The sequence below is a fragment of the Pseudomonas sp. ITEM 17296 genome, assembly GCF_028895205.1.
GTDB lineage: Bacteria > Pseudomonadota > Gammaproteobacteria > Pseudomonadales > Pseudomonadaceae > Aquipseudomonas > Aquipseudomonas kermanshahensis.
Window position 1 is genome coordinate 55,505 of sequence record NZ_WJRS01000015.1, and the last position, 57,671, is coordinate 113,175.

The 57,671-nt window shown below is 63.6% G+C and carries 41 protein-coding genes (1 of these 41 cut by a window edge); 19 read left to right on the plus strand and 22 right to left on the minus strand.

Features of this window, described 5'->3' with window-relative positions:
- Positions 1-175, minus strand: partial view of a glutathione S-transferase family protein gene (locus GIB19_RS17405; RefSeq protein ID WP_274887323.1) — the beginning only. 449 nt of this gene lie to the left of the window's left edge; only the first 175 of its 624 coding nucleotides appear in the window; its start codon is at positions 173-175; its stop codon lies off the left edge, out of view.
- 177 nt (positions 176-352) lie between these two features.
- On the opposite strand from GIB19_RS17405, the gene GIB19_RS17410 reads away from it, so the two are divergent.
- The 3 genes from GIB19_RS17410 to GIB19_RS17420 all read left to right on the plus strand — a co-directional run bounded on the left by GIB19_RS17410 (position 353) and on the right by GIB19_RS17420 (position 4,395).
- Positions 353-2,779, plus strand: coding sequence for a TonB-dependent receptor (locus GIB19_RS17410; RefSeq protein WP_274887324.1), 2,427 nt, complete (start codon positions 353-355; stop codon positions 2,777-2,779).
- Between the two features lie 172 nt (positions 2,780-2,951).
- Complete coding sequence (locus GIB19_RS17415) at positions 2,952-3,686, plus strand: hypothetical protein (RefSeq protein WP_099429841.1); 735 nt, start codon at positions 2,952-2,954, stop codon at positions 3,684-3,686.
- A 220-nt stretch (positions 3,687-3,906) separates the two neighbouring features.
- A complete protein-coding gene (locus GIB19_RS17420) occupies positions 3,907-4,395 on the plus strand; it encodes an REP-associated tyrosine transposase (protein WP_238211978.1) in 489 nt (162 codons plus the stop codon).
- Between the two features lie 100 nt (positions 4,396-4,495).
- On the opposite strand, the gene GIB19_RS17425 is transcribed toward GIB19_RS17420, so the two are convergent.
- Positions 4,496-5,038: a WYL domain-containing protein gene (locus GIB19_RS17425; protein ID WP_085273290.1), complete on the minus strand. Its 543-nt coding sequence runs from the start codon at positions 5,036-5,038 to the stop codon at positions 4,496-4,498.
- A gap of 168 nt (positions 5,039-5,206) precedes the next feature.
- Between GIB19_RS17425 and GIB19_RS17430 the strand changes: the two genes are divergently transcribed.
- Positions 5,207-5,452, plus strand: a complete 246-nt coding sequence (locus tag GIB19_RS17430; RefSeq protein ID WP_027593796.1) for a type II toxin-antitoxin system Phd/YefM family antitoxin — start codon at positions 5,207-5,209, stop codon at positions 5,450-5,452.
- On the plus strand, positions 5,442-5,723 hold the full coding sequence (locus GIB19_RS17435) for a type II toxin-antitoxin system RelE family toxin (RefSeq protein ID WP_274887325.1): 282 nt from the start codon (positions 5,442-5,444) through the stop codon (positions 5,721-5,723). Before GIB19_RS17430 ends, GIB19_RS17435 begins: the two co-directional genes overlap by 11 nt.
- Positions 5,724-5,781: 58 nt before the next feature.
- Here the strand turns inward: GIB19_RS17435 and GIB19_RS17440 are convergent, their stop codons facing one another.
- Positions 5,782-6,702: a LysR family transcriptional regulator gene (locus GIB19_RS17440; protein WP_274887326.1), complete on the minus strand. Its 921-nt coding sequence runs from the start codon at positions 6,700-6,702 to the stop codon at positions 5,782-5,784.
- Positions 6,703-7,085: 383 nt separating this feature from the next.
- Positions 7,086-8,510 (minus strand): aminotransferase-like domain-containing protein, encoded by a 1,425-nt coding sequence (locus GIB19_RS17445; protein WP_027593793.1) that lies wholly within the window; start codon positions 8,508-8,510, stop codon positions 7,086-7,088.
- Between the two features lie 327 nt (positions 8,511-8,837).
- Between GIB19_RS17445 and GIB19_RS17450 the strand changes: the two genes are divergently transcribed.
- Complete coding sequence (locus GIB19_RS17450) at positions 8,838-10,247, plus strand: amino acid permease (protein WP_027593792.1); 1,410 nt, start codon at positions 8,838-8,840, stop codon at positions 10,245-10,247.
- A gap of 3 nt (positions 10,248-10,250) precedes the next feature.
- On the opposite strand, the gene GIB19_RS17455 is transcribed toward GIB19_RS17450, so the two are convergent.
- Positions 10,251-10,430: a hypothetical protein gene (locus tag GIB19_RS17455; RefSeq protein ID WP_099429838.1), complete on the minus strand. Its 180-nt coding sequence runs from the start codon at positions 10,428-10,430 to the stop codon at positions 10,251-10,253.
- 107 nt (positions 10,431-10,537) lie between these two features.
- On the opposite strand from GIB19_RS17455, the gene tam reads away from it, so the two are divergent.
- Positions 10,538-11,314 (plus strand): trans-aconitate 2-methyltransferase, encoded by a 777-nt coding sequence (gene tam / locus GIB19_RS17460; protein WP_274887327.1) that lies wholly within the window; start codon positions 10,538-10,540, stop codon positions 11,312-11,314.
- On the opposite strand, the gene GIB19_RS17465 is transcribed toward tam, so the two are convergent.
- Entirely contained in the window at positions 11,304-11,675 is a 372-nt protein-coding gene (locus GIB19_RS17465) for a DUF2784 domain-containing protein (protein ID WP_274887328.1), read from the minus strand. The genes tam and GIB19_RS17465 overlap by 11 nt on opposite strands.
- Before the next feature lie 159 nt (positions 11,676-11,834).
- Positions 11,835-12,704, minus strand: coding sequence for a LysR substrate-binding domain-containing protein (locus GIB19_RS17470; protein WP_274887329.1), 870 nt, complete (start codon positions 12,702-12,704; stop codon positions 11,835-11,837).
- 244 nt (positions 12,705-12,948) lie between these two features.
- On the opposite strand from GIB19_RS17470, the gene GIB19_RS17475 reads away from it, so the two are divergent.
- From GIB19_RS17475 to GIB19_RS17495, 5 genes are all read left to right on the plus strand, one after another.
- Positions 12,949-14,265, plus strand: coding sequence for an MFS transporter (locus GIB19_RS17475; protein ID WP_099453580.1), 1,317 nt, complete (start codon positions 12,949-12,951; stop codon positions 14,263-14,265).
- A gap of 14 nt (positions 14,266-14,279) precedes the next feature.
- Positions 14,280-15,671, plus strand: coding sequence for an FAD-dependent oxidoreductase (locus tag GIB19_RS17480; RefSeq protein ID WP_099429835.1), 1,392 nt, complete (start codon positions 14,280-14,282; stop codon positions 15,669-15,671).
- A gap of 94 nt (positions 15,672-15,765) precedes the next feature.
- Complete coding sequence (locus GIB19_RS17485) at positions 15,766-16,476, plus strand: YebC/PmpR family DNA-binding transcriptional regulator (RefSeq protein WP_085273298.1); 711 nt, start codon at positions 15,766-15,768, stop codon at positions 16,474-16,476.
- A gap of 138 nt (positions 16,477-16,614) precedes the next feature.
- Positions 16,615-17,559, plus strand: a complete 945-nt coding sequence (locus GIB19_RS17490) for a LysR family transcriptional regulator (RefSeq protein ID WP_099429834.1) — start codon at positions 16,615-16,617, stop codon at positions 17,557-17,559.
- A gap of 199 nt (positions 17,560-17,758) precedes the next feature.
- Positions 17,759-19,171 carry a DOPA decarboxylase gene (locus GIB19_RS17495; RefSeq protein ID WP_274887332.1) on the plus strand — a complete coding sequence of 471 codons (1,413 nt, stop codon included), beginning with the start codon at positions 17,759-17,761 and terminating at the stop codon, positions 19,169-19,171.
- Positions 19,172-19,290: 119 nt separating this feature from the next.
- Here the strand turns inward: GIB19_RS17495 and GIB19_RS17500 are convergent, their stop codons facing one another.
- The gene (locus GIB19_RS17500) at positions 19,291-20,664 is read right to left on the minus strand and encodes an MFS transporter (protein ID WP_274887333.1); all 1,374 of its coding nucleotides are present in this window, start codon (positions 20,662-20,664) and stop codon (positions 19,291-19,293) included.
- Positions 20,665-21,130: 466 nt separating this feature from the next.
- On the opposite strand from GIB19_RS17500, the gene quiC reads away from it, so the two are divergent.
- Positions 21,131-23,038: a 3-dehydroshikimate dehydratase QuiC gene (gene quiC / locus GIB19_RS17505; protein ID WP_027593781.1), complete on the plus strand. Its 1,908-nt coding sequence runs from the start codon at positions 21,131-21,133 to the stop codon at positions 23,036-23,038.
- Positions 23,039-23,200: 162 nt separating this feature from the next.
- On the opposite strand, the gene GIB19_RS17510 is transcribed toward quiC, so the two are convergent.
- A complete protein-coding gene (locus GIB19_RS17510) occupies positions 23,201-23,869 on the minus strand; it encodes a class I SAM-dependent methyltransferase (protein ID WP_274887334.1) in 669 nt (222 codons plus the stop codon).
- Positions 23,870-24,018: 149 nt separating this feature from the next.
- Between GIB19_RS17510 and GIB19_RS17515 the strand changes: the two genes are divergently transcribed.
- The 3 genes from GIB19_RS17515 (at position 24,019) to GIB19_RS17525 (ending at position 28,027) form a co-directional block, all read left to right on the plus strand.
- Positions 24,019-24,531 carry a sigma-70 family RNA polymerase sigma factor gene (locus GIB19_RS17515; protein ID WP_274887335.1) on the plus strand — a complete coding sequence of 171 codons (513 nt, stop codon included), beginning with the start codon at positions 24,019-24,021 and terminating at the stop codon, positions 24,529-24,531.
- Complete coding sequence (locus tag GIB19_RS17520) at positions 24,532-25,509, plus strand: FecR domain-containing protein (protein ID WP_274887336.1); 978 nt, start codon at positions 24,532-24,534, stop codon at positions 25,507-25,509.
- Positions 25,510-25,609: 100 nt separating this feature from the next.
- Positions 25,610-28,027, plus strand: coding sequence for a TonB-dependent receptor (locus tag GIB19_RS17525; protein WP_274887337.1), 2,418 nt, complete (start codon positions 25,610-25,612; stop codon positions 28,025-28,027).
- A 22-nt stretch (positions 28,028-28,049) separates the two neighbouring features.
- On the opposite strand, the gene GIB19_RS17530 is transcribed toward GIB19_RS17525, so the two are convergent.
- Positions 28,050-28,862 carry a helix-turn-helix domain-containing protein gene (locus tag GIB19_RS17530; protein WP_274887338.1) on the minus strand — a complete coding sequence of 271 codons (813 nt, stop codon included), beginning with the start codon at positions 28,860-28,862 and terminating at the stop codon, positions 28,050-28,052.
- 110 nt (positions 28,863-28,972) lie between these two features.
- Between GIB19_RS17530 and GIB19_RS17535 the strand changes: the two genes are divergently transcribed.
- Positions 28,973-29,305, plus strand: coding sequence for a DUF2834 domain-containing protein (locus GIB19_RS17535; RefSeq protein WP_274887340.1), 333 nt, complete (start codon positions 28,973-28,975; stop codon positions 29,303-29,305).
- A complete protein-coding gene (locus GIB19_RS17540) occupies positions 29,305-29,730 on the plus strand; it encodes an MAPEG family protein (RefSeq protein WP_274887341.1) in 426 nt (141 codons plus the stop codon). The genes GIB19_RS17535 and GIB19_RS17540 overlap by 1 nt, the downstream gene beginning before the upstream one ends.
- Positions 29,731-29,797: 67 nt before the next feature.
- Here GIB19_RS17540 and GIB19_RS17545 read toward each other — a convergent pair whose 3' ends face one another.
- Genes GIB19_RS17545 through GIB19_RS17555 form a run of 3 tightly spaced genes read right to left on the minus strand, consistent with a single transcriptional unit; the run spans position 29,798 to position 34,211 of the window.
- Positions 29,798-31,126, minus strand: a complete 1,329-nt coding sequence (locus GIB19_RS17545) for a TolC family outer membrane protein (RefSeq protein ID WP_274887342.1) — start codon at positions 31,124-31,126, stop codon at positions 29,798-29,800.
- A gap of 1 nt (position 31,127) precedes the next feature.
- The gene (locus tag GIB19_RS17550) at positions 31,128-32,468 is read right to left on the minus strand and encodes an HlyD family type I secretion periplasmic adaptor subunit (RefSeq protein WP_274887343.1); all 1,341 of its coding nucleotides are present in this window, start codon (positions 32,466-32,468) and stop codon (positions 31,128-31,130) included.
- A 6-nt stretch (positions 32,469-32,474) separates the two neighbouring features.
- Complete coding sequence (locus GIB19_RS17555; protein WP_085273306.1) at positions 32,475-34,211, minus strand: type I secretion system permease/ATPase; 1,737 nt, start codon at positions 34,209-34,211, stop codon at positions 32,475-32,477.
- Positions 34,212-34,666: 455 nt separating this feature from the next.
- On the opposite strand from GIB19_RS17555, the gene GIB19_RS17560 reads away from it, so the two are divergent.
- Positions 34,667-45,493, plus strand: coding sequence for a peroxidase family protein (locus tag GIB19_RS17560; RefSeq protein ID WP_274887345.1), 10,827 nt, complete (start codon positions 34,667-34,669; stop codon positions 45,491-45,493).
- Between the two features lie 171 nt (positions 45,494-45,664).
- On the opposite strand, the gene GIB19_RS17565 is transcribed toward GIB19_RS17560, so the two are convergent.
- From GIB19_RS17565 to GIB19_RS17605, 9 genes are all read right to left on the minus strand, one after another.
- Complete coding sequence (locus tag GIB19_RS17565; protein WP_274887348.1) at positions 45,665-45,961, minus strand: chorismate mutase; 297 nt, start codon at positions 45,959-45,961, stop codon at positions 45,665-45,667.
- Between the two features lie 65 nt (positions 45,962-46,026).
- The gene (locus GIB19_RS17570) at positions 46,027-48,453 is read right to left on the minus strand and encodes a TonB-dependent siderophore receptor (RefSeq protein WP_274887349.1); all 2,427 of its coding nucleotides are present in this window, start codon (positions 48,451-48,453) and stop codon (positions 46,027-46,029) included.
- A gap of 93 nt (positions 48,454-48,546) precedes the next feature.
- Positions 48,547-49,515 carry a FecR domain-containing protein gene (locus tag GIB19_RS17575; RefSeq protein WP_099429821.1) on the minus strand — a complete coding sequence of 323 codons (969 nt, stop codon included), beginning with the start codon at positions 49,513-49,515 and terminating at the stop codon, positions 48,547-48,549.
- Positions 49,512-50,045, minus strand: a complete 534-nt coding sequence (locus GIB19_RS17580; protein WP_099429820.1) for a sigma-70 family RNA polymerase sigma factor — start codon at positions 50,043-50,045, stop codon at positions 49,512-49,514. Before GIB19_RS17580 ends, GIB19_RS17575 begins: the two co-directional genes overlap by 4 nt.
- Positions 50,046-50,196: 151 nt before the next feature.
- Positions 50,197-50,982, minus strand: a complete 786-nt coding sequence (locus GIB19_RS17585) for an ABC transporter ATP-binding protein (protein WP_274887352.1) — start codon at positions 50,980-50,982, stop codon at positions 50,197-50,199.
- A gap of 11 nt (positions 50,983-50,993) precedes the next feature.
- Complete coding sequence (locus GIB19_RS17590) at positions 50,994-51,749, minus strand: ABC transporter permease (protein WP_274887354.1); 756 nt, start codon at positions 51,747-51,749, stop codon at positions 50,994-50,996.
- A gap of 10 nt (positions 51,750-51,759) precedes the next feature.
- Positions 51,760-52,512 carry an ABC transporter permease gene (locus GIB19_RS17595; RefSeq protein WP_099429817.1) on the minus strand — a complete coding sequence of 251 codons (753 nt, stop codon included), beginning with the start codon at positions 52,510-52,512 and terminating at the stop codon, positions 51,760-51,762.
- A gap of 257 nt (positions 52,513-52,769) precedes the next feature.
- Complete coding sequence (locus tag GIB19_RS17600) at positions 52,770-55,217, minus strand: TonB-dependent receptor plug domain-containing protein (protein ID WP_274887356.1); 2,448 nt, start codon at positions 55,215-55,217, stop codon at positions 52,770-52,772.
- A 152-nt stretch (positions 55,218-55,369) separates the two neighbouring features.
- Positions 55,370-57,613: a TonB-dependent receptor gene (locus GIB19_RS17605; RefSeq protein ID WP_274887357.1), complete on the minus strand. Its 2,244-nt coding sequence runs from the start codon at positions 57,611-57,613 to the stop codon at positions 55,370-55,372.
- Positions 57,614-57,671: the final 58 nt, after the last annotated feature.

The following is a 57,671-nucleotide window of genomic DNA, read 5'->3' on the forward strand; positions in this document are numbered from 1 at the left end:
CATCCTGGATGACCGGGATCATGGCGTTGGGGTTAAGTGCCAAGAATTCGGGGGTGTCGGTGGCGGTGAAGCCTGCGCCCCAGTCCTCCCGTTCGAAGGGGATATCAAACTCGGCACAGGCCCAGAGGACTTTACGCACGTTGATCGAAGACGCTCTGCCCAATATCCGTAACATGGTATTCGTCCTTGCTTGTGGAAGGCTGATCGTCCGTCACGGCATGACCTCGGTCAAGGATTAACCGTGGGCGGTGGGCAGGGTTTTTCGTTCGTTAAAAATAATGCTGCAAGGCTGTCCCTTTTTTTCAGGCCGCCTGTCATTAGCGGTAGTAGAGAATAAAGGGAGCCTGTTTCAATGCCTGTCGTATTGCCTTGCCGCCCGCGTGCGGCGTCACTTCGTTCGCGTCCGTTGATGTACCTGGGTTTTGCCATCAGCCTGAGTGCCAACCTGTTGTCTTCGTCAGCCTGGGCCGACGACCTCGCGCGGCGTACCTACACCGTGCCCGCCGGCACCCTGGGCGCCGCGCTGACCCGTTTCGCCCACCTCGCCGGGGTCAGCCTTTCACTCGACCCGGCGCTGGTCACTGGCCGGCAAAGCAGGGGGTTGTCAGGCAGTTACAGCGTTGACGAGGGCTTCATGCAGCTGCTTCAAGGCAGCGGCCTGCAGCTGCAACCAGTGGGTAACGGGGCGTTTACCCTGGTGCCTGTGGCGCAAGCGTCGGATGCGCTGGAGATCGCCCCGACCAGCATTGTCGGTGGCCATGTGGGTGCCAGCGACGCGCCACCTTATGCCGGTGGCCAGGTCGCCCGCCAAGGGTCGCAAGGCCTGCTTGGCTCGCGCGACTTCATGGACACCCCGTTCAGCATGACCACCTACACCAGCGACCTGGTGAAGAACCAGCAGGCACGTACCCTGGGTGACCTGATTGCCAGCGACCCCTCGGTGCGTGCGACCAACCCGGCAGGTGGGCGCTTCGAGCAGTTCACCATCCGCGGGTTCAGCTTGTTCAACAGCGATGTTTCCTACAATGGCCTGTTCGGCATCTTGCCGACCTACTCGATCGACATGGAGATGGCCGACCGGGTCGACATCATCAAGGGGCCGAGCCAGTTGCTCAATGGCATTTCGCCGCGCGGCAGCGTGGGCGGCGGTATCAATGTGGTGCCAAAGCGGGCAGGCGATACGCCCATTACTGAGTTCACCGGCAGTTATGCCTCGGGCAGCCAGGCCGGTGGCGCGGTGGATGTCGGTCGCCGTTTTGGCGAGGGCGGGCAGTTTGGTATCCGCTTCAACGGCGTCAAGCAGGCCGGCGACACCGAGTGGGAACACCAGCGTGTCGAGCGGGACATGGCGGTGCTGGGCCTGGACTTTCGCGGCGAGCGGCTGCGCCTATCGACCGACATCGGCCACACCGAACGTGATACCGATGCCCCCCAGGAGCGTGTGCTGATTGGTGCCAACGCCAAGGTGCCGAGCGCCAATGATGTACACCACAACTACGCACAGGCCTGGAGCAAGGCGCGCACTAATGACACCTTCGGTGCCGTCAATGCCGAGTACGATATCAGCGACTCGCTGATGGCTTATGGCGCAGTCGGTGCGCGCAAGAGCAACCATGACTTCTTGCGCCACAACGTTTCGATCATCAACGATGCCGGGGACTTTACTGTTCAGCCGCGCGATTTCACCCGCGATGAAAGCGTGCGTACCGCCACGGCCGGTGTGCGCAACTGGTTCCATACCGGGCCGGTCAGCCATGAAGTGAACCTGGCCGCCACGTACTTTTACATGGACTTCACCAACGGCGGCGCGCGCTACGCCTCCGCGCCCAGCAACCTCTACAACCCGGTGGCCACGCCGACACCCGGCACCCCGACCCGGCTCGACCCCAAGGTTTACACCGAGAACCGGTTCAGCGGCGTCGCCCTGGCCGATACCCTTGGCTTTTTCGATGACCGCCTGCTGCTGACCTTGGGCGCCCGCTGGCAGCGGGTGCAGGTTGATGACTGGAGCGACGGCGTCAAAGGTGACACGGCCTACGACGAAGAAAAGGTGTCGCCATCGGCGGGCGTTCTGCTGAAGGTCAGCGAGCAGCTGTCGCTGTACGCCAACTACATGGAAGGCTTGAGCCAAGGCAAGATCGCGCCGTCGACGTCGGTCAACGAAGACCAGATCTTCCCGCCCTTCACCAGCCGGCAGGTGGAAGTCGGGGCGAAGTATGACCTGGGTAAGGTCGGCTTCACCGCCAGCGTGTTTCGCATACGCCAGCCCGCCTACGAAACCAATGCCACTACGCGAGTGTTCGGGCCCAATGGCAAGCGCGACAACCGAGGTGTGGAACTCAGTGTGTTTGGCGAGCCGCTGGAGGGCGTCCGCCTGCTGGGCGGGGTGATGTACATCGACAGCGAACTGACCGATACCGTCGGCGGCGCCTTCGACGGCAACCGCGCACCGGCAACGCCCGAGTACAACGTCAATGTGGGGGCCGAATGGGATGTACCGAGGGTAAACGGGCTGACCTTGACCGCACGGGGCATTCACTCGAGTTCGCAGTACCTGGACCAGAACAACAGCAAGCAGATCGACGACTGGGAGCGTTTCGACCTGGGCGCCCGCTATGCCTTCAAGGTAGACGAGACCCAGGTCACGCTGCGTGCCAGTGTCGAGAACGTGCTGGACGACCGCTACTGGGCGTCGGCAGGGGCTTCGGACGACAGTGAGCCAGGGCTGACGCTGTCTACCCCAAGGACCTACCTGCTGTCGGCGACGCTGGGCTTCTGAGCCCAGGGTCAGAACTTCAACCTGTCGATGCTGAGGGTGGCTATGCTCTGCTATCAGGGTACCGGTGTGGTCGCTTTCGGCTCCCAGGGCGTTGAATGCTTGCCTGGGCGCCACGAAATTGGCACCCTTGGGCGCCTTGAACCGTCAGTATCACGACAGAAGGAAGTTTGCGTTGAGCTGGGACAAAGTCGGCAAAGTCCTCGTAGCCCTGCTGATTGGCCTGATGGTCATGGTAGTGGCCTATGTGGTGATCAAAGGCAGCCCTCGCCTGGAGGCCTCCCTGACCTACGCCTACCTCACTTACCCGAGCCAATTCAGCGAACGCATCACCAAGGCCAGCGAGCAACTTAAGTACGAGCAATTGCAGGGCCGTATCAACACCATCAGCGAAGGGCAGTTGCACCAGGATCAGGTCGACAGGTTGATCGAACTGGCCCAGGCGCCTTACGCCCAGTTGTTCGCCAAACCGTTCGAGGCGGGGCTGGTCGACCACCGCACCGGTCTGCTCATCGACCTGCGCAACACCGGTAATGCGCCGGTTCGCCTGGTGAAGATTCGCCTGCCGGCCAAGGGCCTGGTGCAAGTGCGCGATGCGGCTGGCAACGACACCATTATTGAAGCCGCCACGCCCCTGGTCGAGATACCCTCCATCGAACCGGGTGGGGCGTGCAAGGTGTGGGTGTACTTCGATGCCGACTACTCGCAGATCCGCCAGGGCGGCGTCAGCATCCGTCATGCCGACGGCGTGGCCGATGTGCAGGTGTACCGAGAGTTCACCGGCTTCCCCGCGCAAGTGGCGCGCTACAGCCGCGAATTGATGGTGCTGCTGGTGGTGTTAGGGTTCAGCGTGCTGGGGTTGGCGTACGCCTGCCTGTCACGCCGACGCGTGCCGGTGTTGCCGTCCTGAACCTATCGATGGGTCACTGTGAGCAGCCTTGCGCTGCGGAGGCCCGTAGCACCAGCGAAGATTCACGGTGTTGTCGCGGGCCTCTTCGCAGCACAAGGCTGCTCCTACACAACCGCTATTCGGTATTTGGTTGTGATATTCAGTAACGATCTACCGAGTGCTGAATTGCTGTGTCTCCTATTGTTCGTAACGACAAGGATCGTTAAACGAGGGGCACACCATGGATTGGGCCAAAGCAAAACTCTTACGGCGGGGACGGTTTTCGGAGCCCGGCAGGCTATACCTGCTCACCACTGTCACTCACCAGCGCAGGCCGCTGTTTGCAAACCTGCGTGCTGCGCGCCTGGTCATCGGGCAAATGCGCCATTCGGAACGAGAAGATGCCTGCCATTCACTTGCCTGGGTGGTGATGCCTGACCACTTACATTGGCTGATTGAGCTTCACACCGACACACTGTGCAGCCTGATGCGGCAGTTCAAGTCGCGTTCTGGCACTGCACTATGCAAAGCAGGGGTAAGTCGTGGCCAAGTCTGGCAACGTGGTTATCAAGACCGTGCCGTACGCAAGGACGATGACGTGCGCAAGATAGCCAGGTACATCGTTGCAAACCCATTGCGTGCGGGTTTGGTTGAACACATAGGTGACTATCCCCATTGGGACGCAGTGTGGCTCACTGCGGACGTGACCAACCCACTTAACTCACTGTAGGAGCAGCCTTGTGCTGCGAAGAGGCCCGTAGCACCAGCGAAGATTCGCGGTGTTGTCGCGGGCCTCTTCGCAGCGCAAGGCTGCTCCTACACGCTCGTGCTTAGCTGCATTCTTCGTGCAGCGCCAGGCTCTGGCGCTGCTGCTCCAGCAGGGCGGTGCGCAGTGATGCGGGGGCTAGGACACGTATCGAACCTGCCTGGGACAGTAACCAGCCCATCAGTGCACGGCTGTCGTCGACGGTAGCGGCCAGCGCGGCGCCGCCGTCTTGCTGAGGTGCCAGCTGCATGTCTGTGGACAGTGGCTGCTGTTCCAGGCGCCGCGCGAGCGCGTCATCGACCCAAGCGCGTAGCCCGATCTGGCGAACCGGTGCGAGGGCATCCGGTTGCAGTTGCTGCGCCTCGTCCAGGCTCAGCCCAGGTTGCCAGTACCAGCCATAAGGCATGCCTTTACTGTTGCAGTGCAGCGGAAACAACGCCGACAGTTCCACCAGGTCGCGCTCCACGGTGCGCTTGCTGGTGGTGTGGCCCACCTTCGCCAGCGCTGCCTGCAACTGCGTAGAGCTCATGCCTGGGTGGCGCCCCGGCAGCAGCTTGAGCAGCTGCCATTGGCGGGCGATGGTGTGGCGGGTAGGGTGGCTTGGCAAAGGAGGCTCGTCCGTGAATGCCAGGCACTGGGTGCGCCCGGATAATGGCATTTGGCTATCCTGCAAGCATACCCTGCCCGGGGATGGGATCCAAACTATTACGGGGCCGTCACTTGCCATGCTTCTTAAATTTGACCAAAATATCGGTCTTAATTGAGGGCTGATAGCATGCAGAATATTTTCGCTGACGTAGCGGTAAGCGTTTCAGAGCTAAAAAAGAACCCAACTGCAGTAATGTCTGGCGCCGCAGGCATGCCCATTGCCGTACTGAATCACAATCGTGTGATGGGTTACATGGTGCCGGCCGAACTGTATGAAGCCATGATGGAAAAACTGGAAGACATCGAGCTAAGCGAGCTGGCCAAGTCCCGTCTTGGTGAGCAAGGTATACCGGTGTCTTTGGATGACTTATAAGCTTGAGTTCGTCCCTTCAGCGTTCAAGGAGTGGGGCAAACTGGGCCATACGTTGCGTGAGCAGATCAAGAAGAAGCTTGGCGAACGTTTGCAGGCACCGAGGGTGCAGGCCGATGCTCTGCGGGAGCTGCCTAATCATTACAAAATAGAGTTCAAGGCTTCAGGCTACCGCCTCGTCTACCGGGTCGAAGATGAGCGGGTCGTTGTTGTGGTAGTTTCAGTGGGCAAGCGTGAACGCAGCGCGGTTTATCAGTCAGCCAAAAAGCGCTAGAGGGGCGTTCACAAGCAGCGTTTTTGCGATGTTGCGATGAACTCCCCCTCACTGTGTCCTACGATTCTTTGTTATCTCCGCACTGTTGCAGGGCCTCGATAAATACTCGCTCGGCCCGGTTCAGCCGTTGCTCCCTGTTCCACAGCAGGTGGATATCCACATCCGCAATCCCCTCCTGCGGTGGCAACTTCCATAACAACCCCGCCGCCACATCCGCCGCCACCACGTGTTCCGGCAGGCAGCCGATGCCAAAGCCCGCGATCACCAGCCGGCGTACCTCTTCAAGGCTGGGCGAGGACGCTACGATCCGCCCGGAGAACCCTTGCTGGTCCCGGAAGATGGTCAGCGGCGAGAGCATCCCGCCGATCTGGTCGCTGGTGAAACTGACGAAGTTCTCACGCTGCAGGTCGCCCTCCAATTGGCCGAACAAGGCATGGTGCTTGCCGCAGAAAAACCCATAGCGCTGGCGCAGGAACAGCCGCTGCTCCAGCCGCGGTTGCGGCCGTCGATTGAGGCTCAAGCCCGCCGTGGCAGTCTTCTCCTGCAAGGCGGCGACGATGTCGGAGCTGCGCATCACCTCGATTTCCAGCTCTACCCGTGGGTGCTGGCGGTGGAAGTCGGCAAGAAAATCGTCGAACTGCTCGCTTTCGATGCGGCTGATCATCAGCAAGCGCACCTTGCCCACCAGTTCGTCCGCCGGTTGCTCCAGCAGGCAGCCGATCTGCGACATTTGCCCATACACCTCGCCGGCCAGCACAAACAGCTGCTCGCCCATTTCAGTCAGCACAAAGCGTGGCCCACGGCGGGCGATGAGTTGCCGGCCGAGCTGATCTTCGAGGCGTTTGAGCGCCTGGCTCACCGCCGGTTGGGTAAGGTGCAGGCGGGCGGCCGCCCGGCTAATGGACAGCTCCTGGCCGATGACCCGGAAGGTGCGCAGCAGGTTCCAGTCGAGGCGGTCGTTGAGCAGGCGGTCGGACATGGTCGGGCTCGATAATAAGCTGGGCTAATAGTGCAAATAATAAATAGAAAATTGACTAATCATAGCCCGGGGACGATGAATCGCCTGCCTTGAATGCTTCAGCGCCTATGAGATCGAGCGCCGCCCGCGCGGCGCTTCGCAGCACAAGGCTGCTCCTACATCCGTTTCTGGCCAGTGAGGTCTGTGATATTTGCGCGCGACCGCCTTGTTTGTTCGAACGGTATTGAGGTGGGTACCAAAAGGGGCCGCGCGCCCAAACCTCAGGAATAATTGGCCCGAAACAGATGTGGGAGCAGCCTTGTGCTGCGAAGCGCCGCGCGGGCGGCGCTCGATCTCACAGGCGCAGAAGATGTCAAGGCGAACACCCCGCCACACCACCGTCCCTACACCCCACCCCGCCGCACATGCTTCACCAGCACCTTCTCCAACAACTCCCACATCGCCGGGTCCGTACTGAACGCCACATTGAAGCGCATCCATCCGGTCGGCTTGGCATCGACCATGAACAGCTGCCCAGGCCCAAGCATGATGCCTTTCTCCAACGCATCATCCAGCAGCTCCGCGCTGTCGGGGATGGCGGGGTGGCGGGTCCAGATGTACATGCCTTCATCCGACTCGGTGAACAACTCGAAGCCCAGCCGGTGCAGGTGCCGGCCCACTTCCTGGTGCGCCTCGGCCAGGCGCTGGCGCAGGCGTTTGAGGTGTTTGCGCCAGCGGCCGTCGATGATCGCGGCGTACACCACGCGCTCCATCACCTGCGAGGTGGTGAGGCCTGAGCGCATTTTCAGGTGCACCAGTTTCTGCATCAGCTCCGGGTTGGCCATCATGTAGCCAACCCGTACGTTGGGCGAGATGCTCTTCGAATAGCTGCCGACGTACACCACCTGCTGCAGGTGGTCGAGGCTGGCCAGGCACGGTTGCGGTTCGGCGACCATGTCGGCGTACAGGTTGTTCTCGACCAGGCGGAAGCCATGCTGGCTGGCCAGTTGCAACAGCCGATGCAACTGCGGCAGCGGGGTGCGCGAGCAGGTCGGGCTGTGCAGGTGCGGCTGGGTGAAGAACGCGGTCGGGCGGTGATGCGCCAGCAACTGCTCCAGCTGGTTCAGGTCGTAACCGGCAGGGGTGCGGGGTACGCCGACCAACGTCGCGCCCTGGGTGCGCAGGATGCTCATCAGGTTGGGGTAGCCGGGGTCGTCGACCAGCACCACGTCCCCTGGGCGCACCAGGGTGCGCGCGGCCAGGTCCAGGGCCTGGCTGGCGCCGTGGGTGAGCATCAGCTGCGCCGGGTTGGCGACGATCGATAGCTCCTGCTGCAGGTTTTGTGCGGTCAGCGTGCGCAGTTCGGCCAGGCCCATAGGGTCGCCGTAGCCGGACAACTCCAGCGGGCTGCCAGCAACCTGGCGCAGGCCGCGGCGCAGGCCTTCCTCGTACATCCAGTCATTGGGCAGCCAGCCGCAGCCGGGCTTGAAGGGCAGCTGGCGGATCTCGAAGATCTGCTGCAGGTACCACTCGGAGTTGAACGTTGGTCGACTGGTGTCGGCCTCGACATTGTGTTTGTCCAGCAACTCGCCAGCTGCGCGGTTGATGAAAAATCCGGCATTGCCGCGGCTGACCAGCAGGCCCTGGGCGACCAGGCGGTCGTAGGCCTCGACCACGGTGAAGGTACTCACCGAGTAGGTCGCGGCAAAGGCGCGGATAGACGGGACCTTGGCCCCAGGCTTGAGCGTCTGGTTGTCGATCAGCTCGCGCAAGCCGTCGATGATCTGGTTGACCAACGGGGTGGGGGCGTCTGGGTGTAATTCGAACATTCGAGGGCCTTTCAGGGTGCGTAGCGTCAGGTGCCTGCAGGGTGTACTGCATTGGCGACCTGTACAGTGCAGTGCGAGATTCATGCCACTGTGCATGGCTCTCTGCGTCGGACATTTTTACATTAGGTGTCGGATATCGCCACATAAAGCATGTTCAGTTCGCTCGAAGGGCAAACCTTCGGGCGCGTCAGCAGGCCGCCATGGATGGCCTGCGTGTGTTTGCTCACACCATCCTGCCCGCATTAGCACTGATGTACAGGTGAGGCCGCTAGCCATCGGGGTCTCACAGTTTTCCTTGGATAAAAAGAAGCACGGGGTACACAACTGATGGACGCAACATCCACAACCACCACCGCGAAAGGCGGGCACGAGAGCAAGCTCAGTGCCTCCCTCAAGTCGCGCCACCTGACGATGATGTCGATCGCCGGGGTTATCGGCGGCGCCTTGTTCGTCGGTTCCGGCAGCGTGATCCACAGCGCCGGCCCGGCCGCTGTCCTGGCCTACCTGGCAGGCGGCATCCTGGTGGTGCTGATCATGCGCATGCTCGGCGAAATGGCGACGTCCTCGCCTGACACCGGCTCGTTCTCCACCTACGCCGACCGCGCCATTGGCCGTTGGGCTGGTTTCACCATCGGATGGCTGTACTGGTGGTACTGGGTCATCCTCATGGCGTGGGAAGCCTATGTGGCGGGCAAGATCCTGCATGGCTTCTTCCCTGACGTCAGTGTCAACGTGTTCGTGCTGGCCACGACCCTGCTGCTGATCACCGTCAACTTCTTCAACGTCAAGCATTACGGCGAGTTCGAGTTCTGGTTTGCCTTGATCAAGGTGATCGCCATCGTCTGCTTCCTGGTGGTGTGCACCGCAGCGGTGATGAACGTCTGGCAGTTCGGTGAAGTGCGTGGCATCAGCCACCTGACCGCAGAAGGCTTCATGCCCAACGGCATCACTACGGTGATTGGTGCGTTGCTCGGGGTGATGTTCGCCTTCCTCGGCGCAGAGATCGTGACCATCGCCGCGTCCGAAGCCAAAGACCCGGCCGCGCAGATCGTCAAGGCCACCAACTCGGTGGTGTGGCGTGTGTGCCTGTTCTACGTTGGCTCGATCTTCCTGATCGTCTGCCTGGTGCCGTGGAACGACCCGCACCTGGGCGTCTCGGGCTATGGTGCCTACCGCCGTACCCTGGAGCTGCTGGGCGTGCCGTATGCCGAGTTGCTGATGAACTTCGTGGTCCTGACCTCGGTGAGCAGCTGCCTGATCTCCGGTCACTACACCGCTTCGCGCATGCTGTTCTCGCTGTCCCAGCGTGGCGACGCGCCGTCGTTCTTCAAGATCACCCGCGCCGGCACCGGCGTACCGGTGTACGCGATCATGGGCTCGTGCGCCGTGGCGGTGGTGTGTGCGCTGATCAACTTCAGCGAAACCCTGCGCCCGAAAGACGTGCTGGACACCCTGATGAACACCACCGGCATGATCGCGCTGCTGGTGTACCTGGTGATCGCCTTCTCGCAGCTGCGCATGCGCCGCAAGCTGATTGCCGAAGGCAAGGAAGTGCGCCTGAAGATGTGGCTGTTCCCGTGGCTGACCTACCTGGTAATCGCGTTCATCGTGGCTGCCCTGGTGACCATGGCGTTCATGCCTGACTACCAGATCCTGGTGATCTCCACCGGTATTGCTGCCGCAGTCGTGGTAGCCATGGGTGTGGTGCATCAGATCCGTAGCGCCAAACGCCACTAAGCTTCAGTTGTGGTTCGAGACGGCCGGCTCCCTTGGGGACCCGGCCGTTTCGCGTTGTTGGGCCGGGTGTTTGTCCGGCGGCATGTGAAAACGCTGGTTCATCCACGGCGAGCCGAGGAGGGCGGCAGCGGCGATCAGGGCCAGTATGGCGAGGGCCAGGAATGTTTTCATGGGCAGGCGCATATAAGGACTGACTTCAAGGATAGACGCTCGGTTCCGGCCCGCGAATAGACCCTAAGTGCCACTACTTGGCTTATGCTGGGCACATTGCCCGCCCAAAGGAGCCGCACATGGCCTGGTCCGCCACCCAGTATTCCCTCTTCGAAAACGAGCGCACCCGCGCCGTACGCGACCTGCTGACCGCCGTGCCGCCACGCCCGGTCCGCCATGCCACCGACCTGGGCTGCGGCCCGGGCAACTCGACCGAGGTGCTGCTGCAGCGCTACCCCGATGCCCAGGTGACGGCGCTGGACAGCGACCCAGACATGGTCGAAAAGGCCCGGGAGCGCAAAAGGCTGTGTGTACCGCGCGTGCGCTGCGCCATTGCCGACATTGCCCAGTGGGCCGCGCCAGAGCCGCAAGACCTGATCCTGGCCAATGCCTCGCTGCAATGGGTGCCGGACCACGCTTCGCTGTATCCGCACCTGGTCAGCCAGCTGAGCGAGGGCGGCAGCCTGGCGGTGCAAACCCCTGACAACCTTGACGAGCCAGCGCACCGGCAACTGCGCGAAATCGCCAGCAAAGGCCCCTGGGCCGCCAAATTCGCCGATTTCCAGCTACCGCCCAGGCACAACGCCGCGTTCTATTACGACCTGCTCAGCCCGCGGAGCGCGCGGGTGGATGTGTGGCGTACTACGTACCATCATCCGTTGGAGGGTGGCGCCGAAGCGGTGGTGGAGTGGTTCAAGGGCTCGGCGTTGCGGCCTTACCTGGCCAGGCTGGACGAACAAGAGCAAGCCGCTTTCCTGCAGATGTACCTGCAGGCGATGCAGCACGACTACCCACCGGCCACCGACGGTAAGGTGCTGTTGCCGTTCCCGCGCTTGTTCGTGATCGCTACGCGGTAGGGCGGCGCCTGCGCCCGAGCACGTAGCCGTAGATGCCGAGGTTGAGCAGCAGGACGATGGCGCCCAGCAGCCATTGGATCTGCGGCGTCAGCCCGGCCGGATAGATCAGCGGCCAGATGTAATGTTCGACGAAACCGCCGTGGTAGCCCGCGTCGCCGGCGGCGAAGCGCATGCGGTTTTCCCAGTCGGTCAGCGGGCATTCCAGGTGCAGCCCTTCTACCGCCAAGCCCCAGGCCAGGGCGGGCAGGTGGACGAGCAGGGCGGGGCGCCACTTGAGTACCATCAGCCCACCCAACAGCACCCACAAGATGAAGGCCAGGTGCAACAGCACCAGAGCGTCGGCGGCAAATCGAAAGAGCATCGGGCGTGATCCTCGTGATCCTCGTGATCCTCGCGATCCTTGTAGGAGCAGCCTTGTGCTGCGAAGAGGCCGGTGCAGGCAGCATTGATGTATGGTGCCTGTACCGGCCTCTTCGCAGCACAAGGCTGCTCCTACCAAGCAAACATTGGGAATGCAGCTTTACAGCCCTTCCTCAACCATTTGCAAGAACGTCGCCACCACCCGCCGCGTACGCTGCTCGCTGAGGCACACCAGCGTCTCGGTCAAATGCCGCTGACAGTCGACAATCGGCAACGCACACACCCGCGCATCCGCGCCAAACTCCGCCGCCGACACAACCCCCACGCCAATCCCCACCACCACCGCTTCGCGCGCCGCCTCCCGGCCTTCCACCTGGATCGCCGGCCGAATCCGCAGCCCGGCCCGTTGCATTTCTTCTTCCAGCGTCTGCCGCGTCACCGACCCAGGCTCCCTCAGCACCAGCGGGGTGTCATCCAGGTCCGCCAGGCTGATCGAGCCCCGGCTGGCCCAAGGGTGATGGTGGCTGACGAAGGCAACCATCGGGTCGCGGCGCAGCGGCAGGCAGTGCAGGCGCTCATCGTCGACGTCCCGTCCCAGCAGTGCCAGGTCCGCCTGGTAGCTGAACAGCCGGGCCAACGATTCATCGGTGTTGCCGGTTTCGACCTTCACCTGGATGCCCGGGTAGCGCTGGCAGAACCGCGCAATCTGCGGCAGCACGTGCACCGGCGCGTCCACCGCCAACACCAGGCTGCCGGTGAGCAGGGCGCGTGAGTCCTGCAGCAGCTCGTGGGCTTCGGCTTCGCAGGCGAACAGGCGTTGGCTGATGCCCAGCAGGCGCTCGCCCAGGTCGGTCAGTTGCACCGAACGCTTGTTGCGGTGGAACAGCAGCACGCCGAAGCGCTCTTCCAATTTGCGCACCTGGTCGGAGACAGCCGGCTGGGTCAGAAACAGTTTTTGCGCGGCACGGGTGAAGCTGCCGTGCACCGCCACCGCGTGAAAGGCCTTGAGTTGAGCGTGGGACACCGACATGACGACTCCAGTAACAAGCTGGGCTTATGAGTGAAATACGATAAATCGATTTTATTTATCAGTCACCAGCTGTTTCCATACCTCCCAGCCCCGTCGCAGCCACAAGCGCCGGTCGGGGCCATGGCGCTGATACAGCGCCATCTGACCCGATGACGGGCCCCCGCCATCGCTGTGCGTAACACAAGAACAAGACAGGCGTTTCTTCACATTCTGCCGGCACACTTGAGCAAGAGGTCAGACTCACATGAACCATTCCCTAGCCACGTTCAAACGCTGGCGTATGCAGATTTTCGCAATCACCTGGCTGGCCTACGCCGCCTTCTACTTCACCCGCAAGGCATTCTCGGTCGCCAAGCTGGGCATCGCCGAAGACCCAGGCTTCATGCTCGACAAGGCCGCCATGGCCAACCTTGACGCGATCTACCTGGCCGCCTATGCCGTGGGCCAGTTCACCTGGGGCATGCTTGCCGACCGCTTCGGCCCACGTGTGGTGGTGCTTGGCGGCTTGCTGATCTCGGCGGCGGCGGCGGTGGTGATGGGCAGCTACGCCACCTTCCCAATCTTCGCCACCTGCATGTTGATCCAAGGCCTGGCGCAGTCCACAGGCTGGGCCGGTTTGTGCAAGAACATCGGCAGTTTCTTCCCAGCCGCGCAGCGCGGGCGGGTACTGGGGTTGTGGAGCTCGTGCTATGCCTTTGGCGGCCTGGTGGCCTCGCCGTTTGCCGGCTGGTGGGCTTACACCCTGGTCGGCACCTGGCACGCCGCGTTTTTCTCCAGTGCCGTGGTGGTCGCCCTGGTGGCTGTGCTGTTTTTCTTCCTGCAGCGCAACAAGCCAGAAGACGTCGGCTTGCCCGCCGTAGAGCCCGAGCCGCAGAGCATGGCACCGGGCGCGAACCTGTGCAGCGTCTGGGCGCCGTTGCGCGAGATCCTGCGTAACCGCACGGTGTTGACCCTGGGCCTGGCCTACTTCCTGCTCAAGCCGGCGCGCTACGCCATTCTACTGTGGGGGCCAGTGATCGTCTTCGAGCAAATGCCGTCGGTGGGCAAGGTCGGCGCGGCGATCATCCCCACGGCCTTCGAACTGGCCGGGCTGCTGGGGCCGATCATGATCGGCCTGGCCTCCGACAAACTGTTCGGCGCGCGGCGCATGCCGGCGTGCGTGATCAGCCTGGTGCTGTTGACGGTGACGCTAGCCGCGTTCATGGCGGCCATGCACACCGGCAGCGTGATGCTGGTGGTGGGCCTGCTGTTCGTCATGGGCCTGACCTTGTATGGCCCTGACTCGATGATCAGCGGCGCGGCGGCCATCGACTTCGGCACCGCCAAGGCAGGTGCCACCGCAGCAGGCTTCGTCAACGGCTGCGGCTCGGTGGGCGCCGTGCTTGGCGGGCTGCTGCCGGGTTATTTCGACGGCGTCACGGTGTTCATCGTGTTCGCCGGTTGCGCACTGTTCTCGGCGCTGGTGCTGCTGCCGCACTGGAACAGCCGCCCGGCCACCGCGGTGCAGCGCAACGACGTGGCACCGAACACCAGCATGGCAATCAAGCCACTGCGTACCTAAAGGAAAGCGAGCGAATGAGACCCTTCTGGCTGCAACAGGCCCTGGATTCGGCGCAGGAAGCGGCGTGCCCGCCGCTGCAAGGCGACAGCCGTTGCGATGTGTGCATTGTCGGCGGCGGCTACACCGGCCTGTGGACCGCGTTGATGCTCAAGGAGGCGGTGCCGGCGCTGGATATCGTGCTGATCGAGGCCGACATCTGCGGCGCTGGCGCCAGTGGTCGCAATGGCGGTTGTGCGCTGTCGTGGTCGGCCAAGTACTTCACCCTCGAGCGCCTGTTCGGGGCGGCTGAAGCGGTGCGCCTGGTGCACGAATCGGAACGCAGCATCGGTGCCATCGGCGCGTTTTGCGCGGCCAATGGCATCGACTGTGACTACCGCCTGGACGGCACGCTGTACACCGCCACCAACTCGGCCCAGGTCGGTGCCACCGATGCGGTGATCGCCGCGCTGGAGCAGCGGGGGGTGAATTCGTTCCAGCGGCTGCCGCTGGACCAGGTGCAACGCCTGGCGGGGTCGGCGCGGCACCTGGAAGGCTGGTTTTCGCCGGCCGCCGCCACCGTGCAGCCCGGGCAGTTGGTGCGCGGCCTGCGGCGGGTGGCGTTGCAGCGGGGCGTGCGCATTCACGAAGGCACGGCCATGACGAGCCTGGCGCACGGTGCGCCGGTACAGGTGCGTACCGCCCACGGCACGGTGCACGCCGACCGTGTGGTGTTGGGCCTCAATGCCTGGATGGCGCGGGCGTTCCCGCAGTTCGAGCGCAGTGTAGCGATTGTGTCCAGCGACATGATTATCACCGAGCCGTGCCCTGAGCTGTTGCGCGAAATCGGCCTGGACAGCGGCGTCAGCGTGCTCGATTCGCGCATTTTCGTGCATTACTACCACAACACCTCCGATGGCCGACTGATGCTCGGCAAGGGCGGCAATACCTTCGCCTATGGCGGGCGCATGCTGCCAGTATTCGACCAGCCCTCACCCTACCGGCCGCTGCTGCGTGAAAGCCTGGGCGAGTTTTTCCCGGCGTTGGCGGACGTGCCCTTGGCGGCCAGCTGGAATGGGCCGTCGGACCGCTCCGTCACGGGCTTGCCGTTCTTCGGCCGGTTAGACGGGCAGGGCAATGTGTTCTATGGCTTTGGCTATTCCGGCAGCGGCGTCGGGCCGTGCCACATGGGTGGGCAAATCCTGTCGTCGCTGGCGCTGGGCCTGGACAACCCCTGGACCCGCTCGCCATTGGTCAAGGGGCCGCTGGGGCTGTTTCCGCCAGAGCCGATTCGCTACCTGGGGTCGCTGATGGTGCGCAATGCCATTCGCCGCAAGGAGCGCGCCGAGGACCGCGGGCTGCGGCCACGGCACCTCGATGTACGCCTGGCACGTTTTGCGGCGGCGGCGGGGAAGGCCGACAAAGCATGAGATTTCTTGTCGATCACATGCCCGAGGGCGTATAAACTGCACCCACTTTTGGCCGGTCGCTTCCTGAACTGGCCGTTGAAACAAGAGAGTCGACATGGGCGCACAGTGGAAAGCCAAACATAGAGAAACAGCGGCCAATGCCAAAGGCAAGATCATGGGCAAGCTGTCCAAAGAGATCCAGATCGCTGCCAAATCGGGCGCCGATCCCGACATGAACCCGCGCCTGCGCCTGGCGATCGTGCAGGCCAAAAAGGCCTCGATGACCCGCGAGACCCTGGACCGGGCAATCCGCAAGGGTGCCGGCCTGGACGGTGATGCCGTGCAGTACCACGCGGTCAGCTACGAAGGTTTTGCGCCGCACCAGGTGCCGCTGATCGTCGAGTGCCTGACGGACAACATCAACCGTACCGTCGCGCAGATCCGCGTGCTGTTCCGCAAGGGCCAGCTGGGTGCGAGCGGTTCGGTGGCCTGGGACTTCAACCACGTCGGCCTGATCGAAGCCACCCCGAGCGAAGGTGCCGACCCGGAAATGGCCGCCATCGAAGCCGGTGCCCAGGACTTCGAGGAAGGGGAAGAAGAGGGTTCGACCCTGTTCATCACCGACACCACCGACCTGGACGCGGTGCAAAAGGCCCTGCCGGAGCATGGTTTTACCGTGACCTCGGCAAAGATCGGCTACACCCCGAAGAACCCGGTAAGTGCTGCCAGCTTGAGCGCTGAGGCATTGGCCGAGGTCGAGGCGTTCCTCGAGGCGATCGATGAGAACGATGACGTGCAGAACGTCTATGTCGGCCTGACCGACTAAAAGCCGGGGCCGCTTTGCGGCCCATTCGCGGTGCAAGCCCGCTCCCACAGCCCTCCGCTAACCTCAAACACGGCGGAGCTCTGTGGGAGCGGGCTTGTCCCGCGAATGGGCCGGTGAATTTGATAAAGGGGAGCCTGCATGAACCCAACTTTCGCCTCCCTGAGCCTCGCCCATCTACGCACCCTCGACTGCCTCCTGCAGCTCAAGAACCTCAGCCACGCCGCCGAGCGCCTGGGTGTCAGCCAATCTGCCCTGAGCCGTCAACTGGCCCACCTGCGCGAAGCCTTCGACGACCCGCTGCTGGTGCGCCAAGGCCGTGGCTACGTGCTCAGCGAGCATGCCGAAGCCCTGGTCGAGCCACTGCGCCAGGTCCTAGAAGAGCTGCACGCCCTGCGCCAACCGGCCGTGTTCGACCCCGCCCGCTGCGAGCGCCGTTTCTGCCTGGCGGCCTCGGACTACGTCGCCGAGCATATGCTGCCGCTGCTGGTGGAGGCGCTGGAGCACGAAGCGCCCGGCGTGTCCCTCGAGTACCGCACCTGGCAGGCTGGCCAGTACGCGTTGCTGGCCAGTGGCGAGATTGACCTGGCCACCACCTTGTTCGATGAGTCGCCGCCCAACCTGCATGGTCGTCTGCTTGGCGAGGACCGCGCGGTGTGCCTGATGCGCCGCGACCACCCGTTGACCGCCCATGAAACGCTCAGCCAGGCAGCTTATCTGGCGCACAAGCATGTGCGCATTTCCGGGGGTGGCGACAAGGACAGCTTCATCGATCGCCACCTGCGCGCCCAGGGCCTGCAGCGGCGGGTCAGCCTGGAAGTGCCGTTTTTTTCGGCCACCGTGCAGGTGATCGGCAACAGCCAGGCGGTGGCCACGGTCCCGGAGCACATCGCCCGGCAACTGTGCCGTTTGCATGACCTGGCCTGGCGACCGTTGGGCTTCATCGATCACAGCCAGCGTTACTGGGTGGTCTGGCACCAGCGCCTGCAGGCCTCGGCCGAGCACCGCTGGTTGCGCAACCGGGTGTTCGAGCTGTGGCGCCAGTCCCAGTTCGGCGTGCAAGGGGGGCATGCGCCAACGCCATAGGAGGTATGCACGAAGCGGGGTTCTTTGCAGGGCGGGTGGCACCTAGACTGATGGGCCTGTATTGCCAGTGCCGGCCTCTTCGCGGGCAAGCCCGCTCCCACAGGATCCGCACAGTGCTCAAGCTGTGATTCACCTGTGGGAGCGGGCTTGCCCGCGAAGAGGCCGGCCCAGGCAGCAAACTGCCCAATGGAGACCGCCCGTGACCCCAGAACAATTCCGCCAATACGGCCACCAATTGATCGACCTGATCGCCGACTACCGCCAAGCCGTGGGCGAACGCCCGGTCATGGCCCAAGTCGAACCGGGTTACCTGAAAGCGGCCCTGCCTGAGTGCGCCCCGCAGCAAGGCGAACCCTTCGAGGCGATTCTCGACGACGTCAACAACCTGGTCATGCCGGGCCTGTCGCACTGGCAGCACCCGGATTTCTACGGTTACTTCCCGTCCAACGGCACGTTGTCATCGGTGCTGGGCGACTTTCTCAGTACCGGCCTGGGTGTATTGGGCCTGTCCTGGCAGTCCAGCCCAGCCTTGAGCGAGCTGGAAGAAACCACCCTCGACTGGCTGCGCCAGTTGCTCGGCCTTTCAGGGCAATGGAGCGGGGTGATCCAAGACACCGCCTCGACCAGCACCCTGGTGGCGCTGATCTGCGCCCGCGAACGGGCCAGCGATTACGCGTTGGTCCGCGGTGGCTTGCAGGCCCAGGCCAAGCCGCTGATCGTCTACGTCAGCGCCCACGCCCACAGCTCGGTGGACAAGGCCGCACTGCTGGCCGGTTTTGGCCGTGACAACATTCGCCTGATCCCCACCGACGCGCAGTTCGCCCTGCAGCCAGAAGCGCTGCGGGCAGCCATCGAGCAGGACCTGGCGGCAGGTAATCAGCCCTGTGCGGTAGTCGCGACCACCGGCACTACCGCCACCACGGCGCTCGACCCACTGCGCCCAATTGGTGAAATCACCCAGACCCATGGCCTGTGGCTGCACGTTGACTCGGCCATGGCGGGGTCGGCGATGATTTTGCCCGAGTGCCGCTGGATGTGGGACGGCATCGAGCTGGCCGACTCGGTGGTGGTCAACGCGCACAAATGGCTGGGTGTGGCCTTTGATTGTTCGATCTACTACGTGCGCGACCCACAGCACCTGATTCGGGTGATGAGCACCAACCCCAGCTACCTGCAGTCGGCGGTGGATGGTGAGGTCAAGAACCTGCGTGATTGGGGTATTCCACTGGGCCGGCGGTTCCGCGCTTTGAAACTGTGGTTCATGTTGCGCAGCGAAGGTGTCGAAGCGCTGCAGGCGCGCTTGCGCCGTGATTTGGATAACGCTCAGTGGCTTGCTGGGCAGGTCGAGGCGACGCCGGGTTGGACGCTATTGGCACCCGTGCAGTTGCAGACGCTGTGCATCCAGCATCGGCCGGCGGGGCTGGAAGGGGAGGCGCTGGATGCGCATACCAAGGCTTGGGCCGAGCGGCTCAATGGTTCTGGGGAGGCGTATGTAACGCCGGCTACTCTTGATGGGCGGTGGATGGTGCGGGTGTCGATTGGCGCATTGCCGACTGAGCGGGAGCATGTTGAAAGACTGTGGCAGCGGCTGCAGGAAGTGATCAAGGGTTGAAAACGCTGGGGCCGCTTTGCGGCCCATTCGCCGGCAAGCCGGCTCCTACAGGGATTTGCGCACACCTGTAGGAGCCGGCTTGCCGGCGAAAGGGCTGCGCAGCAGCCCCCTGCGATCGATCAGTGGCTTGCAGTCTGCAAGCTGCCTTTACGGCTGGCTTCGTACGCGGCCTTTTCCATCGGCTTGGCTTGCGGGTTGCCGAGGTCTTCCATCGACAGGCGATGGGTTTCCGGTGCGATGTACGCCGCCAGGGCGCAGATGCAGGTGATGAAGAACGCCATGCCACCCACGACCAGTGGAATGTTGTCCGAGCCCGGTGGCGCCACCAGGGCGAACAGCGCCGGCAGCATGGCCGTCAGCATGGTGCCGATGTTCTGCGCAATGGCCATGGCCGAAACACGGTAGCGGGTCTGGAACAGCTCAGGGTAGAAGCTTGGGAACACCGCGTTGTAGCCCTGGTAGACCATGCCCCACATCACGATCGAGGCGGCGAAGGCCAGCGGTACGTTCTGGATGCTGATCGCATACAGGTAGACGAAGGCCAGCAGGCCCGAACCCAGGCACCCGGCGATCATGGTCGGGCGACGGCCGATCTTGTCGGAAAGGTTGCCGACGAATGGAATCACCAGCACCGCGACGATGTTGCCGACGACCGGAATCCACAGGTACACGCTCTTGTCGAAGCCGATGCCATAGGCCGGCTGCACCGCGTAGGCCGCGCCGAAAATGGTCGCGACAACCGGGATCACGTTCATCAGGGCCATGAACATCACCAGCACCATGTGTTTCCAGCTGTGGCGGAAGGCCTCGCTGACCGGCGATTTGGCGACTTTGTCCTGCTTCTCTTCTTTCACGAAGGCAGGCGTTTCGTGCACTTCTTTACGGATGATGAAACCGGCGATCAGCACCACGGCGCTCATCAGGAACGGAATCCTCCAGCCCCAATCGTTGAAGGCTTCACTCGGCATGAAGTAGGCCAGTGGCAGGAACACCGCCGCCGCCAATACCTGGCCGGCTTGTACGCCCTGCAGGGTGAAGCTCGCGTAGTAGCCTCGTCGGCCGAACGGCGCGTGCTCCATGATCATCGAACTGGCGCCGGAGATCTCGCCGGCTACCGCGAAGCCCTGGACCAGGCGCAGCAGCACCAGCAAGACGGGGGCGAGGATACCGATGTCGTGGTACGTCGGCAGCAGGCCGACGGCCATGGTCGACACACCCATCAGGAACATGCACAGCAGCAGTACGTTCTTGCGTCCGCGGGTATCACCCCAGTGGCCGAGCACGATGGCGCCGACCGGGCGGGCCAGGTAGCCGACACCGTAAGTGGCCAGCGAAGCGATGATCGCCATTTTCGGGTCGGTGTTAGGGAAGAAGATTTGCGGGAAAATCAGGGCCGCAGCCTGTGCATAGATGAAAAAGTCGTAGTACTCGAGTGCCGAGCCTATCCATCCACTGGCGGTCGCTTTCTTGGCTTGAGAGCTGGAGTGAGCCATCGGTGTCTCCGTTGTTCTTGTTGGTTCCCGCACGGCGCAAGGCGAGCGTGGGGTTATCTCGGGAGTGGGGTCAAACGTGAAGTGCGGGCGTATTCCGCGCCAAGGCCGTGACAGGCAGCCAGGAGACAGGTGCGGATCGCAAGGCGAGAGCAGTGTTCATAGGTCGGTACCCGGTTTTATTGAACTTATTATGTTGTGGCGTTGGGCTTGTTAGCGCAGGTTCTGCCGAACGACCGTCTGGCAAGAAGGCGGTGGTCGGTGTGCCTGCGTCTGGTTTCATGTTGACCACGGGGTGGCGGTCTAGCAATTCGCGAAATCCGGTTTTGTTCGGTAATCGAACACAAAACTAACCATTCCGTACAAAGAGATTGATGAGGCGACTTTACCTGCGAATAATCCATCATGCCAGGCACCGTTACCGTGGTTTTCCTGCGCCGTCGTCCCCTAACAACAAGGAACTCCCGCCATGCAGCGTTCGATTGCCACCGTGTCCTTGAGCGGCACTCTGCCGGAAAAGCTCGAAGCCATCGCCGCCGCCGGTTTCGACGGCGTCGAGATTTTCGAAAACGACTTGCTCTATTATGCCGGCAGCCCGCGTCAGGTTCGCCAGATGTGCGCGGACCTGGGCATCGCCATCACCCTGTTCCAGCCGTTCCGCGACTTTGAAGGCTGCCGCCGCGACCGGCTGCAGCGCAACGTCGACCGCGCCGAGCGCAAGTTCGACCTGATGCAAGAGTTGGGCACTGACCTGGTGCTGGTGTGCAGCAACGTCCAGGCCGATGCTCTGGGCGACGAGCAACTGCTGGTGGACGACCTGCGCCTGCTGGCCGAGCATGCCGGCAAGCGTGGCCTGCGTATCGGCTATGAAGCGTTAGCCTGGGGGCGTCACGTCAATACCTACCAGCAGGTCTGGAACCTGGTGCGCCAGGCTGACCATCCGTCGCTTGGGGTGATCCTCGACAGTTTCCATACCTTGTCGCTCAAGGGCGACCCGAGCGCGATCCGTGACATCCCGGGCGACAAGATTTTCTTCGTGCAGATGGCCGACGCACCGATCCTGGCCATGGACGTGCTGGAGTGGAGCCGGCATTTCCGCTGCTTCCCGGGGCAGGGCGAAATGGACCTGGCCGGCTTCCTCGCGCCGATCCTCGCCACCGGCTACCGCGGCCCGCTGTCCCTGGAAATCTTCAACGATGGCTTCCGCGCCGCACCGCCCCGGCAGAATGCCGCCGACGGCTTGCGCTCGCTGCTGTACCTCGAAGAGCAGACCCGCCTGCGCCTGGAGCAAGAGGCCGTGGCGGTGGAGCCGGGTGTGCTGTTCAACCCGCCGGCGGCCAGTGCCTATGATGGCGTGGAGTTCCTCGAATTCGCCGTCGACGAGGCGGTGGGTGCGCGCTTGAGCAACTGGCTGAAACGCCTGGGCTTCGCCGACGCCGGCAAGCACCGCAGCAAGGACGTGCAACTGTTGCGTCAGGGCGACATCAACATTGTCCTCAATGCCGAGCCCTATTCGTTTGGCCACAACTTCTTCGAGGCGCATGGCCCGTCACTGTGCGCCACGGCGTTGCGCGTCAAGGACCAGCAAGCTGCCTTGAAGCGCGCCACGGCCTTCCGTGGCCAGCCGTTCCGTGGCCTGGTCGGCCCCAACGAGTGCGAAGTACCCGCCGTGCGCGCGCCCGACGGCAGCCTGTTGTACCTGGTAGAACAGGGCACTGCTGGCCAGACCCTGTACGACACCGACTTCAGCCTGGACAAAACCGCCACTGCCAGCGGTGGCCTGCGCCGTATCGACCACATGGCCCTGGCGCTGCCGGCCGAGTCGCTGGACAGCTGGGTGCTGTTCTACAAGAGCCTGTTCGACTTCGCCGCCGACGACGAAGTGGTGCTGCCCGACCCGTACGGCCTGGTCAAGAGCCGTGCGCTGCGCAGCCAGTGCGGCACCTTGCGCCTGCCGTTGAACATTTCCGAGAACCGCAACACCGCCATTGCCCACGCATTGTCCAGTTACCGCGGCTCGGGTGTGCATCACATCGCCTTCGATTGTGATGACATCTTCCGTGAAGTGGCGCGTGCCAAGTTGGCTGGCGTGCCGCTGCTGGAAATCCCGCTCAACTATTACGACGACCTGGCGGCACGCTTCGATTTCGACGACGAATTCCTCAGTGAACTGGCGTATTACAACGTGCTGTACGACCGCGATGCCCAAGGCGGCGAACTGTTCCACGTGTACACCGAGCCGTTCGAGGAGCGCTTCTTCTTCGAGATCATCCAGCGCAAGGGCGGCTATGCCGGGTATGGCGCAGCGAACGTCGCCGTGCGCCTGGCAGCAATGGCCAAGGCCCGTAGCGGGGCAGCGCGCAAGCCGGTGCTGTAAGCGTTCAAGTGGTAGTCGCGCTCTGTGATTGTCACAACCCTGTGGGAGCGGGCTTGTCCCGCGAATGGGGCTACGCGGGGCATGGCTCCGGCTTTGCCGGTGTTCGCGGGGCAAGCCCGCTCCCACAAGGGTCGGCAACTCGCTTGCAATGCCACACAGGGTTCACCGCCCTTCGGCCACCATCAACAACGCCTGCGGCACCGCACTTTGCGGATGCTGCGGCTCCTGCAGGCTGACCAGGCGCAGCCCGGCCATGTCCAATGCATTCAGCCAACCGGCCAAGGTGCGGAAGTACCAGGGCATCGGCCGCCAGTCCCCGGCAAACCCTGCGAACGACTCTTCCCGCCAACCATCCTGATAATCGCCCGCAGCCACACTCCAGGGGTGCAACGTCTGGATCACCACTGCACCACCCGGAGCCAGCAGCCCATTCATCGCCGCCAGCAAGGGGATGACGTCCTGCTGCAACAACGCAAAATTGGCACAAACCAAATCGTAGCCACGGCCAACGCTGACGTCGCCCTCGGCCAGCTGTGCGTAACTGGCAAGGTGCACCTCGGTGGAGCCTGCCGCACGGGCCGCCTCCACCAGGGTGTTGTCGCCATCCACGCCGACCGCCTCAATGCCGCGATCAGCCAGCGCCCGCAGCAACCAGCCTTCACCACACCCAAGGTCGAGCACGCGCTCGGGTTGCCGGCTGAGAATGGCCAGCAGGATAGCCTGGTCTGTCACCTGCCGACGGCTCTCGATGGCGCCACTGCGCACCGCGTCGATCCAGGCCTGGGCGTTGTGCTGCCAGCTGTGCAGCAGGTTGTCTTCGGGGTTGTGCATGGGGGGGCTCCGCCGCCTTGGGTGAGTTGAAGCATAGGCCGCGAGCGCGCGCCTTTGCGGCTGAATGCTGGCCCATATTGAACTTGCTTTGCGCGCCAGCGCTAACTTACCATTGAAAATAGTTCTCACTTGCGTAGACAAGACCGCCCATGAGCGACGTGCTGCCCAGCCCTGACAATCACATACGCAATGTCGAAGCGCTTTACACCGGCCACCAGGGCTGGTTACACGCGAAATTGCGCAGGCGCCTGGGCAACGCGGTCGATGCGGCCGACCTGGTTCAGGACACGTTCACCCGTATCCTCGCCTCCAAAGCCGTCGTATTCGATGAGCCCCGCGCTTATCTGAGTTGCGTCGCTGGCGGCATTCTCGCCAACTGGTGCAAACGTAAATCACTGGAGCGTGCGTACTTGGCGGCACTTGAGCACCTGCCTGCCCCTGAAGTGCCTTCGCCAGAGACGCGCTTGCTGATCCTGGAAACCCTGCACGAGATCGATGCCATGCTCGATACCTTGCCGCCACTGGTCCGGCGCGCGTTTCTGCTGTCGCAGTTGGCTGGCATGAAGTACGAGGCGATTGCCGAGCAGCTCGGTATATCGCTGATTACCGTCAAACGCTACATGAAGCAGGCATTCGTTCAGTGCTTGAGGCTGGTCGACTAGATGGCCGATGCACAGCGCGCCGAGCCGGTAGACGCCGAAGCGCTCGAAGAAGCCGCCGAGTGGTTGATGTGCATGAGCGCAGGCGACGTGACCGATGCGCAGCAGGCCGACTGGCTGGCCTGGCGCAACAGCAGCCCGGCCCGAGCAAGCGCTTGGCAGCGCGCGGAGCGGTTGATGGGCAAGTTGGGTGGCCTGCCACCGGCACTGTCGATGCCTGCACTGGACCGCCCGGCCGACCCTGGCCGTCGTGCACTGGTCAGCCGGCTGGCCCTGCTGCTGGCCCTGGCCCCGGCCAGCTGGGCAGGTTGGCGGCTGACCGAGCAACAAGGTTGGGCAGCTGATTACCGCTCCGGCATTGGCGAACGCCTTGACCTTACCCTGGCCGATGGCACGCAGGTTGTGCTCAATACCGACTCCGCGATCGATGTACGTTTCAATGCCGGCGAGCGGTTCATTCGTTTGCTCCGTGGCGAAATCCTGGTGCAGACGGCCCCCGACATCGTGGTCCCTGCTCGCCCGCTGTGGGTAGGGACGCGGGAGGGGCGCATGCAAGCCTTGGGCACCCGGTTCACCGTGCGGGAGTTCGGCGGGCGTACCTACCTGGCGGTCATCGAAGGTGCGATTCGCATCGAACCTGGCAATGCCGATCACCTTGCCCGCCGCGTCGTGCAAGCCGGCCAACGCGCTGACTTCGACGCCCGAACGATCGCTGCACCAAGGCCGGCAGACGAGGCTGTCACGGCCTGGACCCAGGGCATGCTGCTGGCGGACAAGATGAGGCTGGACGCTTTCGTTGCCGAGCTGGCGCGTTACCAACGGGGGTTCATTCGTTGTGATCCAGGCATTGCCGACCTTCGCGTATCGGGGGCATTTCCCATCAGCGACCCGCGTCGAACGTTGAGCATGCTGGAGTCGACTTATGCCCTGCGGGTGGAGGCGCACATGGGGGGCTACTGGACGATGCTTGCGCCGCGCTGACCGCACTGCAAAAAAAGTCGTGCCCAGGTGATACTTTTTTCCGCCTCGGCTGGCAATAGGAGTGAACACCTCCATTCCCGGTCAGAAGGACCCTCCTGTCATGCCTGTTGCAAGTCGTCCCCAGCTCGCCATTGCAATCCGTCGCGCCCTGTTCAGCTGTGTGCTGGTAGCAGGTGCCAGCCATTCATGGGCGGCGCTCGCACAACCACTGGAGGCGACGGCTACCAGGCCGTACGACATCGCCCCAGGGCCGCTCGGCCGGGTCATGGCCAGCTTCGCGCTGGCCTCGGGTGTGGCCCTGTCGTTCGAGCCTGCATTGACGGAAGGCCTGTACAGCCCAGGCCTCAATGGTCGCTACTCCCCGCGTGACGGCATGGCGCAACTGCTCGCCGGCAGTGGGCTCGAACTGGTCGAGCTGGGCGACGGCAGCTTCAAGCTGATCAGGCAAGTGGCCAGTGGCGACGGCCTGACCCTGGCCGCGACCACCATCGACGCCAACAGCATGCGCCACGAAACCCTGCCAGAGGCTTATGCCGGCGGGCAAGTTGCCCGTGGCGGGCGGTTGGGCATGCTGGGCAACAAGGATGTGATGGACACGCCCTTCAACGTCACCAGCTATACCGCCAAAACCCTGGCGGACCTGCAGACGGTCACCGTCGCCGATGCCCTGGAGCGTGACCCTTCGGTGCGCTCCACGGGGCAAACCGGCGGCATCGTCGATTCGTTTTTCATTCGTGGCTTCCCTGTCGGTGAGGGCAACCTAGGGGAGCTTGCTTTCGACGGCGTGTATGGCGTGGCGCCCAACTACCGCGTGTTTACCGAATATGCCGAGCGCGTCGAGGTGCTCAAAGGGCCAGGCGCGCTGATGTATGGGATTTCGCCTAACAGCGGGGTCGGCGGCGTGATCAACATCATCCCCAAGCGTGCCCTGGCCGAGGACCTGAGCCGTTTCACCGCCAGCTACAGCTCCGACACACAAACCGGTGGCCATCTCGACATCAGCCGCCGCTTTGGTGATCAGCGGCAATGGGGCGTGCGTTTCAACGGCAGCCTCGCCCAGGGCGACACGGCCATCGACGACCAGCAACGGGTGTTGGATATCGGTGCCATCGCCCTGGATTACCAAGGTGAGCGCCTGCGCCTGAACCTGGACTTCATCAGCCAGCGGGAGCGCTGGGATGCCGCGTCGCGGCCCTTCACCGTGGCGCTGGGTGTCGACGTGCCTTCAGCCGCCAATGGCCGCACCAACCTGCCACAGGACTGGGGCTGGTCGGACACCCGCGAGCAATCCGCGCTGTTGGGTGGGGAATACGACCTGAGCGATTCGTTGACTGTGTTTGCCCATGCGGGGGGCGGCAGGGCGGATGTCGCGCGGATGTCCGACCAGGTGCCGAAAATCCTCAATGACGCGGGCGATACCAGCAATACTCCGGGCTACTACAAGTTCAATGTCGACCGCTCCACCGCCGACGTGGGGGTACGCGGGCTGTTCGAAACCGGGCCGATCAACCATACCGTCACGCTCATGGCGACCCGTTACCAGGATGAGCTGTCGCGGGGCATCAACAATGGCACGGAAATAATCTCGAACATCTATCACCCCGTAGCGGTGCCCAAGCAGTACATCAGTGCGCCAAACGTGAATCGGGTGTCTGAAGCCGAGTTGTCCGGCGTAGCGATGACCGACACCTTGGCGGTGCTCGATGACCGCGTGCAACTGACCCTGGGCGTGCGCAGGCAAGCGATCGAGTCGCGTAACTACAGCACCGCAGGCGCGATGACTGCCCGCTACAAAGACAGTGCGACAACGCCCGTTGTCGGGGTGGTGGTGAAACCCTGGGAGAACGTCTCGCTGTACTACAACTACGTCGAAGGCCTGAGCAAAGGCGATGTGGCACCGGCCACGGCGGGCAATGCCGGTGAAGCCTTTGCCCCCTATGAAACCAAGCAGCACGAACTGGGGGTGAAGTTCGAACGGGACACCTTCATGACCACCTTGGCGCTGTTCCAGATCGAAAAACCCAGTGGCGAACTGGGCGCTGGCAACCTGTTTTCGGTGCAGGCGCAGCAGCGCAACCGTGGCATCGAGTTGAGCATGTTCGGTGAAGTCGCGCCCGGTACCCGCTTGCTGGGCGGCGTAACCCTGCTGGACGGCGAACTGACCGATTCGGCCACGGCGGCCAACAAGGGCAATGAGCCTGTGGGCGTGCCCGATGTGCAGGCCAACCTCTGGGCCGAGTGGGACACGCCTTGGCTCGAAGGTGTCACCTTGACCGGTGGCGCGATCTACACCGGCAGCCAGTACATCAACCAGGCCAACACCCAGGAGCTCGATGCCTGGACACGTTTCGATGTGGGTGCGCGCTACACCACCCACATCGAAGGCCGTCCTACCACCTTCCGGGCCACGGTGCAGAACGTCTTCGACCGTGAGTACTGGTCGGGGGTCGCTTCGTATGGCGCGATATCGCCTGGCTACCCACGCGCCCTGCAGCTGTCGGCCACGGTCGATTTCTGAGGCCGGTTCGGCCTGGGCGCGCTCAGGGTTTTGCGGTCACTTGTTCATACGCCAGGGTCATGGTGTGCCAGGTATGCGTGTCTGCAGGTATCAGGTGTTCTATGCGCAGCGAGGCCACGGTCACGTCCAGCGGCATGCCAAAGGTGGTGAAGGTGGACAGGAACTTCAGCTCACCGTGGGCCGAGCGCAGGCGCGTCAACACGACCGGCGAAGGCGATGGGGCAATCGCCAGCGCGGCGGGGCAGGGCAGGTCTTGCAGAAGCTGCGCCAACTCAGGGTTGCCCGCCGCTTCCCGCGAGGCCCTGTGCCACGCGGTGGCGCGGATTTCATCGGCATTGATCAACTGGTCGCCCAGGCCCTCGGGGCGCAGCAGCGTTTCCAGCAGGTTGAGCGGCGCATCATCACGGGGCTGTACCCCCGCCATCTGCAACAGCCGCCCGGCGCTGGTGTTGGCGGCGGTGATGTACCACATGCTATCCAGGACGATCGCAGGGGCAGGGTTGTTGGCCTGCAAAATATGCGCAATCGCCTCGTGCACCATTGCCATGGCGGGCGCATTCAGCGGCGACGCGGTGTAGCGGGGCGCATAACCTGCCGCGAGGAAAACCTCGTTGCACTCCTCCAACGGTACGCCCAACGCAGAAAGCAGGGCATGCAACGTGCCTGGGCTTGGTTTGGCGCGGCCGGTCTCCACGCAGCTCAGGTGACGCTGGGATACGTTGGCGCGTAGCGCCAGCTCAAGCTGACTCAAACCTGCCTGTTGACGGTGCCGGCGCAAGTGGTTGCCTGCCGGGTTACCGGCTGAGGCGGTCGGGTGGAAAGGGTGGTTACTCATGGGGCAACTCTGACGGGTCGTGAGCGGGGGCGTCGATGACCTGTGAGGTCATTGAGCACGCTGCAACCATAGCACTACCTTGGCGCGGTATTGGTTAAGGAGCGTTGCAGATGAAAAGCACGTGGATCGCGCTGGCTACCCTGATGTCGTTTTCGCTATACACCGGCTGGACGATGTTCATTGCAGAGCAATCATTGCTCGCATTTGGCCTTGAACTGATGGCCCGGCCTGACACTGCGCAGGTTGTAATCGACTTGTACGTGATGGCTGGGCTTGCGTGCGCCTGGATGATCACGGATGCCCGTTCGAAAGGGCGATCGTGGTTACGGGTTGCCCCTTTTTTGCTGCTCACGGCTGTGTTTGTGTCGGTGGGGCCGCTTCTGTACATCGTGTTTGAAGGCTTTGGCAGGCGCTCGGCACATCATGCTCAGGAGGGGGCGTGATGCACGGCGCCCTGTCTGTCTATGCGGTCTGTGTGGTCGCGTTGCTCCTGAAGATGCTGGCGATCTCTTGCTGCCAAGGCTATTACCGCCTGCGTTACAAGGCCTTCACCAATGGTGAAGACGCAGCGTTCTTTGGGCGCTTGGCCAACGTTGACGAACTGCCGCAGGTCAGCCGGGCGGGCAGGGCTTGGGCGAATGATCTGGAGAACATTCCGGCGTTTTTTGCCTTGGCCGGCTTGGCTATTTCGCTGAATGCTGCTGCGGTCGTCATTATTTGGCTGACTGTGGTGTTCACCGTTGCCAGGGTGGCGCATACGGTGTGCTACCTGAGCGGTTTGCAGCCCTGGAGGACAGTCAGCTTTGCGGTTGGGCTGGTGTGCTTGCTGGGGCTGGCGGTAACGGTCTTGCAGGCTTGTGGGTTGTAAGTAGGCTTTAGGATCTTGGGGCACAAAACGCCCCAACAATCTCAAGCTTGAACAAAGCCAGAGCAGGTCAGTTACTCACCATCAACTCCGGCCCAAGGTAATTATTGACCAGCTCGATATCGTCATCCCCCAGGCTGCCCACCGATGACGCCAGGCGCAGGCGCGACATCAGGTAGTTCAACTTGGCCTCGAACAGGTCATGCCGTGCGTCGAACAGCAATTCCTCCGCATTAAGCACATCCGAGTTGGTACTGGTACCGCCCTCCTTGAAGCCCTTGCGTGTCGAGGTCAGCGAGCGTTCGTTGGACGCGACGGCCTTTTCCAGCGCATGGATACGCATGGCACCACTCTGCACACCTCGGTACTCACGGGTGGTGCCGGAGATGACTTCCTGGCGGGTGGCGTCGAGCTCGTCCAGCGCTTTCGAACTGTTGGCGCTGGCCTGGCGGGTCAGCGCGCTGGTGCTGCCGCCGCTGTACAACGGGATGTTCAGTTCCAGGCCGATCGAGCTGTACTGGTTGCGCTGGTTCAGCTCTGAAATCGATTGGCTGCTGCCCGCGGTGTAACCGGCAACGAAGTCCAGGGTCGGCCAGTGCCCGGCCTTGGCCCGGTTCACCTCTTCTTCTGCCAGTTCGTAGCTGTGCCGACGGGCGTGAATCAGGGGGCTGTCGGTTTGTGCTTTGACCAGCCAGTCCTGCAGGTTGCCCGGCAGCAGCGGCGGGGTGGTGAAGCCTGGCTGCAAGGTGGTCAGCGATGCCGGGGTTTCACCGATGTACTCCTCGAGCTTGCGGCGGGCGTTGACCAGGTTGTCCTGCGCCTCGATCAGGTCGGCTTCTGCCAGGTCGCGGCGAGCGACCGATTCGTCGATGTCGGTCACCGTGCCGGCGCCCAGCTCCATGCGCCGTTTCGCTGACGCAAGCTGCTCCTCGAAAGCGTTCAGCTTGGCCCTGGCCAGGGTGATGGTTTCGCTGGCCAACAGCACATCGAAATAACTGTCGGCCAGGCGCACCGCGGCATCCTGGCTCTTGGCATCGAACACCGCGACGCTGTAGTCGGCACGCTGCTGGCCCTGGCGGTATTCGGCCATCTTCTGCTTGTTGAACAGCGGTTGGCGCAGGCGCACGCTGGCGCCTTTGGAGTCGTAGTCCAGGTCGTTGTCCTGGCCGCTCTGGCGCTGCGAGCCATTGACCTTGTTGTAATAGGCCGTGGCATTGATCTGCGGCAGCAGGCCGGCTTGGCCGATGGCCCGGTTTTCCAGGCCGGCTTGTTTCTCATGCTCGGCGGCATGATAGATGGGCCCTTGGTACTGCAGCAGGTCCCAGGCTTGCTTCAGGTCCATGGCACTGGCTGGCAAGGACAACCCCACCAGGCACAACATCAGGCAGTGGCGGTTCATCTCATTGCTCCTTGAAAGCGCTGTCGACGCGTTCGAGCATGGGTTTGAGCAGGTAGCTGAGCAGGTTGCGCTCGCCGGTCTTGATGGTGACGGTGGCCGGCATGCCGGGGCGTATGTGGTTGCTGCCCAGCAAGCTCATGCCGGCGGGTGAAACGTCCACCTGCGCCAGGTAGAACGGCTGCTTGCTCTCTTCATCGAGCAGGCGGTCGGCAGAGATGGTTTTCACACGGCCGGGGATGTTTGGGGTCTGTGCGTGATTGAAGGCCGGGAAGGCGATGTCCACGGCAAGCCCTGGGACCATTTTGTCGATGGCCTGCACCGGGATCATCGCGTCGACCTGCAACGGCTCGTCGAGTGGGACGATTTCCATCAGCTTGGCGCCTGGCTGGATAACCCCGCCGACCGTGGCGATGCCCAGCGCCTGGACCATGCCATCGATGGGTGAGCGGATCACCGTGTGGGTCACTTCGTAGTCCAATGCACGCAAGCGGTCGGCCAGGGTGGTGTTTTCCTTGGCGGTGTCGGTCAGTTGCGACTCGACCTCTTTCAAGTAATCGTGCTGGCGCTGAAGCATGCGCAGCTTGATCTCGGTGGCCTGGCTGCGTACCCGGGCGATGTTGTTGAGGTTTTCGGCCTGGCCGGCGGAGAGGTCGGCGTTGCTGCGCTCCAGTTCCAGCAGGCGGTTGCGCGGCACATAACCTTCGGCGGCCAGCACGCGGGTCCCTTGCAGCTCTTGGCCGAGGAAGTTGATCTGCGAGGCGCGGGCACCGTACACCTGCTGCAGGCCTTTGAGCTGCACTGCCGATGCCGCCAGGTTCTCTTCGAGGATGCTGAGTTCGCCCGCCAGGCCGGCGCGGCGGGTGTCCAGCAAGCGCTGCTGCAAGTCCATGGCGGCCAGCAGGCGTGGGTCTGCGCCGAAGCGCTTGAGCAGCGCGGGGTCGAAGGTTACCAAGTCGCGGTTGTCGCGCTCGGCTTCGAGGCGGTTTTCCACGGTCTTGCTGACAATGTACTGGGCGCTGACTGCGCCCTGTTCGGCCACGGCTCGCAGGGCATCGAGGCGAACCAGTTCCTGGTCCTTTTTCACCACGTCGCCTTCGCGCACCAGGATCGCTTCCACGGTGCCGCCGCTCAAGTGCTGCACGGCCTTGCGATTGCTGGTGACCTTGACCGTGCCGGTGGCCACCACGCCGGCATCCAGCGGCGCCAGCCAGGCCCACAGCAAAAAGCCGCCGAAGCCGGCCAGCACCAGCCACAGGCCCCAGCGCACCGGCTTGCCGGCATCCAGGTCGATCAGGCTCTTGGTCTCGGCAGGGATCAACTCGGTCGGTTGGCTCATGTGCATGATCGGTTACTCCCGTACTTTTACCGAAGCCAGCGGCGCTGCTGCGGCCGCCGGTATCACGCTTGCCTTGCGCAGGGCGGCAAAGACTTCGTCGCGCGTGCCCAGCATCTGCACGCCGCCGTCACGCAGCATCAGCACCTTGTCGACGGCGCACAGCACGTTGGGCCGGTGAGAAACCAGCACCACCGTGGCGCCACGGCCTTTGAGTTCGCCCAGGGCATCGACCAGGGCCTTTTCCCCGACATCGTCGAGGTTGGCGTTGGGCTCATCCAGCACCACCAGGTTAGGTTCGCCATACAACGCACGGGCCAGGGCAATACGCTGTTTCTGGCCACCGGAAAGCGGGCTGCCATCGGTGCCCAGGCGGGTGTCGTAGCCCTGCGGGAAGCGCAGGATCATCTCGTGCACGCCGGTGCTCTTGGCTGCGCGGATGACCGCATCGCTGTCCACCTCGGCAAACCGCGCGATGTTGTCGGCGATGGTCCCTTCGAACAGTTCGACGTCCTGCGGCAGGTAGCCGAGCCACGGGCCCAGTTCGCCTTTGTTCCAGGTGAAGATGTCGGCGCCGTCCAGGCGCACCTTGCCGGCCTGGGTCGGCCAGACGCCAACCAGCAGGCGGGCGAGGGTGGACTTGCCCGAGGCGGAGGGGCCGATGATGCCGAGGCTTTCGCCCGGCGCCAGGCTGAAGCTCACCCCACGCAGAATGGTGGTGTTGGTGCCGGGGGCGCCAGCAAATACGTTCTCCACGGCGAGCATGCCCAGGGGCCGTTGCAGCGACATGCTCGGTGGGCGGCGCGGGTAGTCCTGCAGCAGTTCGGTCAGCCGCCCCCAGGCTGAGCGGCAGCCAAGCAGTTGCTTCCACGAGGCGATGACTTGTTCCACCGGCCCCAGTGCGCGACCGGTGAGGATCGAGCAGGCGATCATCATGCCCGGGGTGATCTTGCCTTCGATCGCCAACAGCGCACCGGTGCCGAGGATCAGCGATTGCAGGGTGATGCGCACGAAGCGCCCGGTGCTGCTGATCAAGGCCGCACGGTCGGACGCCAGCGTCTGCATCTGCAGGATGCGCAGATGGCTCTGGTACCAACGCTTGCTGATCGACGGCAGCATGCCCATGGCCTCGATGACTTCGGCATTGCGCAGGTTGTTGTTGGCGTAGTTGGCAGACGACAGCGCCGCGTGGTTGGCCTCGGCCAGCGGCTTGTGGGTGGCCTTTTCGGTGAGGTACGCCAGGCCGGCGAGGATCATCGAGCCGATCATCGTGACCAGCCCCAGCAGCGGGTGGATCAGGTAGCACACCAGCAGGTAGATGGGCGTCCACGGTGCATCGAAGAAGGCGAACAGGCCATTGCCGGTCAAGAACTGGCGGACCTGTGCCAGGTCTTGCAGGGCCTGGGCCGGGTTGCCACCGGCGCGGTTCAGGTTGCGCTCGAAGGCGGCGCTGAAGATGCGCCGGTTGAGGTCCATGTCCAGGCAGTTGCCGACCCGGATCAACACGCGGGTGCGGATCATTTCCAAGGCGGACATCAGCAGGAACAGCCCGACCACCAGCACGGTGAGCATCGTCAATGTGGTGACGTTACGGCTGACCAGGGCGCGGTCGTAGACCTGGAGCATGTAGACAGCTGGCGTCAACATCATGACGTTTATCACGCCACTGAAGCCTGCCAGTGAGTAGAAGCTGCGGCGCAGGCGAAAGAGCGCCTCGGCCAGCTCGGAACGGGTGCGCGGCTGCTTGTGCATCTGGGGCCTCCCTCTGTACCAAACCGGAGGCCGTTGCGGCGCTCTGGACTGCTCTAGATGTGGCTTCTGGACGGCACGCAGGCGGGTCGCTCTGTAGGCGAATCATCCGAAAACGCTGCGGTGCCCCACAAGCACGAGCGTAGGTTGCAACGAAACATCTTGTAATATCATTTCGCTCTATAAATTCTTTGAACTTTTTATAAGTCACGTAAAAACAGCGAGTTGCAACGCATTATCATCAAGAGTCATTTTTTCGACGGCTTATTGACAAGGTTTGAACCTACGACTTTAGTCTTGATTATTCGGGCCGCTCCTACGGACCGCGCTTGACCAGAAGTCATCGCACCACCGATCCCGGAAAACCGAACCACGAACTGCGCACGTCAGTACTGACTGGGCGCGGGATGGACCCTGTTGCCCTGTGTCTTTCTCCCGATAGATCGAGGGCAATCTAAATGGCCAATTTCAGCAAGTCGGACCTGGAGTTCATCCTCAAGCAGATCTTCATCGCCGAAGCCCACGCCAAGGGCGCCAATCTCATCGATCTGCTGCCCAACAGCCAGGTGCCGTTTGGCTTGCGCACCGTGGACGGCAGCTACAACAACCTGGTGGCCGGGCAAAGTGAGTTCGGTGCCGCCGACAATTCCTTCCTGCGTTTGCTTGATGCGTCGTACCGCGCGGCCTATGCCGGCACCGGCACGGTGGTCGACGGGCAGCCGCGCACCATCAGCAACCTGATCGTCGACCAGACGCCGAACAACCCCGCCGCCGTCGAAGCCAATGGCGGCGCGGCGCCGGTGATGAGCCCTGGCCTCGATGGGGTGTTCGGCACGGCTGACGACAAGCCCGTGTTCTTCATCCCCAACCAGTCTGCAGACGCGGGCCTGACGGCCGGTTTCAACGCCTGGATGACCTTCTTTGGCCAGTTCTTCGATCACGGCCTGGACTTGGTGACCAAGAGCACCACCGACATCGTGTTCATCCCGTTGCAGCCGGACGACCCGTTGTACGTGCCCAACAGCCCGACCAACTTCATGGTGCTGCCACGTGCCGTGCGCACGGCCGGCGCGGACGGTGTGCTGGGCACGGCCGACGATGGCCAGCCCAACACCACCTCGCCGTTCGTGGACCAGAGCCAGACCTACAGTTCGCACCCCTCGCACCAGGTGTTCCTGCGCGAGTACATGCTCAACGCCGCGGGCGACCCGATCGCCACCGGGCGCCTGATCACCAACCGCGATCTCGGCGCCGACGGCAAGTTCGGCACGGCCGACGATGGCAATGGCGAAAATGGCGGCATGGCCACCTGGGCCGTGGTCAAGGCCCAGGCCCGCGACCTGCTCGGTATCAACCTGACCGATGCCGACGTGCACAGCGTGCCGCTGCTGGCGACCGATGCCTATGGCAACTTCCTGCGCGGGCCCAATGGCATGCCGCAGGTGGTAATGCGCGTCAGCAATGGCGCCGATGGGGTTGCCGGCACGGCCGATGACGTGACCCAACTGGTCGAGGGCAATCGCGCCGCGCCGATCAGCTTGGCCAATGCTGTCAGCACCGGGCACGGCTTCCTCGACGATATCGCCCACAACGCCGCGCCCGTGGTGGTCGGCGGCGTGCTGCAGGCCGACGGCGACACCGCGGTGGGCAATGCGCAGCTGGTGGGCCCAGGTGGCAACAACCTGACCTACGACAATGAACTGCTCGACGCCCACTACATCGCCGGCGACGGCCGGGTGAACGAGAACATCGGCCTGACCGCCGTGCACCACGTGTTCCACTCCGAGCACAACCGCTTGGTCCAGCAATCCAAGGACACCATCCTCGCCGCAGGCGACCTGGCCTTCCTCAACGAATGGCTGGTGGATGACGTTGCCGCGCTGCCGACCACACCTGCCGCGATCGCCGCGCTGGTGTGGGATGGCGAACGCCTGTTCCAGGCCGCCAAGTTCGGCACCGAGATGCAGTACCAGCACCTGGTGTTCGAGGAGTTCGCCCGCACCATCCAGCCGCAGATCGACGAGTTTCTGGCGCCCAACGGTTATGACACCTCGATCAACCCGGCCATCCTCGCCGAGTTCGCCCACGTGGTGTACCGCTTCGGCCACTCGATGCTGACCGAGACCGTCGATCGCTTCGACCCCGAGTTCAACCCCGTTCTTACCGACCCCAACAACCCCGACCAGCAGCTTGGCCTGATCGCTGCCTTCCTCAACCCGCTGGCATTCGCTGGCAGCGGGGCGACGGCCGATGAAGCGGCAGGGGCAATCATTCGCGGCGTGACGCGCCAGGTCGGCAACGAGATCGATGAGTTCGTTACCGAAGCCCTGCGCAACAACCTGCTGGGCCTGCCGCTCGACCTGCCGGCGCTGAACCTTGCCCGTGGGCGCGACACCGGCATCCCCTCGCTGAATGAGGCGCGCCGTGAGTTCTATGCCGCGACCGGCGACAGCCAGCTCAAGGCCTACATCAGTTGGGTCGACTTCGCCGACCACCTCAAGCACCCGGCATCGCTGGTCAACTTCATCGCCGCCTACGGCACCCATGCGACGATCACCGGGGCGACCACGCTGGCCGACAAACGTGCCGCCGCCATGGCCTTGGTGTTCGGGGGCGATGGCGCGCCGCTCGACCGCCTCGACTTCCTCAACGGCACCGGCGCCTGGGCCAACGTGACCCGGGCCGGCAAAGACGGCGTGCTGGGCACTGCGGACGACGTGAGCGGGGTGACCATCACCGGCGTCGACACCATCGACTTCTGGGTCGGTGGCCTGGCCGAGCAGAAGATGCCGTTCGGCGGCATGCTGGGTTCGAGCTTCAACTTCGTCTTCGAAACCCAGCTGGAGGCGCTGCAGAACGGCGACCGCTTCTACTACTTGTCGCGTACAGCGGGCCTGAACTTCGGCACGGAGCTTGAAAACAACTCCTTCGCTAAGCTGATCATGCTCAACTCCGACGTCACCCACCTGTCCAACACGGTGTTCCTGACGCCGACGTTCACCCTCGAAGTGAACCAGGCCAACCAGTTCACCGGGCTGGGTGCCGACGGCAAGGCCGACCCTACCGGCGGCATCATGATCTACGGCCAGGAAATCGTCCCGCTGGTGATCCGCGACAACCCGGATACCGTAGGCCCCGACAGCAACTACCTGCATTACACCGGCCTGGACCATGTGGTTCTGGGGGGCACTGCGGGCAATGACATCATCATCTCCAGCGAGGGTGACGACACGCTCTACGGCGACGGCGGCGATGACCGCCTCGAAGGGGGCGCCGGCAATGATGCGGTGCTGGGTGGCGCGGGCGATGACATCATCACCGATTCGTTCGGTGACAACCGCCTGGAAGGCAACGCCGGCAACGATGTAATCGTCGCCGGCAGCATGGGCGTTGCCGGCAACCTGATCCTGGGCGGCGATGGCCAAGACTTCATCATCACCACCGAAGACATCAGCACCACGTTCGGCGGCCAGGGCGACGACTTCATCCTCGGCGCCAAGACCAACCTGCCGCCCACCGGCAACGAAGGCGATGACTGGATCGAGAAGGGCACCCAGGACGGTGCGCCCGGCGACAACTTCGCGCCGCTGCTGGGTGACGAAGTGATCGGCAACGACATCTTCGTCGGCGGTGGTGGCTTCGACGAGATGATCGGCGAAGGTGGCGACGACATCTTTGTCGGCAGCGATGCCCAGGACAAGATGGACGGCATGTCCGGTTTCGATTGGGTCACCTACAAGAATGACCAGGTCGGCGTCACTGTCGACCTGAGCCTGGCCGCGCTGGCGCAGCCCCATGGCAACGCGCCTAACCAGAACGCCGGCGTGTTCAACCCGGTCGGCGCCTCGCCGGCCTCGATCCTCGACCGCTTTGCCGAAGTCGAAGGGTTGTCCGGTTCCAAGTTTGGCGATGTGCTCAAGGGTGACGACGTCGATGCAGTCACCATCCTCAACCACGGCGGTGCCACTGGCAGTGCGCTGACCAATGTGGCGCTGATCCACGGGCTGCAGCAGTTCCTGGCTGACGCTGGTTTGCCCACCACCGGCTTTGCCACCGGCAACATCATCCTCGGTGGCAATGGCAGCGACCTGATCGAGGGCCGCGGCGGCGATGACCTGATCGACGGCGACAAGTGGATCAACGTGCGCATCGCGGTGTATGCCGCCGGCGACGTCAACCATACCGGGCCGGAAATCGCCAGCTTCGACAGCATGGTCGACATGATCCCGTTCATGCTCGACCGCACCTATAACCCAGGCCAGCTCAAGGCCGTGCGGGAAATCCTGCCCGGCACTTCGACGGGTGGCGCGGCGTTCGATACCGCTGTGTTCTCCGGTGTTCAGGCCGACTATGTGGTTACCCAGAACAACCGTGGCACAGCCGATGTGGCGGACGATGTGTGGACGGTGACCGACACCGTTGCCGGCCGTGACGGCGTCGACACCCTGCTGCATATCGAGCGCCTGCAATTTGCCGATGGCCAGCGCGTGCTGGTGACCGGGGTGAATGCGCAGCCAACCGGCAGCCCGACTGTCACCGACAACAACGCTGGCGCGATCACCGTGGGCGACATGCTGACCGTGAGCATGGCCGGGGTGCGCGATGGCGACAATGTGTCGCCGACCAATCCGCAAGGCGTGCTCAACAATACCTCGGTGTCCTACTACTGGCAGTTCGAGGCGAACCCGGGCAGCGGTGTGTTCGAGGACATCATCCTGCTGCCGGCCGGCGACCTGGCGTTCCAAAGCGCCGATGGCACGGCGTTCAAGGTCTCGCCAGACCTTGCCGGGCTGTCACTGCGGGTGAAGGCGATCTACCAGGATGCGCACGGCACCACTGAAGTGCTGTTCTCGCAACCCACGGCCGTGGTCGAGGCGGGCGCCCCCGTGGTGCCGACTGCGCCGACGCCGGTGGTTGATGCCAGCGAAGGTGGCGCAGGCCTGCACATGGTCCGTTCCGACCTCAACTTCATCCTCGCGCAAATCAAGATCGCCGAGGCTGATGCCGCCGGGCAGGACATCCTCTCGCTGATACCGAACATTCGTGCACCCCTGGGGCTGCGAGCAGTCGACGGTTCGAACAACAACCTGATGAACCTCAACGGCATCAACAACACCCAGTTCGGGGCGGCCGATAATGTCTTCCCACGCCTCACCGACCCGGTGTTCAACCCCGCTGAAGGCGCGCCTGCCGGCTTCTTCGGCCCAGGCTCGCCGGCCATTCCAGGGTCGTCCTACCAACAAACCAGCGGCGCAGTGTTCGACTCGCAGCCGCGCACCATCAGCAACTTGATCGTCGACCAGACCTCGAACAACCCGGCCGCCTATGCCACAGCCTATGACCCTGGCGTCGACGGCGTGCTCAACTTCGGCACGCCGGGTAACGACGATGTGCTCAAGGATGGCGTGCGGGTCGTCGCCAGCCCCGGCCTGGACGGGCAGTTCGGCACCAATGACGACCACGACGTGTACCTGTTCGAGAACACCACGGCGGATGCCGGGCTGTCTGCGCCGTTCAACGCCTGGATGACCTTCTTTGGCCAGTTCTTCGACCATGGCCTGGACCTGGTCACCAAGGGCGGTTCGGGTACCGTGTATATTCCGCTGCAACCGGATGACCCGCTGTATGTGCCGGGTGGCAACACCAACTTCATGGTGCTGACCCGGGCCACCAACCAGCCAGGGCCGGATGGCATTCTCGGCAACGCCGACGATATCCATGAGCACAGCAACACCACCACGCCATTCGTGGACCAGAACCAGACCTACAGCTCGCACCCGTCGCACCAGGTGTTCCTGCGCGGCTATCAGATGACGGACCATGGCCCCGTCGCCACGGGCCGGTTGATCACCAACCGCGACCTGGGCGCCGATGGCAAGTTCGGCAGTGCCGACGACAGCGAAATCGGCGGCATGGCGACCTGGAAAGTGGTCAAGGCGCAGGCCAATGACCTGCTCGGCATTCACCTCACCGATGCCGACGTCAACAACGTTCCGCTGCTGGCGACCGATGCCTACGGCAACTTCATCAAAGGGCCCAATGGCTACCCGATGGTGGTCATGAAGGGCGCCGATGGCGTGGGCGGCACGGCGGATGACGTGCTGGTCGAAGGCAACCCGTTGGCGCCGATCGACCTGACCAACGCCGTGCGCACGGGGCACGAGTTCCTCGCCGACATCGCCCACAATGCCGTGCCAGTGTTCAACGGCGGTGTGTTGGCACCCGATGCCGGTATCCAGGTCGGCAACGCCGTCCCGGTCAACCCGCAGACCGGCGCCAACCTGTCCTACGACAACGAGTTGCTGGATGCGCACTACATCGCGGGCGACGGCCGGGTTAACGAAAACATCGGCCTGACCGCCGTGCACGCGATCTTCCACGCCGAGCACAACCGGCTGGTGGCGCAGACCAAGGACACCGTGCTCGACTCGGGCGACGTGGCCTTCCTCAACGAGTGGCTGCTCAACCCGGTCAACGCACTGCCGGCCAGCCAGGCCGAGATCGATGCACTGGTGTGGAATGGCGAACGGTTGTTCCAGGCAGCCAAGTTCGGTACCGAGATGCAGTACCAGCACTTGGTGTTCGAGGAGTTCGCCCGCACCATCCAACCGCGTGTCGACCTGTTCTTCGCCCCGACCCAGGTGTACGACGTTGACCTCGACGCCTCGATCGTCGCCGAGTTCGCGCACACGGTGTACCGCTTCGGCCACTCGATGCTGACCGAGACCGTCGACCGTTTCGACATCGACTTCAACGTGGTCAAAGACCCCTCCAGCGCCGACCCCGACCAGCAGTTGGGCCTGATCGCCGCGTTCCTCAACCCGCTGGCGTACGCCGCCAGTGGCGTCACCCCCGAGGATGCGACCAGTGCCATCGTGCGCGGGGTTACCCGCCAGGCCGGTAACGAAATTGACGAGTTCGTCACCGAGGCGCTGCGCAACAACCTGCTCGGGCTGCCGCTCGACCTGCCGGCGATCAACATCGCCCGTGGCCGCGATGTCGGTATCCCTTCGCTCAACGCCGTACGCCGCGACATCTATGGGCAAACCGGCGATACCCAACTCAAGCCGTACACCAGTTGGGTCGACCTGGTGCAACACCTCAAGCATCCGGAGTCGTTGATCAACTTCATCGCCGCCTATGGCACGCACAGCACCATCACCGGGGCAACCACCCTGGTGGACAAGCGTGCGGCGGCGATGGCGCTGGTGTTCGGCGGCGATGGTTCACCGCTTGATCGGCTCGACTTCCTCAACGGCACCGGGGCCTGGGCCAACGTGACACGGCCGGGCAAGGACGGCGTGCTGGGCACGGCCGATGACCTGAAGGGCGTCACGGTGACCGGTGTCGATGCCATCGACCTGTGGATCGGCGGCCTGGCCGAAGCGAAAACTCCGTTCGGCGGCATGCTCGGTTCAACGTTCAACTTCGTGTTCGAGAACCAGCTGGAAAAACTCCAGGACGGCGACCGCTTCTACTACCTGGAGCGCACCGCTGGCCTGTCGATGAACGCGGAACTGGAAAGCAACTCGTTCGCCAAGCTGATCATGGCCAACACCTCGGCCACCCACTTGCCAGGCCTGGTGTTCTCGGACCCTGCGTTCTACCTCGAAGTGGACCGCAGCAAGCAGTACAACGATGGCCTGGGCAATGCCGACCCGCTGGGCGAGAACGGCCAGCAGGTGGTGTTCCGCGACAGCCCGCTGACCGCAGGGCCGGACAGCAACTACATCCGCTATGCCGGTGACGAGCACATTGTGCTGGGTGGCACCAACGGCGCCGATGTGCTCGTCTCCGGCGGGGGGGACGACACGGTCTGGGGCGATGCCGGCAATGACCGCATCGAAGGCGGTAACGGCAACGACCAACTGCGCGGCGGTGCCGGCGACGACATCATCAGCGACATGGGCGGTGACGACAATATCCAGGGCGGCGACGGCAACGACGTGCTGCACGGCGGTAATGGCATCAACCTGATCATTGGCGGTTTCGGCAACGACTTCATCGTCACCGGTGAAGACGCTTCCGAGGCTATCGGCGGCCAGGGCAATGACTTCATCCTGGGCAGCAAGGCCAACGAACAGGACATGGGTAACGAAGGGGACGACTGGATCGAGAAGGGCACCTCGGACGGTGCCCCTGGCGACAACTTCGACCCGCTCGGCAACGACCCGATCATCGGCAACGATGTGTTTGTCGGTGGTAACGAGAACGACAAGTTCAACGGCGAAGGGGGCGACGACATCATGGTCGGCAGCCTCGGCTTCGGTGACCGCTATATCGGCGGCTCCGGCTACGATTGGGCGACCTTCAAGGGGCTCGCCCAAGGCGTGACCATCGACTACAGCGACCGCTTCTTCGATGTGCCGCCGGTACCGGGTTCGGGGGCATCGGCGCTGGTGCGTTTCGACATCATGGAGGGCCTGTCAGGCTCGGCGCACGGTGACTTCCTGCGCGGCGACAACGAAGATGCCGCCTCGCTGCCCACCGCCGGTGCCAATGGCAGCGTGCTGACCAACATCAGCCTGATCAACGGCCTGGCCGATCTGCTGGCCGCTGGCGCGACGTTCTACGACGGCGGCAACATCATCCTCGGCGGCAGCGGCAGCGACCTGATCGAAGGCCGCGGCGGTGACGATATCCTCGACGGTGACAAGTGGCTCAACGTGCGCATCAGCGTACGCGCCAACAGCGATGGCACCGGCCCGGAAATCGCCTCGTTCGACAGCATGGAGCCGATGGTGCCGTTCATGCTCAACGGCACCTACAACCCCGGGCAACTGGTGATCGTGCGGGAGATCCTGAAAGGGGCTGACAACTTCGACACCGCGCTGTTCTCAGGCGTGGCGACGGACTACAACGTCGTGGTCGATGGCAATACCGTGATTGTCACCGACCTGGTAGCGGGGCGTGACGGGGTCGATCGGCTGACCGGCATCGAGCGGCTGCAGTTCTCCGACCGGGCCATCGCCTCCGGTGTCGGCACGGCCGCCAACGCAGGCCCGTCGGGCCACTTGGTGATCCTCGACGATGCCACCGGCGTACGCGATGACACACCGGTGGCTGGCCAGCTGCTGCGGGTCACTGACCTGGCCGTGCACGATGCGGACAACGCCAGTGCAAGCAACCCGACCGGCGCGGTCAACGGCCCAGTGGCTTACTACTGGCAGGTCGAGCAATTGCCGGGTTCGGGGGTGTATGAGGACATCACCTTCGTCGCGGCCGGCGAAGTGTCGCGGGCCATCGGTAGCACCTACCGGGTGACCGACGATGTGGCGGGGCTGAGCATTCGGGTGCGGGCGGTGTATCAGGATGCCAAGGGCACCCTGGAAATCGTCGACTCGGCGCCCAACAGCGCGCCGAGCGCCGGGCCGGCCGTGACCGGCTTGCTGATACAGAACCAGACGCTGACCGCCAACCCGGCCACCATTGTCGATGCCGACGGCCTGAGCAACCCGCAGTTCACCTTCCAGTGGCAGTCGAACCGGGGCGTTGGCTGGGTCAACATTGCCGGTGCCATCAACAGCACCTTCGTCCTGACCCAGGCGCAGGTGGGGCAGAACATGCGGGTGGTGGTCAGCTACGTGGATGACTTCGGCGTGCACGAAAGTGTTGCCTCCGACATCCTCGACCCGGTGGCCAACGTCAACGATGCACCGACAGGCGCGGTGCTGATCAGCGACACCACACCCGACCGCGGCCAGGTGCTGACCGCGCTTACCGCTGGCATTGCCGACCTCGACGGGCTGGGCGCGTTCAGCTTCCAGTGGCAGCAAGGCAGCGGCAGCAGCTTCAGCAACATCGTCGGCGCAACGGCGGCCACCTTCACCCCGGGCTTTGCCCAGGGTAACCAGCAACTGCGGGTAATCGTGCGCTACACCGACGGCTTCGGCACGCTGGAGACGCTGACGTCGGCAGCAACCGCGCCCGTGGTGGTGCCGCCCGGTGTGACCCTGGTCGGTACCAACGCGGCCAACACCCTGACCGGTTCGGCGGGTAACGACGTGATCTCGGGCCTGGGCGGTAACGATACCCTCAACGGATTGGGCGGCGCGGACCAGCTGTTCGGCGGCCTGGGTAACGACGTGCTCAACGGCGGTGACGACCCCGACATCCTCAACGGCGACGATGGCAACGACACCCTCAACGGTGGGCTTGGCGCGGACGCCATGAACGGTGGAGCCGGCAACGACACGTTCGTGGTCGACAACGCCGGTGACACGGTGACCGAGGCGCTGAACGGCGGGACCGACCTGGTGCAGACCAGCCTGGCAAGCTACGCGCTGACGGCGAATGTCGAGAACCTGACCTACACCGGCAGCAGCAGCTTCACCGGCACCGGCAACGCTTTGGCCAACACCCTCACTGGGGGGGCAGCCAACGATGTGCTCAATGGCGGTGCGGGGGCTGACCGCCTTGTGGGTGGCGTCGGCAATGACACCTACGTGGTCGACAATGCCAACGATGTGGTGGTCGAAGCGTCGGGTGCCGGTACCGACACCGTGCAGACCTCGCTGGGTACCTACACCCTGGCCGGCAACGTCGAGAACCTGACCTTTACCGGGGTGGGCAACTTCACTGCCACGGGCAATGGGCTGGCCAACCTCATCAACGGCGGGGCAGGTAATGACACGCTCAATGGTGACGGCGGCAACGACATCCTCAATGGCAACGCGGGCAACGACACGCTCAACGGTGATGCCGGCAACGACCAGCTGTTTGGTGGGCTGGGCATCGATACCTTGAACGGCGGCGGTGGCGATGACAGCCTCGATGGCGGTGATGGCAATGACTCACTGCTGGGGGGCGCTGGCAACGACACGCTGCTGGGTGGCCTGGGCAACGACACCCTGGACGGTGGCGTCGGCGTCGATTTGCTGCAGGGTGGCGATGGCAACGACACGCTGTTTGGTGACGTCGGCAACGACACCTTGCTGGGAGGGGCCGGCAACGACTTCATCAACGGTGCCGCTGGCAACGATACGGTCACAGGTGGGGCGGGCAACGACACGATGATTGCCACTGACGGCAATGATGTCTTCCAGTTCGCTGCAGGCTTTGGCAACGACCTGATCATCAACTTCGATGCCATCGCGTCGGGCGGCCAGGACCGGCTGGACATCACCGCGCTCAACATCACGGCTGCCACCTTCGCTGCCAGCGTCACCATCGCCGATGTCGGCGCTGATACGCTGGTCAGCATCGGCGCTGCCGACTCGATCCGCCTGGTGGGGGTGGCCGACGCCACGACGGTGACGGCGGCAGACTTCATTCTGGCGGGGTGAGTGGCTGAGCGTTCGTCGTCCCACAGTTGACGCGCTCTCGTGTAGGAGCAGCCTTGTGCTGCGAAGAGGCCGGTGACAGCACAGCGTTTTTTTGCTGCTGTCACCGGCCTCTTCGCAGCACAAGGCTGCTCCTACCGGGTTCGCGTAGGGCAGTGTTGAACCCGTCTAGGTTCACTCACGGCTCAATGCGGCATGCAGTTTCAGCTCTTCATCGATAAAGGCCGCAATCATCGCCCGGTACACCCGTTCCACCACGTCGGGCGACGCCCCGGTATCGCTGGCAATTGCACGCACCTTGGCAATCACCTGCTCGACCCGCGCCGGTGCGCGCACATCGTCGGTGGTCTTCTTGAAAGTGGCTGCCTGGGCGACCAGTTGGCCGCGTTGGGCGAGCAGCGCGACCAGGTTCTGGTCGATTTGGTCGATGCGCGAGCGAACGTCCTCGATCGATGTGCAACGTACGTCCATGTAGGGGGCTCCATGTTGATGGGCAAGCAAGTCGACCGACATTAGCACAGGCGCCGGGGCAGGCTTCAGAAGTCGTAGCGCAGATCCAGCACCGCATTGCGCGGTGCACCATAGTGGCCGTAGCTGCCGGCCATGCCGGAGTAGTACTTCTCATCAAACAGGTTGTTCACATTCAAGGTGGCCGAGAGGTGGTCATTGACCTGGTAACGCGCCATCAGGCTGGCCACCGCATAGTCGTCGTCCTTGGCCTTGGCATTGTTCAGCTCTTTGAACGTCAATGACTTGCTGGAATCCCAATTGACGCCACCGCCGACGGTCAGCTGTTCCCACTCACCCGGGAGGCGGTAGGTTGTCCACAGGCGGAAGGTGTCCATGGGCAACTGGGTGTTCAGGCGATTGCCATCGGCATCTTCGGTCCGCGCATGGCTGTAGCCCGTCTGCATGTTCCAGCCTGGCGCGATCTCGCCGCTAAGCTCAAGGTCCAAACCTTGGGTCCTGGCACCGTTGACTGCGCGGTAGGCCGACGAGCCCGAGGGCGTGGTCTGCCCAGGATCGAGTTCCGCGAAGTTGTCCCGCTCCACCCTGAACACTGCCGCATTGGCATTCAGGCGACCCTGGTAGAATTCACCTTTCCAACCCATTTCGTAGTTCTTGCCAATGACCGGAGCGAGGGTTTGGCCATCTTTGTCCTGTGAAGATTGGGGTTGGAAAATATCGGTGTAGCTGGCGTAGACGGATTGCTCCGGTGTCAGGTCATAAACCACGCCGGCGTAGGGTGTGACTTCGCCTGTCTCACGCATCTGGCGGGGTATGTGCAGCCCGGTCGTGCGCATCGTGAAGCTGTAGTCGTAACTGTAGTTCGACACCCGAGCGCCTAACAGCAGGTGAAGCTCATCGGTGAGGTTGAACCGGTTGGCCACGAAGTACCCACTTTCTCGGGTTTTGATGTCCAACAGGACCGAGGGACGATAGCCATCGCGTACCAGGTAGTTGTCCCAAGTATAGAAGTTGAAGTCAGTGTTGCCACCGCTCAGGGAGTCGTGGTTGTTCTGATAATCCGAATAGTTGTAGCCGACCACCAGATCATGGGCGCGACCGAACAACGCATAGGTGCCCTGCAGGTTTACGTCGACACCTTTCTGCACTTGATCGGCAGAAATCATCGCCCGCTCGGCGCTGGCAACACCGGTCTGCTGATTCAGGTAGCTCGTCCCTGTCGTACTCCTGAACCAGCCCAGGTCCGCATCGCGATCAACGTCCATGTAGTTCGTCACTACCCTGAGCTTCCAGTCATTGGCCAACTGCTGCTCCACGGTCGCGGTGTAGTTCAGGGTCTCGAAATCATCGTACATCCAACGGGCGCCAGAGCTGGTGGCGCGCGAAAAATCGGTTTGCTGGCCGTTGTCAAAGAGCAGGGGAACACCGGGGGAGCCGGTCGATCGGTACTTCTGGTAATCCACACCAAAGCGCACCAGCGTGGTGTCGCTCAGGTCGGCCTCAACGACACCGTAGAGAATTTCTCGCTTCTGGTCGTACCAGTCCATGAAGGTGTGGTTATCCTGCTTGGCCGCCACCAGGCGACCGCGCACATTCCCGGTTTCAGTCAGCGGGCCCGACACATCCGCTTCGCTGCGGTAGTTGTCCCAAGCACCTACGGTGGCTTTGACGTAGGACTTGAATTCATGCGTCGGCTTCTTGCGGATCAGGTTGATCAAGCCCCCCGGCTCACCGGAGCCGCTCATCAGGCCAGTTGCCCCTCTAACGATCTCGATCCGGTCGTACAAGGCCATGTCCAGCAGTGTGCTGGGCATGTTGCGGGTCTCGTTCTGCTGGCTGGTGTTGACGCCATCGAACTGATAGCTGTTGATGGCACTGCCACGCGAATAGATGTTGAAACGTTCCCCGCCATCTTGTGAAAGGGTGATGCCAGGGGTCTCCTTCAGCACATCGGTGATACTGGCAAGGTGCTGGTCGTCCATCCGCTGGCGGGTGATGACACTGATCGATTGCGGCGTCTCACGAATCGACAGGTTCATCTTGGTGGCCGTGCTGGTCACTCCAGTCGTGTACGAACCAGTGCCCTCGGTCGTCGCCCCCAGCCCTACACTGTTCACCTGCGTCGGCGACAGCTCCAGCGCTGTGCTTTCTTCGCCTGCCGGGACAATGAAATAGCGATCATCACGTTCGCGCAGCACCCGCAGGCGGCTGCCCGACAGCAACGCCTGCAAGCCGTCGTCGACCCCGTAGACACCGTTCAGGCCAGCAGTCTTCTGGCCCTGGGTGGACGTCGGGTCGAACGACAGCACGATACCCGCCTGGGTGGCGAACCGGGTCAGGGCCTGCCCCAGGTCACCCTGGCCGATGTGGTATTCGCGGGGGGCGGTGTCAGCCAGGGCAGCAGTGGCAGCGAAGCCGGGCAGCAACAGGCACGAAACGAACAGCGCCTTGCGGATACCAGCCGCCAGCGGGCGGAGCGGATGATGCGTTTTCATGGAGGGCTTCTCTTATGTTGGCAAGCGGGTCATGCACCCGTTACCCCTGAGTCGAATGAGAAAGAGAAGAAATCTCATCGACGCGAAAAAACTTCACGCTGTGTTCAGTTCGCTGACCGTCACCCAGTAGCGGGTGCGGCGTTCGATGCTGACCGGCAGCACGCTGGTGATCGCCCGCAAGGCCTTGTCGGTGTCATCCACCGGGAACGTACCACTCACACGCAGCGCCGCTACGGCGGGGTCGCAGCGCAGCCAGCCGCTACGGTAGCGGGCAAGCTCCGGGATGAAGTCGCCGAGGCGCTGTTCATTGGCCACCAGCAGGCCTTGGGTCCAGGCATCCTGTTCGGCGGCCAAGGGCTTCGCTGCAGCAACCTGCGCCGCAGAGAAGCGGCTGAACTGCCCTGGCTGCAGCAGCAGTGGCTGGCCATGGCTGGGCAGGATGCGCACCTGGTGTTCGAAGACTTCGACCTGGGTTTGCCCCTGCATGACCCGCACTGCAAACCGAGTCCCCAAGGCTTGCACCCGGCCATGCAGTGTCTGCACGAAGAAGGGGCGGCCAGCGGGATCGCTGGCCGTGGTGACCATCACCTCGCCTTGGCGCAGGCGCACCAGACGCTGCTGCGCGTCATAGCGCACATCGGCGGCACTGTCGGTATTGAGTAACAGTTGCCCACCGTCTGCCAGTGTGACGGGGAGGCGCTGGCCCACCCGCGTGCGGTAATCGGCGAGCCAGATGCCGTTGTGCACTTGATCGTAGCTGGCCCAGCCCAGGGCACTGCCGCCCAGCAACAAGGCCACGCCCTTGATCACCTTGCGGCGGGTGTTGAGCTGCGCCTGGCTGGCAAGGTCCAGCGTGCGGCAGCCGACGCTGGCGGGGATGCCTTGCAGGCGTTGCTGCAGGTGCTCGATCTGTTGCCAGGCCCATTGGTTGGCCGCCGTCTGCTGCAGCCAGTGCTGCCAGCCAAGGTGGTCCTGCGGCCCGGCCGAGCCGCTCTGCAGCAGGGTGTACCACTGCACGGCCTGCTCCAGTGCCTCGCGTTGCCTGGGGTCGACCAGCGTCATGCCAGCCCCGCCTCAAGGTTGAACAGCAGGCAGTGGTGCAGTGCCTTGGCCATGTAGCGGTTGACCGATGACAGTGAAATCCCCAACTGTTCGGCGATGTCCTTGTACGGCATGCCCTCCAGTTGCGACAGCAGAAACGCACGGCGCACGTCCGGCCCCAGGCCGGCCAGCATGGCGTCCAGCTCACAGAGGGTTTCCAGCAGCACCGCGCGTTCTTCCTCGGAGATATCCAGCGCCTGCGGTTGCTCGGCCAGCGTTTGCAGCCACGCTCGCTCCAGGCGCGCGCGGCGCACGTGGTCGATCATCAGGCGGCGGGCAATCGTGGCGAGGTAGCCCTTCGGCTCGCGCACGGCGCGCAGGCGCTCGGCGGCATTGTCAGCGGTGAGGATGCGCACGAACACGTCCTGGACCATATCGGTTGCCAGGTGCCGACACGCCAACCTTGGCTGCAGCCAACTGCGCAACCAGCGATGGTGGTCGCGGTAGAGATCATCGACCTGAGCATGCACTTCCCTGTGAGGCTTCTTCATACATTCGAATTCAAATAAGAATTCTTATCATTATGGAGGCGGGAGGGGCGCAGCGACAAGGGGGAGTCGCGCGACCGTCATGAGGCACGCGCGCTTACAGCGGCCACCTTGCGTCGCCTACGATTTCTGAGGCTGGTGTTCCGATCGCAGCTCAATGCCCCACCAGCTCGCCCAGCAACCGCTGTTTGTAAGCGTGCAGCACCGCACTGTCGCGCTCACGCGGGTGCGGCAGGTCGATGTGCAGGTCCTCGCGGATTCTGCCTGGGTGGGCATCCATCACGATCACCCGGTCACCCAGGTACAGCGCCTCCTCGATGTCATGGGTGACCATGATCACGGTGCACCGCTCCTGCACCCAGATGCGCTGCAGCTCTTGCTGCAGCCTCACCCGGGTCAGGGCATCGAGGGCGCCGAGCGGCTCGTCGAGCAGCAGCACCTTGGGTTTGTTCACCAGCGCCCGGGCAATGGCCGCGCGCTGGGCCATGCCGCCGGAGAGCTGGTGCGGGTAGGCGTGTTCGTAACCGCTCAGGCCCACCAGCTCGATGTGCTCAGCCACCAGGCGGTCTTTGTGCGTGGCTGGCATGGCGTGGTTTTTCAGGGCCAGGGCGATGTTCTGCTGCAAGGTCATCCATGGGAACAGGCGGTGGTCCTGGAACACGATGCCGCGTTCCAGGCCCGGCCCGCGCACGGGTTGCTGGTCGAGCAGGATCTGCCCTTGATAGTCCTGGTCGAGGCCGACGATCAGCCGCAGCAGCGTGGACTTGCCACAGCCGCTGGCGCCGACAATGCTGACGAATTCGCCAGGTTGGATGTTCAGCTCGATGTCCTTGAGCACTTGCATCGGCTTGCCCTTGAGGGCGTAGGCCTTGCTCAGGCCACGAAGGGTCAGTGCGCCGTGGGTGGCGGTGGTGGGTAGAGCGTGGGCGATGGCGTTCATGGTCGGGCCTTTCAACGGGTCGGGCGCCAGCGCAGCAGGCGGCGGGAGAGGAGGGTGCAGAGCCAGGACATCAGGTAGCCGCACAGGCCGATGCACAGCACGCAGACCACGATGATCTCCATGCGCGCGCCGGCCTCGGCGGTCATCATCAGGCTGCCGAGGCCGGCACCGGAAGACAGGAACAGCTCGCTGCCGACCGAGGTCACCCAGGCGAATGCCAGTGCCTGCAGCACGCCAGCGGCGATGCCCGGCAAGGCGGCAGGCAGCAGGATCAGGCGCAACTGCTGGGTGCGGCTGAGCATCAGCACGCGGGCGGCTTCACGGTGCTGGGCCTCGACCTGGCGCAGGCTTTCGAAGGTGTTGAGCACCATGGGGTATAAAGCCGCGAGGCTTACGATCAGCAGCTTGGCGCTTTCGCCGTTGCCCAGCCACAGGCCGATCAACGGGATCCAGCCCAGCATCGGCACCTGCCGCAGGGCATGGAACAGCGGCGCGATCAGGCGGTTGGCAGGGGCGGACAGGGCCATCAGCGCGCCCAGCCCGATACCACCGACAATGCCTACCGCCAGGCCGGTGCAGGTACGCACCAGGCTTGCCCACAGGTTGATCAGCAGCTCGCCGCTGCCCAGCAGTTCGACCCATGCCGACCCTACCTGCGCCAGTGGCACGAAGGCGTAGGCGCCGGCGGCGTCCTGGCACGAGGCGTATTCCCAGGCGCCGAGCAGCAGCAATGGCAGCACCAGGCCGCGGGTATTGTGTAGCTTCATTACTGCCTCCTCAGCGGCTTTGCCAGCCAGACAAGCGCCGCTCCACGCGGCGCAGGGCAAAATCCAGGGTGAAGCCGATCACACCGGTGATCACCACCCCGACCATCACGACATCGATGCGCAGCATCTGCCGGCCCATTTCGATCATCTGCCCCAGCCCGCTGTCGGCGGCCAGCAGCTCGCAGGCCACCAGCACCACCCAGGCGCGGGTCAACGCCACGCGCACGCCGGTGACGATCGCGGGCACGGCAGCGGGCAGGGCAATACGGCCGACCAATGTAGTCCAGCGCAGGCGGTACACCGCTGCGACCTCGAAGTGACTGCGCGGGATCGCGCGTACCCCTTCACAGGTGGCCAGGGCCACGGGGAAGAACGCGGTCTTGGCGACGATGACGATCTTGAAGGTTTCATCGACGCCAAACAGCAGCACGAACATCGGGATCAAGGCGATGCTGGGCACCTGGCGAAGCGTGTGGAACAGCGGTGCGCAGTAGGCCTCCACGGTGTTTGACAAGGCCAGCGCCGTGCCGAATGCCAGGCCGCCGAGCGCGCCGCCGACAAAGCCCAGGGCCAGGCGCGAAAGGCTGCCGGAAAGGTGTTCCTGCAGCTCGCCGGTGGCCAGCAGTTCGGTGAAGCTGTGCCAGACCTCCAGCGGTGGCACCAGCAGGTTGGCAGGGAACAGCCCAGCGTTGGCCAGCACGGCCCAGAGTGCGAGCAGGGCTGCAGGTGAGATCAACCAGGAGAGGGGCGAGAGCAAGCGCATGGCGGGCCTTGGGGGAGCAGACGATAGAAAGGGCTATCGCAAGAGCTGTGCCAGGCGCTGAAGGCCCGGAAATACGGGGGATGAGAATGTGGTGGTGCTGGAGCAGCACAGGGCTGCTGCTCCAGCAGCAGGTCGTCAGCACTACGTGTGCTGGCTTCATCGCGGGCAAGCCCGCCACAAGTACGGCGCTAGCTTTGGAGGCTACACAGTTCGGGTGGGAGCGGGCTTGCCCGCGAAGAAGCCAGCGCGGTCGCTGATCAGAAATCGTAACTGACGCTGGTGTAGTAGAACGCCCCCTGCGCCCCCTCGGGGCTGGTGATGGAATACTTCGGCACCCCATACAGCTGCGCGCCTTCGAGCTTGTCCGGGTGGCTGTCGAACAGGTTGATCGCGCCCGCCGACAAGGTCAGGCCCAGGTCGAAGCGGTACGACACATCCAGGTCGGTCACCCACTGCGCCGCAAACGTCTGGTCCAGCGCCGGGTTGGCGGCGTTGCGGCTCTGCCATTCGCCATAACGGCGCTGGGCCACGGTGACGCTCCAGCCGTCATACAGCCAGTTGGCGCTCAAGGTCAGTTTGTCCTTGGGCGTACCGTCCTCGATCAGGCCTTGGGTGTTGCGGCCGATGATCTGGTTGCCGGGGATGCTGCCCACGTCGTCCAGCCCGGTGATACGGGTGTTGTTGCGCGCATAGCCGCCGTTGAAGTCCAGCCGGCCCCAACCGTCCAGCTCGAGCTGGTAGTGGCCGGCCAGCTCGAAGCCATCGGTGCGGGTGTCGGCGATGTTGGTGTAGAACGCCGCACTCTGGATATTGGCGTAGGGCGTGCCGGCGAAAATCGGCGTGACTACTGACGACGGCAACTGGTCGGACAAGGTGATGCGGTTGTCGATGTCGATGCGGTAGGCATCCAGCGTCACCGAGGCATTGGGCAGCGGCCGCCAGACCAGGCCCACGGAGAAGTTGGTCGACTCTTCGGGCTTGAGCGACTTGCCACCCAGCAGCGCCGCTTCCGGGCTGTCGGCCCGCAGGGTGCGCTGTTGCACCTCGACCCAGTTGCCACTGCCCGGCGGTTGCTCCACCACCTGCACGCTGAACGAGGACAACCCGCTCTGCACCAGTGAAGGCGCGCGGTAGCCGGTGCTGGCGCTGGCCCGGGCGGCGATTTCGGGGGTGAAGTCATAGCGCAGCGACAGTTTGCCGTTGGTAGTGTCGCCAAAGTCCGAGTAGTGCTCGCTACGCACCGCCACGCCGGCCTGGAATTTTTCGGTGAGCTGGGCTTCGACATCCAAGTAGGCGCCGATCACCCGGCGGTCGAGCGACACCGCATCGACCTGGGTGATGCCCGAGTAATAACCGGGAATACGCCGGCCAGAAACCGGGTCGACGGTGTTGAACAGCGGCCCGTTGGACCAGCCGGCGGCGTCACCCTCGGTCAGGTCGAAGTTCTCCTGGCGCCAGGCCAGCCCTGCCGAAACGGTCAGTGGCTTGAACAGCCAGTCGTTGGCGAAGTCGCGTGTCCAGTCCAGGGTCAGGTTGGTCTGGTCGGCTTCGCGCCGGCCGGTGTAGAGGGTCGAGGGGCTGGCAGTGCCCCAGCTGGGGTTGATGGCGTCGCGGTCGGTGGAGTCGACGCGGTTGTTGCCGTAGTTCAGCGCCAGGTCAAAGTTGCCCAGTGCTTCATTCTCCAGGCGCAGGCCACTGGTGACGGCGAAGTCTTCCAGGCCATAGCGGGTGACTGGCAAGCGGCCGTCGGGGTAGCGCGCCAGCGCCACGCTGCCGTAGTTGTTGCGCAGGGTGGTGGGCGGATCGAAAAAGTTCTCGGCGTCGGTGTTCTTGTGCGCGTAGGTGGCGAAGCCATAAGCGCTCAGGCCCTCGCTCAGGCCCATCTCGGCGTTGGCGGTGAAGTTGTACTGGTCCGAGACGTTGCCCGAGCCCCAGCGCCAGTTGCGGTAGCGGTTGTTCTGCTCACGCGGGGTGTCGATGCTGGTCGAACCGGGGTAGAACAGGCGGTTGTCGTCGCGCGTGTCGCTGGCCGGGTCCTGGCTGCCAGCGTCGAAGGCCAGGGTAAGGAAGCCGTCGTTGGGCAGGGTAAAGCCTTTCCAGCCGCTGAGCTTGCGTTGCAGGCCATCGCCTTTCTTGTAGCCGCCGAAGCGGTAGCCGGCGTTGCCGCCGTCGTCGCGTTCCTTGAGGACGATGTTGATCACCCCGGCGATGGCGTCCGAACCGTACTGGGCGGCGGCGCCATCGCGCAGGATCTCTACCCGCTCGATGGCCGACAGTGGGATCAGGCTGAGGTCCACCGCCGCCGCGCCACGGGCGTTGACCAAGCCTTGGCGGGTAACGTTGGCGCTGGTGTGGCGGCGCTTGCCGTTGACCAGCACCAGCACCTGGTCGGAAGCCAGGCCGCGCAGCGAGGCGCCCTGGGCGATGGAGCCGGCAAAGGCGCCTTGTGGCGATTGCGGGAAGCTGAACGACGGTGACAAAGCCGTGAGCGCGGCGGACAGGTCGCTGGCGCCGGTTTCCTGCAGTTTTTCGCCACTCAGGACGTCGACGGGCGCAGCGCTTTGCAGGGCGGTGACGTCGCTGCGGTGGGTGCCGACCACGACCACGGTGTCGAGGTTGGTGGCGGGTTCGGCGGCGAATGCGGGCACGGCAAGGCTGCCGATGGCCAGGGCGATGGCGCTGGCCAAGGGGGTGTGGTGGGGCATGTGGGATGTCCTTTTAGAAGGCGTGAGTGCCTTGGGGCTGCTGCGCAGCCCATCGCGACGCAAGGCCGCTCCTACACACAACGGTCGCGCGCTCCTGTAGGAGCGGCCTTGCGTCGCGATGGGTCGCGCAGCGGCCCCAAAGGCAGAAAAAATCAGAAGCGACTGGTGACACTCAGCCCGACCGTGCGTGGGTCGCCATAGGTGATCACGTACTGCCCGGCAGTCCCGTTAGGCCGGCCATGCACCTGGTAGCGGCGGTCGGTGAGGTTGTTGACGAAGCCGGTCACGCTCAGCTTGTCGTCGGGGCTGAACCAGGTCAGGCGGGCGTTGGCCAGGGTGTAGTGGGGCTGGCTGAGGGTTTCGTCAGCGCTGCTCTGGCGGTCGGCAAGGAAGTATTCCTTGTCGCGGAAACTCACGTCGCCGCCGGCCACCAGCTTGCCGCCGACCTGCAACGGAAAGGTGTAGTCGGCACCCAGCGACACCACGTTGCGCGGCGAGCGCACGAAGCTGTTGCCGCTGTAGTCGCCGGTCACCGCGCCAGTGGTGGGGTTGGTGTTCTTGAAGTCGGTGTATTCGGTGTCGAGGAAGGACAGCGCCGCACGCACGTGCAGGCGGTCGGTCGGCTGGCCTTCGATCTCCAGCTCCGCCCCTTTTACCTTGCCCTTGGCGCCGTTGGTCAAGGCGGTGGTGAGCACGCCGTTGTTGACCGTCAGCAGGTTTACCTGAATGTCCTTGTAGTCGTAGTAGAAGACGTTGGCGTTAACCGTCAGGCGGCGGTCGAACCACTCGGATTTCAGGCCCAACTCGTAGGCATCCAGCTCTTCCGGGTCTACCGTGGTCAGCTGTGCAAGGCTGGTCGATAGCCCGGTGTTGAAGCCACCAGAGCGGAAGCCATGGGCATAGCGGAAGAACACCCGCAGGTTGTCGTTGATGCGGTACTCGGGGGTCAGGTCGTAAGTCCAGGCTTCCCAAGTCTTGTCTTCCTGACGATTGCCGTTGGTGCCCACGCCAGCCAGCGGGATCAGCGGGCCGTTGGCGGTGGCGCGGGTCAACTGGGTCAGGTCCAGGTCGATGTCTTTTTTCTCCTGGGTCCAGCGCAGGCCACCCGTCACACTGAAGTCATCGGTGAAGTCGTAGGTGAGGTTGCCAAACAGCGCGTAGCTGTCGGTGCGGTGGTCATAGCCCAGGTCGCGGAACGCGGTGGTGCCGACCTGGTTAGAGCCGGTGCCGTTGGGTGTCGGGCCCGGGGTGACGATGCGCTGGGCTGCGCTGTCGAGGTCTTCATGGAAGTAGTGCGCGCCCGCCAGCCAGTGCAGCGGGCGGTCTTCCGGCGATGCCAGGCGCAGCTCCTGCGACCACTGGCGGTAGCTGTTGTCGGTGATCGACGCGCCGTTGACCTCGTACGGGGTGTAGTCGGCGTCGCTGGTCGAGCGGTTGCGGATGTAGTCGTAGGCGCTGATCGAGGTCAGGGTGTAGTCGCCCAGGTACCAGTTGAAGGTCAGCGACGCGCCGTCGTGGTCGAGGCGGTAGTCCTCGTTGACGTTGAGCGAAATGTCGCGGCCATTGGGGCGCTCGTAACCGACGTTGTAATAGCGGCCCACCGGCAGCGCGCCGTTGCTGCCATCGCCCTTGAACTGGCGACTGTGCAGCTTCAGCAAGGCGTCCAAATCGGGGTTGAGCTGGGCGAGGAACTGCAGGCGGATGGCTTTTTTGTTGACGTCGCCATAGGTGTTGCCGTCGAAGTCGTTGTGCTGGAAGCCATCGCGCTCTTCGGAGTACAGCGACACCCGGCCGGCCAGTTTTTCGTCCACCAGCGCGCCGCCGATGGCACCGGTGAGGATCCGTTCGTTCTTGCTGCCGACGCCGACCGTGCCGTAGCCGTCGGTGTCGAAGGTCGGCTTCTTCGAGATCACGTTGACCGCGCCCGCCGTGGTGTTCTTGCCATACAGGGTGCCCTGCGGCCCGCGCAGGATCTCGATGCGTTCGAGGTCGAACAGCGGGCCGCCGCCGGCGATCGGTGCGTTGAGGTAGACGTCGTCGGCGTAGATGCCCACTGGGTAGACCGTCGCGGCGCCGGTGTCACCAGTGCCCAGGCCACGGATGTACCAGCGCGGCCGGCCATCGCCGTCGGGGTTCTTGGCCGAGGCGTTGGGCACGAAGGTGGTGATGTCGCCCATCGAGCGCACGCCGTCTGCAGTGATGCTGGTGCCCTTGATCGCCGACACGGCGACCGGGACTTCCTGCAGGGTCTGTTCGCGGTGCTGGGCCGTGACGGTGACGGTTTCCAGGGCGGGCTCGGTCTTGGCATCTTCGTTGGCGGCGACGGCCTGGCCGCCGGTGCCGGCCAGCAGCAGCGCGAGGCTGATCTGGCGGGCCAGTGGGTGGAGCTGGTGCATGGTGAATCTCCCCGTATGTAAAGCGTTGTCGGGGAGAGCTAGAGCAGGGACTGTGCCA

Bases quoted from the DNA above. Each gene is read 5' to 3' on its own strand.
- GIB19_RS17410 (WP_274887324.1), top strand. From the start codon at position 353: ATGCCTGTCGTATTGCCTTGCCGCCCGCGTGCGGCGTCACTTCGTTCG.
- GIB19_RS17420 (WP_238211978.1), top strand. From the start codon at position 3,907: ATGGATTGGGCCAAAGCAAAACTCTTACGGCGGGGACGGTTTTCGGAG.
- GIB19_RS17430 (WP_027593796.1), top strand. From the start codon at position 5,207: ATGCAGAATATTTTCGCTGACGTAGCGGTAAGCGTTTCAGAGCTAAAA.
- GIB19_RS17435 (WP_274887325.1), top strand. From the start codon at position 5,442: ATGACTTATAAGCTTGAGTTCGTCCCTTCAGCGTTCAAGGAGTGGGGC.
- GIB19_RS17440 (WP_274887326.1), bottom strand. From the start codon at position 6,702: ATGTCCGACCGCCTGCTCAACGACCGCCTCGACTGGAACCTGCTGCGC.
- GIB19_RS17445 (WP_027593793.1), bottom strand. From the start codon at position 8,510: ATGTTCGAATTACACCCAGACGCCCCCACCCCGTTGGTCAACCAGATC.
- GIB19_RS17450 (WP_027593792.1), top strand. From the start codon at position 8,838: ATGGACGCAACATCCACAACCACCACCGCGAAAGGCGGGCACGAGAGC.
- GIB19_RS17455 (WP_099429838.1), bottom strand. From the start codon at position 10,430: ATGCGCCTGCCCATGAAAACATTCCTGGCCCTCGCCATACTGGCCCTG.
- tam (WP_274887327.1), top strand. From the start codon at position 10,538: ATGGCCTGGTCCGCCACCCAGTATTCCCTCTTCGAAAACGAGCGCACC.
- GIB19_RS17465 (WP_274887328.1), bottom strand. From the start codon at position 11,675: ATGCTCTTTCGATTTGCCGCCGACGCTCTGGTGCTGTTGCACCTGGCC.
- GIB19_RS17470 (WP_274887329.1), bottom strand. From the start codon at position 12,704: ATGTCGGTGTCCCACGCTCAACTCAAGGCCTTTCACGCGGTGGCGGTG.
- GIB19_RS17475 (WP_099453580.1), top strand. From the start codon at position 12,949: ATGAACCATTCCCTAGCCACGTTCAAACGCTGGCGTATGCAGATTTTC.
- GIB19_RS17480 (WP_099429835.1), top strand. From the start codon at position 14,280: ATGAGACCCTTCTGGCTGCAACAGGCCCTGGATTCGGCGCAGGAAGCG.
- GIB19_RS17485 (WP_085273298.1), top strand. From the start codon at position 15,766: ATGGGCGCACAGTGGAAAGCCAAACATAGAGAAACAGCGGCCAATGCC.
- GIB19_RS17490 (WP_099429834.1), top strand. From the start codon at position 16,615: ATGAACCCAACTTTCGCCTCCCTGAGCCTCGCCCATCTACGCACCCTC.
- GIB19_RS17500 (WP_274887333.1), bottom strand. From the start codon at position 20,664: ATGGCTCACTCCAGCTCTCAAGCCAAGAAAGCGACCGCCAGTGGATGG.
- quiC (WP_027593781.1), top strand. From the start codon at position 21,131: ATGCAGCGTTCGATTGCCACCGTGTCCTTGAGCGGCACTCTGCCGGAA.
- GIB19_RS17510 (WP_274887334.1), bottom strand. From the start codon at position 23,869: ATGCACAACCCCGAAGACAACCTGCTGCACAGCTGGCAGCACAACGCC.
- GIB19_RS17515 (WP_274887335.1), top strand. From the start codon at position 24,019: ATGAGCGACGTGCTGCCCAGCCCTGACAATCACATACGCAATGTCGAA.
- GIB19_RS17520 (WP_274887336.1), top strand. From the start codon at position 24,532: ATGGCCGATGCACAGCGCGCCGAGCCGGTAGACGCCGAAGCGCTCGAA.
- GIB19_RS17525 (WP_274887337.1), top strand. From the start codon at position 25,610: ATGCCTGTTGCAAGTCGTCCCCAGCTCGCCATTGCAATCCGTCGCGCC.
- GIB19_RS17530 (WP_274887338.1), bottom strand. From the start codon at position 28,862: ATGAGTAACCACCCTTTCCACCCGACCGCCTCAGCCGGTAACCCGGCA.
- GIB19_RS17535 (WP_274887340.1), top strand. From the start codon at position 28,973: ATGAAAAGCACGTGGATCGCGCTGGCTACCCTGATGTCGTTTTCGCTA.
- GIB19_RS17540 (WP_274887341.1), top strand. From the start codon at position 29,305: ATGCACGGCGCCCTGTCTGTCTATGCGGTCTGTGTGGTCGCGTTGCTC.
- GIB19_RS17545 (WP_274887342.1), bottom strand. From the start codon at position 31,126: ATGAACCGCCACTGCCTGATGTTGTGCCTGGTGGGGTTGTCCTTGCCA.
- GIB19_RS17550 (WP_274887343.1), bottom strand. From the start codon at position 32,468: ATGCACATGAGCCAACCGACCGAGTTGATCCCTGCCGAGACCAAGAGC.
- GIB19_RS17555 (WP_085273306.1), bottom strand. From the start codon at position 34,211: ATGCACAAGCAGCCGCGCACCCGTTCCGAGCTGGCCGAGGCGCTCTTT.
- GIB19_RS17560 (WP_274887345.1), top strand. From the start codon at position 34,667: ATGGCCAATTTCAGCAAGTCGGACCTGGAGTTCATCCTCAAGCAGATC.
- GIB19_RS17565 (WP_274887348.1), bottom strand. From the start codon at position 45,961: ATGGACGTACGTTGCACATCGATCGAGGACGTTCGCTCGCGCATCGAC.
- GIB19_RS17570 (WP_274887349.1), bottom strand. From the start codon at position 48,453: ATGAAAACGCATCATCCGCTCCGCCCGCTGGCGGCTGGTATCCGCAAG.
- GIB19_RS17575 (WP_099429821.1), bottom strand. From the start codon at position 49,515: ATGACGCTGGTCGACCCCAGGCAACGCGAGGCACTGGAGCAGGCCGTG.
- GIB19_RS17580 (WP_099429820.1), bottom strand. From the start codon at position 50,045: ATGAAGAAGCCTCACAGGGAAGTGCATGCTCAGGTCGATGATCTCTAC.
- GIB19_RS17585 (WP_274887352.1), bottom strand. From the start codon at position 50,982: ATGAACGCCATCGCCCACGCTCTACCCACCACCGCCACCCACGGCGCA.
- GIB19_RS17590 (WP_274887354.1), bottom strand. From the start codon at position 51,749: ATGAAGCTACACAATACCCGCGGCCTGGTGCTGCCATTGCTGCTGCTC.
- GIB19_RS17595 (WP_099429817.1), bottom strand. From the start codon at position 52,512: ATGCGCTTGCTCTCGCCCCTCTCCTGGTTGATCTCACCTGCAGCCCTG.
- GIB19_RS17600 (WP_274887356.1), bottom strand. From the start codon at position 55,217: ATGCCCCACCACACCCCCTTGGCCAGCGCCATCGCCCTGGCCATCGGC.
- GIB19_RS17605 (WP_274887357.1), bottom strand. From the start codon at position 57,613: ATGCACCAGCTCCACCCACTGGCCCGCCAGATCAGCCTCGCGCTGCTG.